General features: G+C 33.9%; 34 protein-coding genes and 3 pseudogenes. 20 read left to right on the top strand and 17 right to left on the bottom strand.

Annotation, left to right across the window (positions count from 1 at the left end):
• Window positions 1-138: 138 nt before the first annotated feature.
• Window positions 139-282: a hypothetical protein gene (locus tag F6K18_RS29465; protein WP_287526157.1), complete on the top strand. Its 144-nt coding sequence runs from the start codon at window positions 139-141 to the stop codon at window positions 280-282.
• A gap of 219 nt (window positions 283-501) precedes the next feature.
• On the opposite strand, the gene F6K18_RS29460 is transcribed toward F6K18_RS29465, so the two are convergent.
• Entirely contained in the window at window positions 502-1,119 is a 618-nt protein-coding gene (locus F6K18_RS29460) for a Uma2 family endonuclease (protein WP_287526155.1), read from the bottom strand.
• A 583-nt stretch (window positions 1,120-1,702) separates the two neighbouring features.
• On the opposite strand from F6K18_RS29460, the gene F6K18_RS29455 reads away from it, so the two are divergent.
• Both F6K18_RS29455 and F6K18_RS29450 read left to right on the top strand, forming a co-directional pair.
• Window positions 1,703-2,656 carry a glycosyltransferase family 2 protein gene (locus tag F6K18_RS29455; protein ID WP_287526153.1) on the top strand — a complete coding sequence of 318 codons (954 nt, stop codon included), beginning with the start codon at window positions 1,703-1,705 and terminating at the stop codon, window positions 2,654-2,656.
• A 691-nt stretch (window positions 2,657-3,347) separates the two neighbouring features.
• Window positions 3,348-5,399: a hypothetical protein gene (locus F6K18_RS29450; RefSeq protein WP_287526151.1), complete on the top strand. Its 2,052-nt coding sequence runs from the start codon at window positions 3,348-3,350 to the stop codon at window positions 5,397-5,399.
• Between the two features lie 54 nt (window positions 5,400-5,453).
• On the opposite strand, the pseudogene F6K18_RS29445 reads toward F6K18_RS29450, so the two are convergent.
• Window positions 5,454-6,017, bottom strand: a pseudogene (locus F6K18_RS29445) (IS1 family transposase); the annotation flags it as partial.
• A 338-nt stretch (window positions 6,018-6,355) separates the two neighbouring features.
• Between F6K18_RS29445 and F6K18_RS29440 the strand changes: the two are divergent.
• Complete coding sequence (locus tag F6K18_RS29440) at window positions 6,356-7,171, top strand: RusA family crossover junction endodeoxyribonuclease (protein WP_287526150.1); 816 nt, start codon at window positions 6,356-6,358, stop codon at window positions 7,169-7,171.
• Window positions 7,172-7,901: 730 nt separating this feature from the next.
• On the opposite strand, the gene F6K18_RS29435 is transcribed toward F6K18_RS29440, so the two are convergent.
• Window positions 7,902-9,734 carry an ABC transporter ATP-binding protein gene (locus F6K18_RS29435; RefSeq protein WP_287526148.1) on the bottom strand — a complete coding sequence of 611 codons (1,833 nt, stop codon included), beginning with the start codon at window positions 9,732-9,734 and terminating at the stop codon, window positions 7,902-7,904.
• A gap of 535 nt (window positions 9,735-10,269) precedes the next feature.
• Between F6K18_RS29435 and F6K18_RS29430 the strand changes: the two genes are divergently transcribed.
• The 3 genes from F6K18_RS29430 to rppA all read left to right on the top strand — a co-directional run bounded on the left by F6K18_RS29430 (window position 10,270) and on the right by rppA (window position 12,215).
• A complete protein-coding gene (locus tag F6K18_RS29430) occupies window positions 10,270-10,569 on the top strand; it encodes a GNAT family N-acetyltransferase (RefSeq protein ID WP_287526147.1) in 300 nt (99 codons plus the stop codon).
• A 272-nt stretch (window positions 10,570-10,841) separates the two neighbouring features.
• Window positions 10,842-11,495, top strand: coding sequence for a glutathione S-transferase family protein (locus F6K18_RS29425; RefSeq protein ID WP_287526145.1), 654 nt, complete (start codon window positions 10,842-10,844; stop codon window positions 11,493-11,495).
• Window positions 11,496-11,519: 24 nt separating this feature from the next.
• Window positions 11,520-12,215 (top strand): two-component system response regulator RppA, encoded by a 696-nt coding sequence (gene rppA, locus F6K18_RS29420; protein WP_287526142.1) that lies wholly within the window; start codon window positions 11,520-11,522, stop codon window positions 12,213-12,215.
• A 264-nt stretch (window positions 12,216-12,479) separates the two neighbouring features.
• On the opposite strand, the gene psb30 is transcribed toward rppA, so the two are convergent.
• On the bottom strand, window positions 12,480-12,611 hold the full coding sequence (gene psb30, locus F6K18_RS29415; protein ID WP_124144053.1) for a photosystem II reaction center protein Ycf12/Psb30: 132 nt from the start codon (window positions 12,609-12,611) through the stop codon (window positions 12,480-12,482).
• Window positions 12,612-12,769: 158 nt separating this feature from the next.
• Between psb30 and F6K18_RS29410 the strand changes: the two genes are divergently transcribed.
• The 4 genes and pseudogenes from F6K18_RS29410 to F6K18_RS29395 all read left to right on the top strand — a co-directional run bounded on the left by F6K18_RS29410 (window position 12,770) and on the right by F6K18_RS29395 (window position 14,883).
• The gene (locus tag F6K18_RS29410; protein ID WP_287526139.1) at window positions 12,770-13,138 is read left to right on the top strand and encodes a YkgJ family cysteine cluster protein; all 369 of its coding nucleotides are present in this window, start codon (window positions 12,770-12,772) and stop codon (window positions 13,136-13,138) included.
• A 206-nt stretch (window positions 13,139-13,344) separates the two neighbouring features.
• The gene (locus F6K18_RS29405; protein WP_287526137.1) at window positions 13,345-13,791 is read left to right on the top strand and encodes a TMEM165/GDT1 family protein; all 447 of its coding nucleotides are present in this window, start codon (window positions 13,345-13,347) and stop codon (window positions 13,789-13,791) included.
• A 161-nt stretch (window positions 13,792-13,952) separates the two neighbouring features.
• On the top strand, window positions 13,953-14,252 hold the full coding sequence (locus F6K18_RS29400; RefSeq protein WP_124144055.1) for a TMEM165/GDT1 family protein: 300 nt from the start codon (window positions 13,953-13,955) through the stop codon (window positions 14,250-14,252).
• A 62-nt stretch (window positions 14,253-14,314) separates the two neighbouring features.
• A pseudogene (locus F6K18_RS29395) lies at window positions 14,315-14,883 on the top strand (Uma2 family endonuclease).
• 42 nt (window positions 14,884-14,925) lie between these two features.
• On the opposite strand, the gene F6K18_RS36975 reads toward F6K18_RS29395, so the two are convergent.
• The 4 genes from F6K18_RS36975 to F6K18_RS29380 all read right to left on the bottom strand — a co-directional run bounded on the left by F6K18_RS36975 (window position 14,926) and on the right by F6K18_RS29380 (window position 19,645).
• A complete protein-coding gene (locus F6K18_RS36975) occupies window positions 14,926-15,156 on the bottom strand; it encodes a hypothetical protein (protein ID WP_353735209.1) in 231 nt (76 codons plus the stop codon).
• A gap of 213 nt (window positions 15,157-15,369) precedes the next feature.
• Window positions 15,370-15,573: a hypothetical protein gene (locus tag F6K18_RS36970; protein ID WP_353735208.1), complete on the bottom strand. Its 204-nt coding sequence runs from the start codon at window positions 15,571-15,573 to the stop codon at window positions 15,370-15,372.
• A gap of 246 nt (window positions 15,574-15,819) precedes the next feature.
• A complete protein-coding gene (locus F6K18_RS29385) occupies window positions 15,820-16,323 on the bottom strand; it encodes a DUF4149 domain-containing protein (protein WP_124144056.1) in 504 nt (167 codons plus the stop codon).
• A 1,540-nt stretch (window positions 16,324-17,863) separates the two neighbouring features.
• The gene (locus F6K18_RS29380) at window positions 17,864-19,645 is read right to left on the bottom strand and encodes a sodium:solute symporter (protein WP_287526134.1); all 1,782 of its coding nucleotides are present in this window, start codon (window positions 19,643-19,645) and stop codon (window positions 17,864-17,866) included.
• A 1,089-nt stretch (window positions 19,646-20,734) separates the two neighbouring features.
• Between F6K18_RS29380 and F6K18_RS29375 the strand changes: the two genes are divergently transcribed.
• Complete coding sequence (locus F6K18_RS29375) at window positions 20,735-20,932, top strand: hypothetical protein (protein WP_287526132.1); 198 nt, start codon at window positions 20,735-20,737, stop codon at window positions 20,930-20,932.
• Between the two features lie 107 nt (window positions 20,933-21,039).
• On the opposite strand, the gene F6K18_RS29370 is transcribed toward F6K18_RS29375, so the two are convergent.
• On the bottom strand, window positions 21,040-21,516 hold the full coding sequence (locus tag F6K18_RS29370) for a TspO/MBR family protein (RefSeq protein ID WP_287526130.1): 477 nt from the start codon (window positions 21,514-21,516) through the stop codon (window positions 21,040-21,042).
• Window positions 21,517-21,916: 400 nt separating this feature from the next.
• A complete protein-coding gene (locus F6K18_RS29365; RefSeq protein WP_287276533.1) occupies window positions 21,917-22,597 on the bottom strand; it encodes a hypothetical protein in 681 nt (226 codons plus the stop codon).
• A 1,013-nt stretch (window positions 22,598-23,610) separates the two neighbouring features.
• Here F6K18_RS29365 and F6K18_RS29360 point away from each other — a divergent pair.
• Both F6K18_RS29360 and F6K18_RS29355 read left to right on the top strand, forming a co-directional pair.
• The gene (locus tag F6K18_RS29360; RefSeq protein ID WP_287526127.1) at window positions 23,611-23,949 is read left to right on the top strand and encodes a zinc ribbon domain-containing protein; all 339 of its coding nucleotides are present in this window, start codon (window positions 23,611-23,613) and stop codon (window positions 23,947-23,949) included.
• Window positions 23,950-24,616: 667 nt separating this feature from the next.
• A complete protein-coding gene (locus F6K18_RS29355; RefSeq protein WP_287526159.1) occupies window positions 24,617-25,786 on the top strand; it encodes an ion transporter in 1,170 nt (389 codons plus the stop codon).
• Window positions 25,787-26,760: 974 nt separating this feature from the next.
• Here the strand turns inward: F6K18_RS29355 and F6K18_RS29350 are convergent.
• Entirely contained in the window at window positions 26,761-27,159 is a 399-nt protein-coding gene (locus F6K18_RS29350) for a hypothetical protein (protein WP_287242519.1), read from the bottom strand.
• Between the two features lie 418 nt (window positions 27,160-27,577).
• On the opposite strand from F6K18_RS29350, the gene hslO reads away from it, so the two are divergent.
• The 4 genes from hslO to F6K18_RS29330 all read left to right on the top strand — a co-directional run bounded on the left by hslO (window position 27,578) and on the right by F6K18_RS29330 (window position 33,847).
• Complete coding sequence (gene hslO, locus F6K18_RS29345) at window positions 27,578-28,513, top strand: Hsp33 family molecular chaperone HslO (RefSeq protein WP_287526125.1); 936 nt, start codon at window positions 27,578-27,580, stop codon at window positions 28,511-28,513.
• Between the two features lie 535 nt (window positions 28,514-29,048).
• On the top strand, window positions 29,049-31,214 hold the full coding sequence (locus F6K18_RS29340) for a hypothetical protein (RefSeq protein WP_287526123.1): 2,166 nt from the start codon (window positions 29,049-29,051) through the stop codon (window positions 31,212-31,214).
• Between the two features lie 718 nt (window positions 31,215-31,932).
• Window positions 31,933-32,655, top strand: a complete 723-nt coding sequence (locus tag F6K18_RS29335) for an aldehyde oxygenase (deformylating) (RefSeq protein ID WP_287526121.1) — start codon at window positions 31,933-31,935, stop codon at window positions 32,653-32,655.
• A 172-nt stretch (window positions 32,656-32,827) separates the two neighbouring features.
• Complete coding sequence (locus tag F6K18_RS29330; protein WP_287526119.1) at window positions 32,828-33,847, top strand: long-chain acyl-[acyl-carrier-protein] reductase; 1,020 nt, start codon at window positions 32,828-32,830, stop codon at window positions 33,845-33,847.
• Between the two features lie 193 nt (window positions 33,848-34,040).
• Here F6K18_RS29330 and F6K18_RS29325 read toward each other — a convergent pair whose 3' ends face one another.
• A complete protein-coding gene (locus F6K18_RS29325) occupies window positions 34,041-34,163 on the bottom strand; it encodes a hypothetical protein (protein ID WP_287526117.1) in 123 nt (40 codons plus the stop codon).
• A 57-nt stretch (window positions 34,164-34,220) separates the two neighbouring features.
• On the opposite strand from F6K18_RS29325, the gene F6K18_RS29320 reads away from it, so the two are divergent.
• On the top strand, window positions 34,221-34,517 hold the full coding sequence (locus F6K18_RS29320) for a hypothetical protein (protein ID WP_124143831.1): 297 nt from the start codon (window positions 34,221-34,223) through the stop codon (window positions 34,515-34,517).
• Between the two features lie 427 nt (window positions 34,518-34,944).
• On the opposite strand, the gene F6K18_RS29315 is transcribed toward F6K18_RS29320, so the two are convergent.
• The 4 genes and pseudogenes from F6K18_RS29315 to F6K18_RS37400 all read right to left on the bottom strand — a co-directional run.
• Window positions 34,945-35,076, bottom strand: coding sequence for a hypothetical protein (locus F6K18_RS29315; RefSeq protein ID WP_287526161.1), 132 nt, complete (start codon window positions 35,074-35,076; stop codon window positions 34,945-34,947).
• 355 nt (window positions 35,077-35,431) lie between these two features.
• Complete coding sequence (locus tag F6K18_RS29310; protein ID WP_287526115.1) at window positions 35,432-35,878, bottom strand: PAS domain-containing protein; 447 nt, start codon at window positions 35,876-35,878, stop codon at window positions 35,432-35,434.
• A 35-nt stretch (window positions 35,879-35,913) separates the two neighbouring features.
• Window positions 35,914-36,117: a hypothetical protein gene (locus F6K18_RS29305; RefSeq protein ID WP_287526113.1), complete on the bottom strand. Its 204-nt coding sequence runs from the start codon at window positions 36,115-36,117 to the stop codon at window positions 35,914-35,916.
• Between the two features lie 261 nt (window positions 36,118-36,378).
• Window positions 36,379-36,660, bottom strand: a pseudogene (locus F6K18_RS37400) (histidine kinase); the annotation flags it as partial.
• Window positions 36,661-37,138: 478 nt separating this feature from the next.
• Here F6K18_RS37400 and F6K18_RS29295 point away from each other — a divergent pair.
• Window positions 37,139-37,912 carry a hypothetical protein gene (locus tag F6K18_RS29295; RefSeq protein WP_287526112.1) on the top strand — a complete coding sequence of 258 codons (774 nt, stop codon included), beginning with the start codon at window positions 37,139-37,141 and terminating at the stop codon, window positions 37,910-37,912.
• Between the two features lie 109 nt (window positions 37,913-38,021).
• Here F6K18_RS29295 and F6K18_RS29290 read toward each other — a convergent pair whose 3' ends face one another.
• Entirely contained in the window at window positions 38,022-39,908 is a 1,887-nt protein-coding gene (locus F6K18_RS29290; protein ID WP_287526110.1) for a caspase family protein, read from the bottom strand.
• Window positions 39,909-40,499 lie beyond the last annotated feature (591 nt).

The following is a 40,499-nucleotide window of genomic DNA, read 5'->3' as shown; positions in this document are numbered from 1 at the left end:
AAATACAGTTGAATAGGGTGGTAAATATGCAGGGTAGATCACACCAGTTACAACCATTTTTTAATTGATACAAGATACCATCTCAGATTTCTCTGTTGCTCCATTTTGTTGGACAAGTCTTCTTCTTCTTAGGTAGTAGTGGTTCGATTAGAACCGATTCAAAGTCTGTTAAACTGCTCGAATACGGCATTTTCTCTGCTAGTTGGCGATCGCCTAAGTGTTGAGAGATACCAAATGGGTTCTATAGAGATAATCTTGGACGAATCTTTCCAAGGATTTTAGTTGAAAACTATTTAGTATTATTCTGTAAGCATTTCCTACGGAATGCTGCGCAAACAGTTATTAGCTATCAGCTCTCAGAAAAAGGACAGGGTTTTAATGAAAATAGACTGTTTTAGCCAGTTTTTGTAGTAAGATTTAATTCTGACTCAATTAGTAAAGCTTTTATCTAAAACTAAAAACAATACCTGATAGCTGATAGCTGACGGCTGAATGCTTACATTATTCTGCTAGAAAAATTTGCTCCACAGTCAATTTTAATTCCGGAAAAATAGAAGACTGAATGAGCTGTTTGTCCTTAAATTGAGTAGATTTATACTCTCCATTTTCTAGGATATTAACAGTAAAAGTTGGTTGTTTGGGATAACCGATAAATTTTCTTCCTCCTAATCCTAAATAATCCACAATCCAATATTCTTTAATGCCCATAATTTCATAAGCATCTAGTTTCAGAGCATAATCATCGCTCCAATTGCTACTGACAACTTCAATTACTAATTTAATTGACTGACCATTAATTAAAGTAGATTCTTTTTCCCAACGTGGTTCATTCTGAATAAAATCTCGGCTAACAACAATTACATCTGGTTCATAACCTGATAAATTGTCGGTTTTGACAATACATTCTTTAGGGATAAAGTAAGGCGACCCTGAATGCCTAATTTCCAAGCTCAACTCAGCCATTAAAAAACCTGCAATTTGAGAATGTTGACCTCTAGGTTTAGGCATTTGAGTAACTACTCCGTTATGTAATTCATAGTGGTATTCCGACTGTTCTGGATACCAATTAATAAATTCATCAAAATCACTAAAACTTGTCCTATAAAGTACCTGGGTCATAATATCAAATCCGGTTGAATACTTATTATTATAGTTGGGAGTGAGGGAGTGAGGGAGTAGGGGAGTAGGGGAGATGAAATTTTGAAGTAATTATAGAATTATAAACAGATATTAAACATCTCCTACAAAAGAGGGAGTAGGGAGTAGGAAGTAGGGGGAAAGAATTGATAAATAAGAGTGCGATAATGTAAGCATTCAGCAGTCACTCATCAGCTATCAGCTATTGCTTTTAATTTAGGATAAAAGCTTTATTAATTGTTTTACTACAAAAGTTGGCTTCCTTGCCCTTAAAGTCAGTTGTTAATTGTAAGCATTCAGCAGTCAGCTATCAGCTTTATTAATTTTAGTGGACAATTTAAGCTTGCTGTTCTTGTGCTTCAATTCTTTGTTTAAAAATGTTGTAGAAGTTAAGCAAATGCTTGCTTCATTTATTAAAAAGCTGTTTGCGCAGCATTCCGTAGGAAGAGCTGACAGCTAATAGCTGAATGCTTACCTGATAACTGATAACTGAAATGACTACTCCCTAAAAGTTGACAATTATAAATAAGATATGTATGATTTGGGCGAGTAGTGAGTAAAAACCATGAAAAATATAGATTATTCTGTAGTTATTCCCATTTTCAACGAAGAAGAAATCATCCCTGAACTATGGCGACAGTTATTAGATGTTTTACAGCGACTTGATGGTAATAGCGAAGTAATTTTTATCAATGATGGTAGTGTAGATTCTTCCTTTGAACTATTAAAAAAAATAAGTCAGCAACACCTAGAAGTAAAAATTATTAACTTTTCTAGAAATTTTGGGCATCAATCTGCTTTGTCTGCGGGAATAGATCATGCTGATGGAAAAGCAGTTATTTTAATGGATGGAGATTTGCAAGATTCTCCAGAAGCAATTATTAGTTTTTCACGACTTTGGCAACAGGGATATGATGTGGTTTATGCTATTAGAAAAAATCGTAAAGAAAAATTGTTGAAACGATTAGCATTTAAAAGTTTTTATTACATTCAAAGAAAGTTGTCAGGAATTATCACTCCAATGGATGCAGGTATCTTTTCATTAATGGATAGAAAAGTCATCTTAACTCTACGACAAATGCCAGAACGCAACAAATATTTAAGTGGTTTAAGAGCCTATGCCGGATTTAAACAAATAGGTGTTTATGTAGAACGTGGTCCTCGATATAGAGGTGAGCCTAAAGTTTCAGTTTCTAAGTTATTTAAGCTTGCTTTTGATGGCATATTTTCTTTTTCAACAATTCCTTTGAAAATGGCAACTATTTTAGGCTTAGTATCTGCAATTTTCTCTTTTATTATAGGATTAATTGGTCTTTACGTTAAATTTGTTTTAGGGCAAGAATTTTTATCTTGGGCTTATGGTTTAACTACAACATTTTTTATGGGGGGAATACAACTCCTGTCTCTAGGAATTATTGGAGAATATATTGGTCGTATTTACGATGAAGTTAGACAAAGACCGTACTATATTATTAGAGAAAAAATTGGCTTTGAGAAAATAAGTTCAGATGAAAGTTAAATTTTTTAACAGTGGGTTGAACAAGAAGATTTAAGTTGTCTACTAAAAACTGTGGTACACAATTTTTCAGTATCTGGATAACAATTTATATTCAATTTTATTTATAAAATATTTTTTTCACTCAGCTGATTAATTTTATAGAGTTAAAGAAGGTTTTTAGTTATAGTTTTTAGGTTAATACTTCAGTCGAATTTTAAACCAAGGTTGCACAACAAGTTTCTCTTCAATCTACCACCTAAAATCTAATACTAATTTCATTAGGACTTACGTATAACTACCACTTATGCCTAGGTGTTAACGGCCAACCCCTAAAAATGCTGTATAATTTCGTCTTTTGCGTAAGTCCTGTTCATAAAATATTGCTACATTCATGGAAGAGTAAGCAGGGATTAGGTAGGGACATTGCATGCAAGGTCCCTAGGTCGCAGAGGAAAAGAAGTATATGAAAAAAGAGAAAAAAAATTAAATATTTACAATATCTGCGAACGATCAAATTTTATACTTAAGGCCAAAAATTATCTTTTTCTTTTGGGTTTAATACCCCGCCGTCTATGCGGTGTTTACGATTGGTTGGGGTTTGAATCCCCATTCTCTTTTTCCTTTTTCTGTCCTTCCTTCTTCCTTCTTCAAAGATTAAGATCTAACTACCTTTTTCAAATTGGTATAAAACCTTTAGAGCGTAATGAGGATAATGACAACAGAAAAAAAATCCCCAATTAGCAAAAAAATCTTCAAGAATAATTTCCAACTTTTACATTGGATAAGTATAGTTTTAGTCATACTTCCAGCAGTTACAATGGGAATATTAATTCTGACCTACAGCGTTAATATGCCTTATTGGGACCAATGGAATCTTATGCCTCAGTTATTCATAAAAATTTCCCAAAATTCCTTGTCCTGGCAAGACTTGATTGCTCAACATAATGAAAGTAGAAAACTATTTCCACGACTAATATTTCTCGGACTGGCATATTTAACTAACTGGGATGTTAGATATGAAATGCTAGTAATATTTATCTTAGCTTGTCTAGTTTCTGTTAATATTTATCGCCTCAATCGATTAACCGTAAATGCTAATTTGTTGACAACTTCACTCATAGCTTTCTTGGCAAATATCCTGATTTTTTCTCCAATTCAATATGATAACTGGTTTTGGGGAATCCAATTAGTAGTTTTGATGCCGATCGCTTGTATTACTACAGGAATTTCAGTTGTCTACTCCCACTTTCATACTAGATATAAATTTTTAATTTGTATGATGCTTTGCATCATTAGTACTTTTTCCTATTCTAATGGGATGATAGCTTGGATAATAATTTTACCTGTACTAATATTAGTTACGGCAAAATCAACATCAGATTTACTGAAACAAAAATGGTTATTCTTAAGCTGGATAGCAGTTTTTATCAGCAATATAATTATTTATTTTTATGATTATCAAAAGCCTGAAGTTAGCCCTAGTATTATACCAGCATTTCGGCATCCAGAGCAAACTTTACAGTTTTTCTTAGCCTTTTTGGGTTCTCCTTTGGGTTCTGGTTTTGAAATATCTCCTCTTACTTCTTCGATATTTATTGGTGGAGTAGAAATAGGAATATTTTGCTATTTATTTATTTACCTACTCAAACATATTAAAAATTACCATATTTTAGAGAGAACTATTGGTTGGATGATGATTGCTCTCTACTCAATAATTAGTGCTTTAATTACTGCCGTTGGTAGAGTTGGTTTTGGAGTAGAAAGTGCTTTACCTTCAAGGTATACAACATTTTCTATTTATTTAATGATCGCTATTATACATTTATTACCAATAGTTTTTAGCCATATTTATAGTCAGATAAATCCGATAAAATCGCAAGTATGGCTCTATAAAGTTACAGTGGCGATCGCCATGACTGGATTGATGATTTTACACTATAAATCATTTACTTATAGCGTGAAAGAAATTAAATCTAGCTATCAATTGCGTATGGAAGGAAAAACTTGTTTATCATTCATTAATATCATTGAAAATAAGTTTTGTATTGAAGAAAATATTTTAGGAAATTATGATCATGTTAAAGATTTAGTCAAGGGACTTAATTACTTAGGTATGTTAAAACCTAATTTAGTTGCCAGCAATAATATCGAAGCGATCGCTGCTGAAAAATCTCCAGATCAAACTTACGGATCGTTAGATGGAATTATACCTTTAAATAGTTGGTACTTTGTTAATGGTTGGGCATTTTTACCAGAGCGTAACGAGCCTGCAGATGCAATTATTTTAACCTATAAAAATCAAGCAGTTGAAGAAGGAAGAAGCGGTGCTACCCCGCGTCGGCGACAGATCCAAGGGAATGCACACCAAGAGAGGAAGAAGGAAGAAGCGGTGCTACCCCGCGTCGGCGACAGACCCAAGGGAATGCGCACCAAGAGAGGAAGAAGGAAAAAGTGGATGGGGACTCAAACCCCAACCAATTATAAACACCCTGTAGATGGCGGGGTATTAAACCCAAAATCAAAAGATGATTGGATTATTTTTGATGTTTTGATGTCTGCTCAAACTCAAAGAGAAAATTTAGTTCAACTATTCAATAATCCTGCATACCTTAACGCAGGTTGGGAACAAACAATTTCTGGTAAATTACTCCCAGAAGGTAAGTTGAAAATTGCAGCTTGGGCATTTGATGCTAAATTAGGTAAAGCTTATAAATTAGATACAAATCACCTGATTACAAAAAATGGTAGTGGAGTAGGAGAGTAGGGGAGTGTGGAAAGTATTATTTAATCTTTCTATATAGGCAGTTAAACCAGTTTATTTTCCCACTGAGCTATGTCTACAATCAGAAAAAATCAAATCATAAGCTCACCAGAAATCTGTATAACAAATTGCACATTGCCTGTAAATATCCGGCAATCAATTCCACAACCCTAATACACCTTTTTCACGTCTTTCTCCTAACTAAAAAGAAACCCACAATTTCTTTGGTGTCTATGTCAATGGCTAGCCACAGCCATTGCTTGTAATATTTGCTCCCAACAAATGACCACATTTAATCACACTCAATAGTGAGTTTTCCAGTTTTTTTAGTAGATTTAATAGATTGATAAACCTCTGTATACTTACTATTAACGTAATGCGTGAAGCCATTTTTCAGATACACCTTTTACAGGAATAATGCCAGCTAAACTAATTTTTTCACTTTGATAATTTATCAATCAATTCTTTGGTTTGATCGTTGATGTATACTTTGGAGTTATTTGGGACAAATTGTATTTGACAGGTTTGACATTGATATTTCTATTTTTTGTTATGAATTGTGCCATTTTTCACAATATTGCCACTACCACAATTGGCACAGATTAAATCATTATTTGGCATAGGATTAGATATTGATGAAATATTTTTGAAATGTATATTATCAGAATTTTTTGTATTACATTTAAGGTTGAGTTATTTATAACTTACTGGTTGATTATATCAAGTGTTAGCGGAGCTTTGCGTTAGCAATCGCCTACAAAATAAATTTTCAAATTTAAAGTAGATTGAAGTTCAATATTTGAGAGATTAATATCATAAATTGATCATTTATATTAACCTACCACTACATATATAGGACTACCCAGGATTTTTTCTTTTTTATCCTTAATACAATTATGCTTTAAACCTTAATTATTCGGTAAAATAGCTCTATAGTCAACTTCTTCACCTAATATAAAATGTTAATTAATTGGCAAGACTTAATAGCAGAAATAAATTTTAAACATAAACAATGCCAAGACGATCCAATGAATGCTATGGCATTTGCTTATTCTTTAGGGCAATTATTACTAGAAACTCAAGCTTTATTTTCTCCCACTGAATGGCAATCTTGGTTCAAAAAGAATTGCCATTTCTCAGAAAGTTGTGCTGAAACTTATCTGCAAATAGCTAAAAGCTGGCCTAGTTTCCGGACGCAATTAGATCCTTACAGAAAAGTGGATCTATCTGCTATGGAGAATATACCCCAGATGTCACTTATTTCCTCTAAGTCAAAGGATAGTTTTGAAGAAGATGTGGAGACAGAAGTTAAGCAAATTATTCCTTTATTGAGCAATGCTGAAAATTTTCCGGCCTCCCTTCCAGACTCTGAAAAATCTGAAAATGCCACAATTATTAACTTTTATCTTCATGGGAAAGTAGTTCCAAAAGCACGCCCACGAGTTACGACTAATGGTACTTATTTACCACCTCGATATCGTGCCTGGAGAAATCAAGCAGAAGTTGAAATTTACCGTCAAGTTTCTGACCTTAATTTAGAAGTAAATTTACCAATTCAAAGAGCAGCTATTTCTATCATTTTTTGTGGTAAACATCGTACTAATTCTGATTTAGATAATTTAGCAGGAGCTTGTCTTGATGCTTTAACGTTAAACGGCGCGGGGGTGCTGCAGGACGACCGCTTGGCTTGTATTCCTAAACTTAATCTTGAATATATTCCTAATACTAAGGAAACGGGAGTTAAGATTACAATTGAAATACTTCCTGTGAGATAAATCGTTAAATAATAAGTTTTAATTTAGTATGTTATATGGCTTTGTTGCACAAAGAAAGGAAATAGGGTAAAAGTAACAGTGCGTGGCACAGTAAACCTACACCAATGTAGATATGAGTAAGTCCAAGTCTAAATGGTTCAAACAGGCAAGCCCAAAAGCTACAAAGTTGAAATCTAGTTAACTCCAATATTACCGCCACAACTTTAATGGATTTAACTCCGAAAACATAGATTAATCCTCTAGTATTAGCAGGTGCTTTAACAGAGGGAATTTATAATTTTCAAGTAGGCAAAAAAAAATTTGATTTTGAAGAATTACCTTTTGCTGGAAGTGAGTTTAGTCATCCTTATTATTGGGCACCATTTATTTTAATTGGTAATAGATTTTGAAGCATATCGTAGGTTTTAGGTAGTAGGTAGGTCTAATTAAACGTTAAAAAAATTGTAGGGGCGGATTTTCACCTAAAACCTTGACGTATGGGTTATATAATAGACATCTGGTGAAAATAAACTTACCCTTTATTTAACATAAGCTAGAGTTGTAAAATTCAGTTCCCTAAATCATTTTTCGTACCTTTTTCCTAAAAATCTATTCCCTGTTGCTTTCCGGAGCTGTTGCCTGTTACCTGTTATGTGTAAAAAGTCTATATCTTTTTCACGCCTATGTCTAATCATTGCCTACCCCATCATATTGAGTGGATACTTTTCTATCTTTCTGAGAACTTCTCTAATTAAGTTCCTAACATTTGTAATTTATACAAACCAGCATAAAGACCTTCTTTCTGTAATAATTCTTCGTGAGTACCAGACTCAATTAACTCTCCTCGCTTCAACACAAAAACCCGGTTAACATTTCTAATAGTCGAAAGTCGGTGAGCAATAATGATAGCTGTTCTTTCTGCTAAAAGTTTTTCTAATGCTGATTGAATTAAAGCTTCTGTTACAACATCTAAACTAGCAGTTGCTTCGTCAAGAACCAAAATTCTCGGTTTACGAATAGCAGCACGAGCAAATGCTAATAACTGCTTTTGACCACCAGAAAGATTTGCTCCTCTTTCTCGTAGTTGAGTATTATATCCTTGGGGTAATTCTGCAATAAATTTATCTATATTTGTATTTTTTGCTGAGGTTTGAATCTCCTCTAATGAATAATCTTCTCCCAAAGTAATATTACTTTTCACATCTCCAGCAAATAAAAAACCATCTTGTAAAATTACGCCAATATGTTTTCGTAATTCTGCTTGAGGTAAGTCTTTAATATTAATTCCATCAACTAAAATTCTGCCTTTATTGACATCATATAAACGACAAAGTAAGCGAATTACAGAACTTTTTCCTGCCCCAGTAGGTCCAACCAAAGCAACCTTTTCTCCTGGTTTAATAGTAAAGTTGAGATTTTTCAGAACATATTCATTTGGTTTATAACCAAACCAGACATTTTCAAATCTAATTTCACCAATTTTAGAATTGTTAACTTGAAGAGTAGGTAATTTTTTAATTTCTCCTTCTGGGTCTAGAATTTCAACTTCTTCATTGAGAAGATTAATAATACGTTCCACTGCAGTTAAACCTGCTTGAATAGCTGTAAATTTTTCGGCAAATTGTCGCAGAGGATCGAATAAACGTTGAGCATATAAAATGAAAGAAGATAAAGTGCCAAAATCTATATTTTCTGCTAAAACAAATTGCCCTCCCAGGAATAATACTACAGCGACCGCAACTAAAGAAATCCATTCTAAAATACCTGAGATAGCTGAGTCATAAAAAATAGTTTTATCTACTGCTTTAACATAATCGAGATTATTAGCTCTAAATAACTCCGAATTAAATTTTTCTCGGCGAAATAATTGTACTACTCCTATACCAATTAAGTTTTCTTGTAGTTGAGCATTTAAACCAGAAAGTTCATCTCTGGCTTTGTAATTAGCTTGCCTATATTTTTGCTGGAAATAGATAATAATTGTTGTTACTGGTAACATCATTAATATCAGCATTAAACCCAGTTGCCATTGCAAACTAAACATAGCAATAGCAATTATTAAAATCGAAAATAAATCGCTCAAAATACCAATAGCACCTGTAGAAAATACATCTCCTAAAGCTTCAACATCACTGGTAAGGCGAGTAATTAATTTTCCCACAGGGGTACTATCAAAAAATCTAACTCCTAAAGAAAGAACGTGTTTAAATAAGTCATCTCTAATATCAGCAGTAATTTTTTGTCCGACTTTTTGTACTAAAAAGCCTTGTAAAGATTGAAATATTAGTCGTATAATAATAGTCAACATTAATATAGTTCCTAAAATATTCAATCCTTGAGATAATGATATTTGTTGGAGAAATGACCAGGTTTTTTCTCCTAAAATTAGAGAAATTGCCTGTCCGATTAATAGTGGTTGAATTGCCCCAGAAATTGATAATGGTAACAATAATATCAGTGAGGCAAATACTAATTTTTTGTGGCCTAGACCATAGCCGATAATTCTTTTAATTAGTTGCCAGTCTGTTTCACTATTATGATTTCGCTTTTTGTTTCTACTGGTTTTTGGTGAGATGCTTTTCATAGATTTTTTTTAGTTAAACTGTAGGCAGTATAATGTTTTTATAAGGTAGCATATCAGCTAAATATTCACAATTAATGACCAAAAAATAAGGTCTCAAGCTTCCCCTTGAAAGGGGATGAAAAAGCGGTCGATCTTCAAAGCTAACCCTAGGGTGGAATGGCAAACTTTCCTCGCCATATCCAATCGACCAAGAGAAAATAAAATTCAATATTTTAAGCCTCTGACTTGACCTTTGTCATGCTGCGCAAACAGGTAGAGGTACTGATAACTGAAATGACTAGCAAATAATTCTAATTAGAGCTTACCGATCTAATATAAAAGCACTCTTTTTATAAAATATTCAGCCTTTAAAAGAGCGAAAAAAGTACCTGGTTTTCAGTTGAAAATCCTCAAAAACTTAGTATAAAAGGCAGAATTTTTTGCAGAAAAATCAAGGGATAAATAGATCCGACTATCTCCTCTATAAATTCTATTCTCCCCTACTCTAGTACTCCCCTACTCCTAAAAAATACTTTTTAAGCAAACCCTAATTATTATGACTGAAATTGAAACAGAAAGATTAAAACTAAGACAATTTATCCTTGATGATTTGGATGAATTATACAGATTGTATAATAATCCAAAGGTAATGAAGTATGTGGGAAAAGGCATCCTCACTAAGACTGAAACAGAAGCAAAAATATTAAGCACGATCGAGAGTTGGAATCAAAATAATTTTGGAATGTGGGTGATAGTTCATAAAATAGATAATAAAATGATTGGTCGTTGCGGACTTTGTTTTCTCGACAATACTCCAGAAATTGAGCTTGGTTATTTATTAAATCCTGCATATTGACATCAAGGATTAGCAACAGAAACAGCAAAAGCAAGTTTGAAGTATGGATTTGAAGAATTGAAGTTAGAGAAAATTGTAGCGATAGCTGACGCCACGCTCCGCGAACGCTCAACCTGAAAATATTGCCTCCCGACGAGTAATGGAAAAAGTAGGAATGAAATACGAAAAAGAGGCTAATTATTATCAGACTAACGTGGTATACTATACTATCTTAAGCAAAGAATATCAGCCTAATAGTTAGTTGTATGTTGTACTTATAAAATTTTGAAAAAATGATGAGTAAATTGACTCTAGTTATCGGTAATAAAAATTATTCTTCTTGGTCGTTACGAGCATGGTTAACGATGAAACAAGCAGGAGTGAAATTTACTGAAATAAAAATTCCTCTGGATACACCTATTACCCACCAAGAAATTTTAAAATATTCTCCCACTGGTCTGATACCAGTTTTGTTAGACGGGGATATTAAGGTATGGGAATCTCTAGCAATTTGTGAGTATGTAGCGGAGAAATTTGCAAATTCTTTGTGGCCGAAAAATCATGAAGCACGAGCAGTAGCGCGGGCAATTAGTACCGAGATGCACGCAGGGTTCCCAAATTTACGCAAATATATGCCAATGGATTGTCGAGGTCGTTATCCAGAGGTAGGCATAATTCCGGAGGTTAGACCTGAAATTGAGAGGATCGGCAGAATGTGGCGAGAGTGTCGCGAAAAATTTGGAGCAGAAGGTGATATGCTATTTGGTAAGTTTACAATTGCTGATGCTATGTATGCTCCGGTAGTCTCTCGCTTTGCCACTTATCACGTGAAACTCGAACCAGTGGCACAAGCTTATGCTGAAGCGATTTGGGCATTAGCTGATATGCAAGAATGGTTAGCAGCATCGGAAGTTGAATCAGAAACTATTTTTGATTCAAAATTTTAACTGACTATTTTGACATTCATCAAAATGCAAATTCTTTTAGTGGATGATGAACCGGAGTTAACTTCTCCTCTAAGTCGTGCTTTGAATCGAGAGGGGTATAGTGTTGATGTTGCGGATAATGGAAAAATTGGTAGTCAGATGGCAAGTCAAGGTAATTATGATTTGCTGATTTTAGATTGGATGTTACCTCACAAAACAGGATTGGAAATTTGTCAGGAGTTACGCTCGCGCCACGACTATACACCTGTTTTATTTCTTACTGCCAAAGATACAGTAGACGATCGCGTTGCTGGATTAGATGCTGGAGCAGATGATTATTTAGTTAAACCTTTTGAGTTGCGAGAGTTATTAGCAAGAGTTCGGGCATTATTACGTCGTCCCCAAAACATTGAAACAAGCACAACTGAGCAACATCTACAAGTAGCAAATTTAGAGCTAGACATAGAAAATCAAGTAGCTTATCGCGGTGGACAGATAATTAATTTATCAGAAAAAGAATGTAAATTGCTGGCATATTTTATGACCTACCCCGGTCAACTTCTAACTCATCAGCAAATCTATGAATATTTGTGGGGAGAAGGAGAAAAACCAAGCAGTAACGTTTTAGCAGCACAAGTACGTTTATTGCGACGAAAAATAGAAGTAAATGGAGAGTTGCCACTCATTTATACTGTTTATCGAAAAGGTTATCGATTTGGAGAAAGTAATTACGATCACTGATCGCCGAATAATTGATAATTTCAGGTTTGAGACCTCTACTTTTAAGAAGAAAAATCATTCTTATCTCCTTTTGATCAATCTTCTGATTAATAAAGAAGAGGTAATTGTTAATGATGAATTGTTAACTGTTAATTTTTGAACTAGCATCATCTTGGGATGATTTTGTGCATCTGCATCTGGACTGTCAGCTTACATCTCCATCGCATCTGTCTCCATCATCCCTCTGAATAACGCCTTTGAATCAAACCAAAGTAAGCAAATAACTTACAAATCGCCTCCCCGAAGTGCCAGTAGCACAATAACTACAGGGCCAGCAATGACAACCATGGCCAACATTGTTAACTGGGCAATAGTTTCAAAGTTAATGTTGCTGAACAAATCAGTTAAAAACCCCATATTTCCCCTAAAAATAAATCAAATATATACTGAGCTGAAAAACCGTTTTTTATTCTACCAAGCGATCGCTACTTTAATTTAAGATACTTTACAAAACTCAATAATTTAGTCTGCTACAATCAGAAGGCCGTTAATAAATAACTATTGGCTAAAAAAAAATGGCTAGTTGGTGTTGTGTAAAAAATTGTGGTGCTTGTTGTTACTTAGACCCAACAGAGCGTCCAGAATTAGAAGAATATTTATCTACAGAAGAGCTAAAGCATTATATGAGTTTAGTAGGAGCAGATGGATGGTGTATTAATTACGATAGTTTAACGCGAGAATGCCGTATTTACCCCGAAAGGCCCCATTTTTGTCGAGTCCAACCAGATACCTTTAGAAAATTGTACGGTATTGAACCAGAAGAACTTAATGAATTTGCCATTGACTGTTGTCAGCAGCACATTGGAGATATGTACGGCGATCGTAGTCTAGAAATGTTGCGCTTTAATCATGCAGTGGGTATTAACTCAGGTTTTCAGAGATAACGAAGTCAGAACTCAGAAGTCAGAAGTTGTTTTTGTCAGGAGAATTTGAGCAACTCTCCAAAAACATTTTGCCTTAAAAGACGGGGTTGGGCGACCCAATTATTTTGATAAGTAGAGTAGAGTGGTTGACAAATAACATAATTATCTGAAACAATAAATAAAATTTAAAAAATCTACATATACTCAGTAATTTAGTAAATTAGCCTGTGAAATCTTTTAGTGAAAATACACCTCAACCTAAAATAAATTTAGAACAAAAAGAATTTTCTGAGGGCTTACCTTTACAAGTTAGCTCAGAAACGGGTGAACTTTTACCCCCCAAAAATTCTCAATCAGAACAACAAGAAACGAAAGTAGAAAAAACAGGAGCATGGAAAGTATTTGCTTCTACTTTTGTCACAATATTTTTAGCAGAAATTGGCGATAAGACTCAGCTTACTACTCTGTTAATGACTGCCGAATCTCAATCTCCTTGGATAGTATTTTTAGGTGCAGGTAGCGCATTAGTAACTACAAGTTTGTTAGGGGTTTTGTTGGGAAAATGGTTAGCCAGTCGCCTCTCTCCTAAAACTATAGAAAGATCGGCAGGAATGATTTTATTACTAATATCTTTAACTTTAATAGTAGAGGCATTTTATAAAAATTTTTCCTAAGCATTTCCTGCAGAATGCAGCAAAAACAGCTATTAGCGGTCAGATATCAGCTTTTATTAGTTTAACTTCTACTACATTTTAAACCAAAGAATTGTATTTGATTAAAAAATTCTTCTTTCTTCTTGATTTATTACTTTTTAATTTATTCCTTCTTAACTACTATGGATTGGCAACTTTTAAGCTTAAGTTTTATCGCAGTTTTTTTATCTGAATTAGGAGATAAAAGTCAATTAGCAGCCATCGCCCTTGGTGGGTCTTCAAAATTTCCCCAGGCAGTATTTTTTGGTACTGCAACTGCTCTATTATTAACTAGCTTTTTAGGAGTTTTAGTAGGGGAAGGAGTAGCAGAAATTTTACCAACGAATATAGTAAAAATTACGGCTGCAACTGGATTTGCATTTATGGGTATTCGTCTTTTATTCTCTGGTGAAGAGGAAGTAGAAGAATCTGAAAATAATTGAGATTGAAAAAATCCCCATTTTCTAGAATATTTGAGAAAGCACTGTATGGAGTAAAAATAATTATGCTAACCTCTGTTGATTCACCCAAACAAATTACTCTCGAAGAATTTTTACAATTGCCATAAACAAAACCAGCAAGCGGATATATTAACAATAAAATTTATCAAAAACCAATGCCGCAAGGAGAGCATAGTAGAATTCAAACCTGTCTATCATCAGCAATTAATCAAGCAGGTGAACCACAAAAGTTAGCAATGGCATTGCCAGAATTAAGATGTACTTTTAACGGAGGTTCCATAGTTCCAGATATTTCAGTTTTTGCATGGCATGGCAACGTATTCCGAGAAAACCTAATGGTAGAATCGAAAATAGATTTGAAATAGCACCAGATTGGGTAATAGAAATTCTCTCGCCAGACCAAGGTGCTAATCAATTAATTAATAAAATTCTTTTCTGTCTAAATAATGGTACTCAGTTGGGTTGATTAATAGATTCTGAAGATGAATCTGTACTAATTTTTCAACCTAACCAGCAACCAGAAGTTAGATATGATTCTGATAATTTACCCATCCTCAATTTATTAACAGATTGGCAATTATCTGTTGCAGATTTATTTGGTTGGTTATATTAGATTTAGGGAGTAGGGAGTAGGGAGTAGCTGAATGCTTAAATACTAACTAACAAAACTGGTTAGTATTCCTAAAATTTGCGGTAAGTTTTTGATAGAATATTCCTCTAAATCTAATACTAGAGTTTGAGCTTCTAATTCTAAAAATTGCCAAGGTGTTCCCGTGGTAATAGCTCCATAAATTTTGCGAATTTCATTCCCTATTATTTTGATTAAAAATCTGGCCAGCAACCATTTCGGCAATACATTGACCAAAGCCAGATTTAATATTATCATTCTTAGCTTCTACAAGAGTAACTATTGGTGCTTGAATTATCGTTTGTAATGTGGAACGACTAATACTAATAATAAAATCGCAAAAACCATTTAACTCTAGCTCTGGATTAACATTAAATTCGATGCCAGAAAATAAGCCTATTTGATTATTAGATATTTTTTTACTTCTGCTAATACTGGAGCAATAATAAATTCTATTTGCGGAGCATTCCGTCAGGAAACGAGCTTTTTCCGAAGCGTTCGCGCTAGCGTTGCGGAGCAAATCGCCACTGCTAATGGTAGATAATATTCTAAAGCTTCTTGAAGAAATTGACTGGGAATAACATCTGGTAATTTATTAAATTTACCCAAGTTTTCGACCAGCTGAAGATTAAAATTAGTGAGAACTTCCTCTAAGGTAAATTTACTGTAAGGCATGAGTTTCTTTAGAGGTCATTTTCAGTTATCAGTTAGTCAGTTAAGGGTGGGCAAATATTAACTTAATTGAGATTAATTTTATCTCAACCAAAATTCACCCACCCTACTTTCTTCACCTACAACATTATTATAGCGTTTCTCTGGCTAGTGAGGTAGTTTTATCTTTCTTCCCTGTTGCCTGTTGCCTGTTGCCTGTTGCCTAAAGCAAACGAACTTTGTACCTCACGCTTTTTGGGAATTGCTATATTAGTTTTTTTGTTGATAACACCAACCAAGTAAAGTACCGCCAACAACTAATTTAATTACTTCTAATAACCAGTAACCGCCGTGCATTTGATTCATAGTAACAGGAACTTCTTTAACTGACTCAAACAGATTTAGATTTATACCCAAAGCACTCATTTGAGGAGTTAAACCGTAAGTATCAATTAAAGCGATCGCCAACAATGCTATAGAAAATATAATTGCTGTTTTAGTATTTTTAATTAAATTATTTGGTGTGGCACTTAATACTAATAAACCTGTTAAACCCAAGCTTGCACAAATTAATTCAAGTCGGTTAAACAACGAAAACATTATTGAACCTGCTGCTGTAAAATCTGATGTATTCATCATGCCAGAAGCATACATACTAGGCATAATTACCACGTCTAAAATTATGCAGGCACTTAACCAGAAACCTAAAGTTAAACAAACTATTGTTTGCCAACGTTTTTGATTAGATTCCAGATTTGAAGAAATAGTTGCCATATATTTTTACCTATTTAGAGTTATATATGAATGAGTTATCTTCAGCTTAACTAAAATTCGCCTCAATTAGTATTAAGTATTTTTACAATCTGATTTTGATAAGAAATGTAAAAATAACTAAAAATTCCCAAACAAAAAATCTAAGTTATAGCACTACGCAAATAGGGCGCGGACATTTATAAATGCTAAAATTCACTCAGGGATTATTTTTGACTTTTTACTTTTGACTTTTAACTTGCGCGTAGCGCTGTAGTAATTAAGTTGGTGGGCATAAATAGACGTTTCCGTTTGTCATGCTGCGCAAAAAAACGAAGAGTCTGAAAATGAAGCCAGAAGGCAGTTTTCAACCTAATTTTCAAAGTTTTGAATTTCTCTGGTTATTTTACGGATAATTAAACCGACCTACTTAGTAATTGGCACACTTTTCAAATAACTTGATACTTATTTAATATTGGGTTGCATAGAATTAAGGTTTCAAGAATAAATAATTGACTTTAGATCGAGGTTGATAACTTATAGAAGTTGATAATTTTGTGGAGTTTCACATAAAATTGGTATTACTATTTTAGAAATAAATTTCAAAACTTGAGGCGAATTTAGGTAGATAAAGTTTCCCTAATTTGAGTATTAAAAATCTCAAATTATTTCAACTAGGGAATAGATATTAAGGAATTATTTTTCCCTCAACTTTATCCCTAATAAAAATTCGATCAACGTTTTTTACAAATAGTAGAAGTAATAAAGAAGGAAGAAGCAATAAGCAAGAAGGAAGGAGGAATAAATATTGAAAAAAAAGAGAAAACGATAGAAATTACCATATAAAATGAACTGAATAAGCTATTTTTAAGCATATCTGATCAAGATGCAATTTTTAATGTTCAGTTATGGCAAATTTAAATTGTGAATATATAGTCATTTAAAATAAGAATAAAACACTTTTTCGGCTGAAATTCTTTACAAGGCAAGAAACCTTTTTCTCAATCTAAGCTGAAATAACTATATAGCAATTCCCAAAAAGCGTGAGGTATAGCGCTGTGCGCAGGCAACAGGTAACAGGCAACAGGCAACAGGGGGAATAAATTGCCGATAATATAAGAATTTTAGCTATTTGGCCCCTCCTGCAATTTGTAAATATACCAGCGCTCATTGCTATACAAAATTTTAGGTTTGAGGGAACAAGGAACAGGGAACAGGGAATAAAAAGGTAAGCATTCAGCTATTAGCAGTCAGCTATCAGCAATTATTCATTATTAATTGCTTCTCAGGTTTGGTCCGGAGATTTTGAAAGTAACTTTTTATTCAAACTCAATTTCAAAGGTTGCTTTTACCTTTCCCAACATTAATAGCTGAATAGCTGATAGCTAATAGCTGACAGCTGAATGCTTACATAAAAAGACAAAAAGATAACTGTACCTCACGACCTTGGGAAACCCTATATAAGCTTAAAACATCTGTATATTCCCTATTTATTTCCAGAACGGATGTTCCTTTCATCCATTATCTTAAATTATTTTCAAAATCAAAGCATATTAGCTTAAGTCTATATTTTCTCCAAATACTTAAACCAAGTAAAATACAATCCAATCGACAATAAAATAAATATTAATAATAAAATACCAAAATTATCCCACTGCTTCATCATCAACATCATTCCCATCAAAAATAAAACCAACTGCCAAGGAATAGCAATCAAAGTTGCCATAATATCTCGTTTATTTTCTGCCTGAATTTTTGCCTGAATATTAGTTGGTAATTTTTTCCTCACTACTTCCCAAAAGCCAAAAGGTCTGGTAACCCGATAAAAATTATCAATCGTTTCTAAGTTAGTTGCTGGTGTAAAAAATGTCCCCAAAATACATCCTAAAAAAGAACAAATACTCGGCACCAAAAATAAAATATATTCCTGAATTTGAGAATTATTCACCACAGGTAAAATTACCCCTTTTGTCAAAATAGCTGCAACCAAACCCGCTCCAGTACCAATGGCAAACCCATAACCATTAAATCTCCACCAATACCATCTCAATACTAAAGGAATAAACAACCCAGTTCCTAAGCCTAAAGTTAACCATCCCCAGATATCATTAATATTCGTAATATTAAAACTAAACATTAACCCTAAACCAACAATGACAATAGATGCTAAACGACCTTGATTAACTAATTGTTGATTAGAAGCTTCAGGTTTAAGATAAGCTTGATAAATATCCTTGACCCAATATGCAGCACTAGAATTAATAATAGAATCAAAAGTTGACATTGCTGCTGCAATAAAACAGGCAATTAATAAACCCTTAATCCCTACCGGAATATACTCAGCAATTACAGTAGGTAAAACTAATTCAGGGTCAGAAATTACCTGATTTTTCAGACCATAATCTATTCCTAATACTGCAAAAGCTGTAACTAGAGGCCAGCGAAATGATAATAAGAAAATCCAGAATAAAGAAAGTAACCCAGCCTCACGATCGCTCTTCGCGGCAAAGTAACGTTGAGCCACATAACCACCTCCACCAGCAGCACCTTCGAGAAATACTTTAAAAGTATAAAACAACATCACTCCACCAAACAAATTAAAAATACTATAATCCCCTGGCAAATCAATAGTTATTGGTGGAGTAAGACTACTCCATTCTGCCAAATTCCATGGTTGTAATTGTTCTGTACCAGGAATGGAAATTGAAAAAGTATCTGGTAGATTTACAGTTTGAAAAGCCATAAAACAGATATATAAAACTGCCACAAAAATCAAGATTCCTTGAAAAATATCTGTCAAAACTACTCCATAAAAACCACTAATAGCAGTATAAATCAAAGCCAATAAAATGAGTAAAATTCCAGCAACTCTATCATCAATTTCCAAAAAAATTCCTAAAAATTTGCCACCCCCAACGGCAAAATAGCTAATAGAAGCAATAGCAAAAATAATATTAGCAACTGCACTAATAATTCTGGCAATATTTCCTTCTCGACCCATACCAAAACGTAACTGCATCCATTCAGCAACAGTCATTACTTGAGCGCGACGATTCCACTTTCCAATAAATGTCATTAAACAGGCTAGATATAATACTATTCCACCCCTAATTTCAATAAAAAATCCCTTAGTTCCCAAGGCATAAACTAAAGCAGTTAATATCATAGTACCTGCAAGGTCAGTATTAGAAGCCATACCAGAAGCACCCAAAACCCACCAAGGCAAATTCCGATTTCCGAGAAAGTAAGACTCTATTCCTGTCGAAGCTTTTTTTTGTAGAAAAACCCCAAAAACCATAATAAATACTAAGTAAATTATTACAACTATATAATCAATTATTTCCATAAAAGTAAATCTATAAATCAATTATCATTGATAATTTTATACTAAAGATAGCGCGATAGCAATTATGAGATTGTCCGATCATTATTATGAGAAAGTTTACACAAGAAAATATCCGTTGATTATGTTTTTCAATTAGAGTTAGTAGGCCGTATCTTCAACATAGATTATAGTTCGGGAATAGTTTTCATTGATGCAGGTTATGGCAATAACACAACTTTTATGAAAAACTCGAAGAAAGGAAATTAAAATATCTAGGATAAATCACAAAAAACAAAAAAGCAGTAGTTAAATAAGAAGTAAAAATCAGCATAGATAAACCTCTTCAATAATTGATAATTGATAATTAATAATTGATAATTGATAATTGATAATTGATAATTAATAATTGATAATTACTTTTCCCTAAAAGGAAGAAGATTGACGCGGTAGGGAAAATTTTTTCTTGTTTCTCCTTTAAAGGAGAGGCTTTAAACTTTAATTATTCAATAAGAAACTTACCATTAAATAAATTTGAATCAGTGGTATTAAATCTAGAAAAAAAAGTTTGAGTTAGTACATTTATCAAAATAATATGGGTCGCGCAACCCCACCTTTTAAGGTGCAATATTTTTGGAGAGTTGCTCACACATCCCCGTTACAAAAATAACTTCTGACTTCTGACTTCTGACTTCTGACTTCGTTAAAGCCATAGTCTTTATAGCAAATTCATTTCTAAGTTACATAAAATAATATTTCGATCGGGGTTGACCCTAGATCGAGATAGACAAGTTAATAAATTTCATAATTCTGTGCCACCTCACATAAAATTGGTATAACACCATTTCTCAAAAATCCTACTACGGTCATAACCTTGATTTTGCGAACTTATAAAGCAACTTCTATTCCTCCATTCTTTGGCGATCGCTACAAATAAAATGAACAAATTTCATCCTACCTAGCTAAGGCAAAAAAATCACCATCACCATCATCATAACTATTAAATACTCCACAGTAACTGCAACAAATTCAACTACCTTTGCTGAAAAAAAAGAAAATTCACCCCAAATATTTTTGTTCTTTATTTAGTCAGAACAAATCATCAAACATTTTATGATTCTCGTGTCAAAAGAGATATTACCGTTATCTATCCAACTACTTACTTATGATTTTTGCTCAAAAAATTCCTCAGATAATTTAGCCTTGATTTTATTCCTTCATTCCTTGGCGATCGCTACCAACAAAATGAACAAATTTCATCCTATCCAGGCAAGGTCAAAAAATCACCATCACCATCATCATAACTATTAAATACTCCCCACTAACTTCAATAAATTCAGCAATAAATAAATAGTAGTTAAAAATTTAAGTCCAGCAAAGTTTCCCGTAATTGATATAACACTAAAAATTAGTTACTCTTACTGATTTTCAGAATTAATACGATTCATTTCCCAAGTAGTATAAGTACCAATTGGACTCCAAAATATATAAGGTAATAATAATATTCCAGCCCAACTATTAATTTGCCAGACAGTCAAAATTACTATCATACTTAATACAAAACCCGTTCCTCCAATAATTGTTCCTACCTTCAAATTTTGCATCCAAAACATCACAGGTGTATAGGCTATTGTCACAATTTCTAACAATAAATATAATGCCATTAATAACCAAGTTTTTTTAGTTCCTGGATCCTGTTCCCAGATAATATATGCAGACCAAGCACCACAAATAAAAATTATCGTCCAAATGATAGGAATTGCTCTTTCAAAAGTTAACCAATTAGGTCGTTGTAGATGTCTAAACCATTGGATACCTCTAGACGGCGTAAAAATACTACTACTGAATGCTATTAAGAAAGTAACCGCACCAATTATCATCCAAGATTTAATCATTTTTTTTATAGTTTATAATTCATAGCAATACAAAAAAAATTATAAGTATCTAGCTAGTTAGAGTTTTTCTATTTTAGCCTTCATATTTTACTAAAGTTTGGGAGTCCTAACCAAGGAAGCATTAAGCCAGAGTCTAAGCTTTTATCTAATCAATTACTATTTTCAGGAATCCTAAATCATTCATAGTAATTTGATTGTTCTCAGTTCCCTCAAAGTCTAAAATATTTCACAAATTGAAGAAGATTGCTATCTTCAATAAGATTGCTATCTTGATCAGAATAACACTCTATTCCTACTATTTATGAGGAGTATTAGGTTTAACAAAAGATTCAATCTAACCTCAAAAAAACCTGATGTAAAACCCATCCCAATAACAGTAAACTAGTGCTAAACAAATTAACTAACCAAGTCGATGATTTTGTTCTAGTTCAATACTAGATTCATCCTCATTATCTTTAGGAACAAGAAAATTACCATTTTGAGGCTGTAAAACAGCTTTAATTGTTTTCAGAAAACGATTTGATGAAACTTTACCATTAAGTCTTTGACGCTCTTTTACCTTCTTAATAAGATGTCGCATTACAGATACATCTAATTCATCTATAAAATGGTCAGCTATTTTTTCTCCCATTAAATCAATTGCTTCAGAATACTGCTTTTTTAACATCTCTATGGCTGCATACTCTTCATTATTAATTTCCTCTGAAGTCTTATTTATTGCATCATAATCATTACAAACAAAATTTTCTGTTCCTTGATGTTTTTTTGCCGAATTACTTACATTTGTATAAATATTATTTTCCATCATATTTTCACCATTTTCCTGAGTAAATTTTTGTGTTGGAATTTGACGACGATCTATAAAACTTTGATAATCGATAATACTCATGCCAAGATTATAAATATGATGATGTACATGATCTATTAGATCCACTTCATCTGGATTGTAGTAACCACGATTATTGTCAATACCATGTAATTGTGCCCAACGTTTTAGAGTTATTTCATCGTCTAAATTGTATCTCTCTAACATTTGACTGGTAGTTAGCTCGCTTTGTGGTGTTACTTTAAAATCACTCATTAATTAATTCTCCTTAACATTATTTGATTCCTGTATATTATAGATTTTATATTAGCATCAAATATCGATTTCAACTATCATAGCTGGATTGCCACAAAAAAAATAAATTAGTTTGATAGCACTTTATAAATACTCTTGAAAATAATAATTAAGCTTAATTAATTTACCAGATTAATCTTAGACAAAAAGTATAGAACCTCACATCTATGACTAAGGAAGAAGTAAGAGGGAAGTAAGAATAAGTAATAAACAAATTTTGAATAAGGCAGAAGGCAGGAGGGAAAATTAGACCAGGATCTATTCTAAACGTCACTTCGTATCTTATAACCCCAACCAATTTTAATAGCTGATTTATTAAGTAAATATTAAGAGGCTGAATTCCTTGCAATACAAAGGTTTTTGGAGTTATAGCCCAATAATACCTAAATTCCTGAGAGTTAGATTACATAAGGGTTTTAGCTAAGTTTACAAATCAGCTCTAAGCACCCCCCTTTCAACAATTAATAATTAATAATTAATTATTAATTATTAACAATTACCTCTCCTTGAAAAGAATAGCATTGACGCGGAGCGTGAAAATTTTTTCTTCTCTTGGTCGATTGGATATGGCGAGGAAACCTCGCCATCCCTCGACCGCTTTTTCTCCTTTAAAGAAGAGGCTTTAAACCTTAATTATTCCGCAAGGCAAGGTATTAAACCCATCATAGAAAAGATCAAAGAAGAAAAAGCAATCGAAATAGGTTGCTTATAGGATTAGATAAGTTCTTTTTATGCCTAATTTTCAGCCTTTTTTTTGTAGGATTCTTTTTTTAAATTGATATAACATATAGATAGTGTTTATAGATGAGTTGTAGATATTAGGCTATAATTTATTCCTACTAAAAACTCTCTTGATTCACGGTCACTATTCTTCATCATCTCTCAAAAAATTAATTTTCTGTTTATAACATCTGGAAACACTTTAACATCATCTATAATTAAAAACTAAGCCTTTTACTGCAAGAACTATTACTATGCCTGTATACGATTATTTTTGTCCAACTAATCAGCAAAAACTAGAAGTTTGGCACAGTATAAATGAAAATATTACAACTTGGGGCCAGTTATGTAAATTAGCTAAATGCGACCTTGGTGACACCCCAGAAGACACTCCTGTTAAACGTATGATTAGTGCCCCTAGAATAATAGTAGAAACAGGCATCAGCGATTTAAAAAGTCAAGGATTTAGTAAATTAGTAAAAAGAGACCAAGGAATCTATGAAAATATCACAGCAACAGGCGATGAAAGTCGCATAGTAAATATCAACGACCATAGTACCTATCCAAATTTTAAGCAAAAACTAGGAGACTAAATATCACAAAAAGCTTTCTAATTTTTACTCCAATAATTTTCTCCAAAAATAAAAATTAGAAAATCAAAATCATGGTTTATTACATCAACAAGCTACTGCTGTTATAAAAATTTTGATGGTTGCTTAATATTCATATATAGCAATTCCCAAGAACCGTGAAATACAAAATTCGCTTGTTTCAGGCAGTAATGAGTATTAATGCGGGAAACAGGGAATAACGATGCGACCCCGCGTCGGAGACAGACCACAGGGAATGCGCATCAAGACAGAAAAGAAGAAAAACAACAGTATCTCAGTAACTTGATAAGCACTATATATAGTCGAATAATGTATTAATAAGTAGAATATATTAACAAGTGTTTTTTTCTATATTAAACATCTCCAAAAATCAAAAATAAAATCAATTCTCACACAGCAATTATCAATTATTTCCCCCTACTGCCTACTGCCTACTCCCTGCTCCCTCTTTTCTGGAGATGTCTATTGATTTATGACTAATTCAAATTCTAGTCTTTTATTCCTATTAAAAAAACACAATTTCCAGCCTTATCTACAACCTTTTTTGCAACTACCAATAGTAAATATTACTATTGGTATAATCATAATTTTGTCCGTTATATTAACCATAGTAGAATTATCTATACCTGAAAAATAACCCTATCTATTAATATGTAATACATTTAGTAAAATATTCACTATATTATTTGTTATAGAATTAAGCTTCTGGTTTATAGTTGCCCCTAATAAAAAAGTTTATTTTCAAGAATACTGGTTAGACATACTAGCTATATTACCATTACTAAGAGTCTTCAGATCGATTAGAGCTTTACGACTATTACGCTTACTAAGAATACTCAGGTTACCTGGTTTTTTCAACCGTTATGCCAGCACCTTTCTTTATATCTTACAAAGAGGAATTAAAGAATACCTAATCGTTGTTGGACTACTGCTACGAACTATTATGTTTGGTAGTGTTGCTATCCTAGTATTTGAAAGTAGTAGTAACCCAGACTTCACTTCCTTAGAAGAAGGATTTTGGTTTAGTGTTTATTCTCTATTTGCTGGCGAACCAATTCCGGCTTCACCATCCTCATTAGGAGGAAAAATAGTTGCAGTGTTTGTCATGTTTATGAATGTTACTATCTTTGCTATGTTGACTGGAAAAGTATCAGCATTTATGGTAGATAAAATCCGTAGAGAGGATGATATTGTGGACTGGGAAAGCTTTAGTAATCATACAATTATTTGTGGTTGGAATCGCAAAGCTGAGATTATAGTTAGAGAATTTAAAGCTGCTGGTCAAAGCAAAGGAATACCAATTATTGTAATAGCTGAATTTAATGATGAACCTAATTTTATTGCCCCAGATCTAAAATTTCGGATACAATTTCTCAAAGACGATTTTACCAAATTTACTGCTTTAGAAAAAGCAGGTATACGTCAAGCTGAAACTTGTATTATTTTGTGTGATAAAACCCATGGTCGTAGCGATCAAAATGCAGATGCTCGGAAAATTTTAGCAGCTTTAACAGCAGAAAAATTAAATCCAAATGTTTATACCTGTGCTGAATTACTTAACCGTGAATATGGCTCTCACTTAGATATGGGTCATGTCAATGATTATATAGTTAGCCAGGAACAAAGTGGTTTTCTATTAGCTCAAGCTGCTTTGAATAGAGGGTTAATGGGTGTATTTTCAGAATTACTAACTTATGAAAGGGGAAGTCAGTTTTATCGGATAACTATTACTGCTAAATGGATAGGGAAAACTTTTTTAGACTTGTTTATACATAACGCTATTTTAATAGCAGTTTCTCAGCCTCAAGGTAAGTTTTAAATTAATCCCGAACGCTATATTTTTCAGGAAAAATATAATTTAATTGTTATAGCTTCGAGAGAAATAAAATTATAAATTTGATTATTTTAAGCCATTGCTTTTAATTGTTTTTAGCATTAATAGCGGTTGGCGAAAAATAGCTAATATCATATAGCAATCCTAAATAGGTTGCGGGTAATCAAAAAGTAAATAAAAAAACTGAAACTCTTACCAGTTAAGTGTTCCCAGTTAAGTGTTCCCTAAAAAGCAGTAAGATTTTTTACACGAATAAAATAGGATTGCTATATCTCTTTAAATAGGGTTTGCTGAAAAAGTCTTATGGGTGAGGGTAGGAGGACCGAGTCAGGAGGACCGAGTCAGGAGAAATGGGAATTATAGAGGAGGTAGGAAGAAGAATAGTCCCTTGATTTTTCTGCGCAACTATGCGCCTAAAATGCTAATTTTTTGAACCTAAGCGACCTAAAAGCTGGGACTTTTTTCAACTAAAAAATGCTAATACCTTTATATGTAAATGCTTTTAGATTTAATCAGCAAACCCTAAATAACCACTTCGGAAAAATTTAGGGGGTAGGGAGCAGGGAACAATAGGAAATTTGTTTGCTCCCCATGACAAATGGAAAAAATATTCTCTTGAGAGAGAATAACATTTTTATTATGGCTAATTAATGAGACTTGATATAATAACTTAGTACAGCAATCCTGAATAGGTCAAAACCAAATAAAAAATACAGCAGATTTCATATAAGTTAAGGTGCACCAATGCTGAGCAAGATTCCTGCATTAAAAAAGTATTATTATTAATGTCTTTAACTGTATATATAGCACTACGCATTAAGGTTTTTGACATCAATAGAAGCTGAAACCCTTTTGATTTCCCTATTGCCTATTGCCTATTGCCTGTTGCCTTACGCGTAGCGCTATACTTGCAATTTACTGTAAATGGAAATAATTGCCATATTTTAAGAATTAATAACTTAAAACTTAACAGCTTTTTCTGGTGTAGCTAAAAACTCTCGCAAGCGAACTAAACTAAAAGTCTGACCTAAATTTAGAGGCAACATAGATATTCCTTCTAAACGAGATTGTATCCAACCATCTCCCCAATACCACTCGTGAAATCCATCAATACCTTGACTAAGTAACAACCTCAAACAATTTGACCCTACTACATCAACATAATGTTTAATTTCTATTAGGCCAACCATACTTTTAAACTCTAAACCCTGAGACAATTTTTCTGGTAGTCCAGGAGAAAAGCGTTGAGGCCACAACCATGTTTGTAACTGAGATGAACATAGTAAACTCTCTCTGATCGTAGCTTCAGTAGCTTCAATCTCAATCCGCAAATGGCTTTTTTGGAAAGTACCTAACATAACAATATAGTAATATAATTTTTGAATTTATACTTGGTATCTTTTGAGCGAACAAACCTAGAAAATTACAAATATCTAGCCTAACATTATTTACCAATAATTAGAGATAAAAAAAGCAAATTTTTGCTACAAATTTACTTATTTTTTATGATGTATTAGTATGTATTCTAGCAAAAAATTATTTCTCAAGATAATATTCATCGTGAATTTCATGACTGAATAATACTATCTATAATATATCATTATATCTAACAACTTAGACTAACACAATAAGCATAAAACTAATACAAAAACTAGGGAATAAATTATGTATAACCATTACTTACATCTATAATAAATATCTGACAAACTTAACAGGAATATTCCAACAGAGTTATGATAAAGACAATTCTAATTATTAAGAAATGTAAGGACTTCAATGGCAGATCGACTAATTAGAGCGACAGCAGCAGAAGGTGGCATTCGTGCTGTTGGTGTAATTACCACCCGCTTAACTGAAGAAGCAAGACAACGACATAAACTTTCTTGGGTGGCCTCTGCTGCTCTTGGCCGCACAATGGCTGCTGGACTATTATTAGCTTCTAGTATGAAAACTCCCGAATCAAGAGTCAACATTCGTGTCCAAGGCAATGGTCCTTTAGGAGGAGTTCTTGTTGATGCAGGACTAGATGGAACAGTACGAGGATATGTAGATAACCCTACAATTGAGCTTTCACCAAATCAAATCGGCAAATTGGACGTAGGAAAAGCAGTAGGCAACCAAGGTTTCTTGTATATAGTAAGAGATATAGGTTATGGCTACCCATACTCCAGTACAGTAGAGTTAGTATCTGGAGAAATTGGAGATGATATTGCTCATTACTTAATTGTATCAGAACAAACACCATCCGCTTTAGTGCTAGGAGTATTTGTAGATACAGAGGGTATACAAGCAGCAGGAGGACTTTTGTTACAAGTTATGCCCAAAGCAGCCATAGATGAAGAATTAGTTCAAACCTTAGAATCTCGTATAGCCTCCCTCTCAGGGTTTACTCCATTGCTTCGAGCTGGCAAAACATTACCAGAAATTTTGCAACAACTTTTGGGAGACATGGACTTAAATATATTTCCCGAAAGTAAAATAGTTCGTTTTCACTGTGGTTGCTCTTTTGAAAAAGTTTTAGGAGCATTAAAAATGTTTGGTGTTGATGAACTAAAAGATATGATTGAAAAAGACAATGGTGCCCAGGCAGTCTGTGAATTTTGTGGAGAAGTATATCAAGCTAGTAAACAAGACCTGATACAACTAATTGAGGACTTACAACAACCCTTCACAGAAATTCCTGTTGGACAACTACACAAATCATCTTCATAAGTTTATTCTAAGAATTCAGAACACATAAATAATTAGATCGTTTTCTTCTGAATTCATACCTGTATAGAACCAATTTGATACCTTGGTCACAAGAATAAGGGAGGCGTAGGTTCGGTAATGAAAATCAAATGTGAGGGCTAATTTTTCTGTAAAAACTGATGCTTCAGATAATTACGAAAGATAATTACGAATAATAATTATAAATTTATAGATGTTAAATAGGATACATGTTAAATAGGTTTCATATTATTAAAGATGGGTTTTCCATATTAGCGATTAAACTAAGTTTTTGTTTTTATTTTTTCAACTGAAAAACTTGTAAAACCTCCTGGTATTAATTGTTTTCTCAAACAATTAATTTTCTGTTCATATTGAGGTTGCATCTTTTCCCAAAATAGTGTATAAATATAAACCGCAGATAATTGAAGCCTAAATTTAATATTTTAGATAAAGGCCTACCCACAGGCTAAACCAACCGGAAAGTCATTAAACATGAAATATATCTGTTGCTTGCTGTTCGGGATAAGTAGTGTATATGAATGAAAAATACAAAACAATAGACCGTATACGGACACTACGCCAGATGAAGCAAAAAAAACAAACCCAATGGCAACTACCTGAACGTAGGAAAAACCGCGAAGAAAGACTGCAGCAACTTAGATCCAATGGCAGTCAGATACAAACATACAAACATCCGGCCAAACCTTCCACTCTGCAAAAACATTCAGTTTCTCGAATAGAAAAAACTAAGCAAAAAAGCCCAAAATCTGCAAATAATACTTGGCCGATAAAATGGCTATTTTGGATAGCACTATTGGTAATAGTTCCAGCTGGGGCAGGTATAACAGCCATATCAGCCTTATTCAAATTACCTTCTCAGGCAGATTGTGAAGCAAGTTATTGGCCAACCGCATCAGCAAGCAAACGTCTTTATTGTGCTCAGATATTAGCTACTTCTCCCACAGTAGATAGTTTACTTCAAGCAATTAATTTGGTAGATGTTTTATCAAATGACCATCCAATGCGTCCAAATATTGATGTTTACATTGAACAATGGTCTGAAAAAATATTGTCCCTGGGAGATTTAGCTTTTCAAGATGGAAAATTAGAAGAAGCTATTAAAATTGCCCAAAAAGTACCTCAGAAAGTTTCAGCTTATCCAGTTGTCAAAGAACAGATTCAAAATTGGCAACAAACTTGGACTAAAGCTGAAACAACTTATAAGAAAGCTCAAGAACATCTGCGTCAGGAACAATGGAACCAAGCTTCCATGGAAGCTTCTCGTCTACTATCAGTACCAAATGTACATTGGGAAACGAAAAAATATCAGGAACTAATTAACGATATAAAAAGAACTCGCAAAGAAGGTGACAAATTAAACCAAGCACGAGACATAGGCGAACAAGGTGGACTAGATAATCTCACGAATGCTGTCAAAAAAGCTCAAGCAATTGGAAAAAATAGCTATCTCTATCAGACCGCTCAAAAGTTGATACTAAATTTGGGCGAACAAATAGCAGATATGGCCTTAGTAGAACTAAATGAAGGAAATTGGCAAGAAGCACTCAAGATAGTTAATAAAGTTCCAGAAAATGATGTCCTAGAGGAAAAAGTAAAAGATATAGAATTATTAGCTCGTGCCCATTCTCCAGCTAATCTGGGTACAATAGTGGGACTAGAAGATGCTATTGCTCAAGCTCAAAAACTCAAAACTGAACGACCTCTTTACAGCAAAGCTCAACAGTTAATTAGTATTTGGCAACAAGAAATTGCAGATGTCAAGATTATAGAAGAAGGGAAAAAACTAGCCCAACCAGGAGGAATTAGCGATTTGAAAGTGGCGATCGCTAAATTGCAGACTGTTCCTCCTTATAACCCCCGTGGACAAGAAGCAACTACTTTGATAGGAAATTGGAGTAGACAACTACAGCAACAAGAAGACCGGCCTTATTTGGAAAAAGCAGAAAAATTAGCAAGTTTTGGCGATATTAGTTCTATACAAGCTGCCATTGATGAAGCAAGTCAAATTGGTAGGGGCAGAACTCTATATGAGGAAGCTCAACAGAAAATCCAAAGGTGGACACAAAGAGTTCAACGTTCTCAAGATCAACCAATTCTTGATAATGCAGAACGCCTAGCATCCTCAGGTAATTTAGAACAGGCAATTATTACAGCACAACAGATTCAACAAGGAAGGGTTCTATATCCCCAAGCTAACTCCAAAATACAACAGTGGCAATCTCAAAAAGAGGCAAAAGAAAGTTTAGAGAATGCTCGTCAAGCAGCAGCAGTAGGTACGGTAGATGGTTATGCTCAAGCTATCAGTCTAGCACAGAAAGTACCCACTTACAGTTCTAGGCAATTGGAAGCTTCCCAGTTGATTAATCAATGGGGTCAACAAATTTTATCGATCGCTATGGACGAAGTTAATCAAAATGTACCACTAGCTATTGAGATTGCTAGAAAAATCCCGGTAAATAGTGTTGCTTATAACTCAGCTCAGAGTCAAATTAGAATTTGGCAAACCTGGCTGAATCCAACTCCAGAATATCAGACTCCAACTCCAGAAGCTGTAGAGTATCAAACTATACCTATACCTCCAGACCAATCTCAAAAATTGAGAGAAGAAAATCAAAAGACCATAACAGATGAGAGAGGCAAACCCCTAATATCTGCACCAAAGTTTATGAATAATAATTAGGGTTTGCTGATGGAAGTCTTTTGGTAAGTTGAGGAGTAAGTAGTCAGTAGTCATTATTCATAAATCAGGAGTCAGGAGTAACGGGGGATTATAGAGGAGATAGTAGGAAGAATCGTCCCTTGATTTTTCTGCCCAACTCTTGAGCAAAATCCTAAATTTTTGAACCATTACCACCTAAAACCTAGCACTTTTTGAGACTTAAAAAGGCACTTACCTTTATCTGTAAAGACTTTTAGAATTAATCAGCAAGCTCTAATTAACTCAACTGTCCTAACCTAGAGAAGATTAAAGAATTATTGGCCATTTGTGTAACCAGGCTAGTAGTGAGTGCTCGGCATAGTGGCAACAAGCGTTGTCTGGTTTTGTGCTCCTAACTACTCTGTCTATTAAGCCTGTATTTTGATGATAATATCGGTCTCTATCTCTTACAACATTCTCTAACTAGAGTTTGCTGGACTTCTTAGTGTTTCTGTTAAAATGGTCAGTGGATTGATGTATAATTTAATTGTGAGTAAGTATTTATACTAAAAACTAAGCTTTTTTTGACATAAATGGAGGTTCTCACCAAGATTAAGGCCAGATTCACCGAATAAATTACAGTTAGACTAGGCAATTATTCTAGAAAGTAGGTACAGTAAACTATAAGCTAAGTTAAGATAAACCAAATATTTTTCTTTGCCCTGATAAAGCAATTTTTTGATGAGGAGATAACTAACTGATGACAAAGCTTGAAGCAATTTCTACCATAGATTCTCAAAGTGAAACTGACAAAACAATATTTGAAAGTGACACTTACAAAGATGCCTATAGCCGAATTAATGCAATTGTGATTGAAGGAGAGCAAGAGGCATACGAAAATTATATAAGTCTGGTCGAAATGCTACCAGACCACAAAGATCAGCTCATAAAACTCTCCAAAATGGAAAATCGTCACAAAAAAGGCTTTCAATCTTGTGGCCGAAATCTGAAGGTGACACCAGATATGGAATTCGCCAAAAGTTTTTTTGAGCCACTACATAAAAACTTCCAAGAAGCAACAAAAACAGGTAATTTAGTTACTTGCTTGCTAATTCAATCTCTAATTATTGAATGCTTTGCGATCGCAGCCTACAATATCTATATACCAGTGGCCGACCCCTTTGCTCGGAAAATTACTGAAGGTGTAGTCAAAGATGAATATAGCCACCTCAACTTTGGCGAAGTATGGCTAGAAGAGCATTTTCAAGACTCCAAAGCAGAACTACAGGAAGCAAATCGCAAAAACTTACCCCTCGTATGGAAAATGCTGAACCAGGTGGAAAAAGATGCTAAGACCCTGGGAATGCAAAAAGAAGCTTTGATTGAAGATTTTATGATTGCTTATGGCGAAGCTTTGAACAATATTGGCTTTACAACTGGAGAAATTATGCGGATGTCAGCTTATGGTCTGGCTGCTGCATAGTTGATTTCAATCAAAATGGAAATTAGGATGAGGAATGAGTAATGGTGTAGCATTTAACAAAAAACTTTTTCATAGTGAAAATATAGGCGTTGCCAACTGCCATATACCAATTTCTCTCTGATTTCCACACACCATCAACAATAACTAACTTACTAATAATACTTACAATTTAATGTTTGGTCTAATTGGTCATCTAACTAGCTTAGAACACGCCCAATCAGTAGCAAGGGATCTAGGGTATCCAGAGTATGCAGATCAAGGTCTTGATTTCTGGTGTAGCGCTCCACCTCAAATAGTCGATACAATTAAAGTAACAAGTATCACAGGTCAAAAAATTGAAGGCAAGTATGTAGAATCTTGTTTTCTACCGGAAATGCTAGCAGCTCGCCGAATCAAAGCAGCAACTCGCAAAATAATGAATGCTATGGCTCATGCTCAGAAGCATGGTATTGATATAACTGCTTTAGGGGGTTTCTCATCAATTATTTTTGAGAATTTTAACTTGCAAAAATTTCAGCAAATCCGCAATATTACATTAGAATTTAAACGTTTTACTACTGGTAATACTCATACAGCCTATATTCTCTGTCAGCAAGTAGAACAAGCTGCCCAAAAGTTAGGAATCGAATTGTCAAAAGCAACAGTTGCAGTATGCGGGGCAACTGGTGATATTGGTAGTGGAGTCTGTCGCTGGTTGAATACTCAAACAGAAGTGGCAGAATTATTATTGATAGCTCGCGAGCAAGAGCGGCTAAAAAATCTACAAGCGGAATTAGGACGAGGTAAAATTTTAGAATTAAATGCAGCTTTACCTCTGGCAGATGTTATCGTTTGGGTAGCTAGTATGCCCAAGGGTGTAGAAATTGATCCAAATTTTTTGAAGAAACCTTGTTTATTAATTGACGGTGGTTATCCAAAAAACATGGCGACTAAAGTTCAGCAAGAAGGAATCTATGTTCTTAATGGTGGAATAGTAGAACACTCTCTTGATATTGACTGGAAAATTATGAACATTGTCAATATGGATGTGCCTGGTCGTCAGTTGTTTGCCTGTTTTGCAGAGTCAATGCTATTGGAGTTTGAAAAGTTATATACTAATTTTTCTTGGGGGCGTAATTTAATTACTGTAGAAAAAATGGAACTAATTGGTCGGTTATCTGTCAAACATGGATTTAGCCCTCTAATGCTTTGAAGAATGCAGAAGAAATATTTAATTTATTAATTTAGGAACATTTGATTTTCTTCTAGTTCAAAAGCAAAAGAACATGGATAATTGATGTTTTGTGAACAATTAAATGAAGGGCGTTGCTAAATGAATGTATGATTTTTCTAGATTTTGAATTAAGTGTATAGCTTTCAGCAATCTATTCATATCATACCTATAATCAAAAACGCCCTTTTTTAGTTTGACTTCCTCTCTCCAATACTATCATTAATCCCGAATTAATACAACGCCAAATTTTCACTGGAGCGATCGCTACTATATTTCCGGAATTTACTGATGGCATGAAGGATCTAACTAGAAGAACCTAGATAAGTTTATTCAATGTTTGGAGTGGGAAGATATGTCTAATAATTCTACATCAAAATTTCGTCCAAGAAAACATATTATTTCTCTTGGTTGGTTTAGCTTTATAATGATTAGTAGTTTTACTGGTTTAATTAGAGATGGAAATTTTGGGAGCTTACCAATAAATTTTTTAATTGGTAGTATTCCAGTGGCTATTGGTCATAATCTTGATATTCAGAATCAGAAAAAAGAGCAGAAATTGCTTTTAGCAGAACAGGAAAAACGTAAATTAAAACTAATGGTAGATTTAGCTGTGAGTCAAACCTTGCTGGAAAGAGCGGAAAATTTATAATATAGCAGAAGAAAGAAGAAAGAAGAAAGAAGAAAGAAGGAAGAAGGAAGAAGGAAGAATAAAGAAGAAAGAAGAAAGAAGGAAGAAGGAAGAAGAAAGAAGGAAGAGGGAAGAGGGAGGAAAGCTATTTATTGAGCAAGAAAAAAACTTAAATTTCCTGTAGATATTCACCCTTGGGTTTACACAAATGATTGCGCTCGGACATGATATGACTTGAGAAAGGATAGGAGTTCCTCAAAGATAGTTAGTGAAGGTTTTCCATTTCCCTTACAGCGCTTTTCAGATAGATAAACCACATCGTCATAACCAAAATCCTGTAGGGGCTTTTTGGCCATTTACTAATGTAGAGCTGCCGCTTTACTTTATATGTTGCGGAGCAAAACGCCCCGACTGTGGTCTATTGAAATGAAATGAAAAGCGCTGTAATTTAAAATCTGGATTTATGCCAAGGAATTAGACTAGCCATCACTATCCAACGATTGTCTGGAGATAGTTGGCCATTGAACGGCAGTTCAAATTTTTCTGGTGCAGTGTCACCTTGGCCTACTGGTCTGTACATGGTGTGTGCAGTTATAGATACCACCGAATCAGAGTGTATTTTAGCTCAAAATCAAGTACAATTTCCAATCAAAAATGCCTTAAATCTTGACTATGTAAATTTTTGAGATTTATTCAGCAAACCCTAATTAACAAACCACAAGGAATTGCAGTTTCTAAATTAAGAGCGATCGCTTCTACATGAATTATAGGTTTTTTACTCGGTGATGAATTTCTTTGAGCAAAATTTCTTTTTCTTGAAGAGAATTTTGGATTTGCTCTTCTGCTGTTTTGCGATCGCTAATATCAATACAACTACCAATATAACCAGCAAACTTACCATTGAGATTAAATCTAGTGCAGGATGGCGGAAATAACTAACCAGTTAAAAAAGGTTCAAAAGCTTGTACAATAACCCTTCTTCCCTTCTGCCTTCTGCCTCCTGGCTTCTGCCTTTTTGCACTAGGAACCCCTTGATTTAAAATCCAACGGTATTTGCCATCTTCTCTTCTCAAGCGATATTCTATAGTAAACGATTGATGGGTATAAAAACTTACTCGATAATTTTCTAAATAATTTTGCACATCTTCAGGATGAATTCCCTCTAACCAACCTTTCCCAACTTCTTGTTCTAAGTTACGCCCAGTAAAATCTAGCCATCTTTGATTAAAATAGTTAAAAATACTATTAGTTCCAGACATCCAAATTAACACAGGGGCAGTATCAGCCATCATCCTAAAACGTTTTTCAGTTTCGCGCAATGCTAATTCTGCCTCTTGAGATTCTAAAGCACTAACAAAAATTTTCCCGATAATTTTTAACAAATTAATTGTAGATTTTGTCCAACTGCATAATTTACTTACTGTTCTGCATCTATTAACTCACAAAGCTGTTTTAATGCTATTTGAATACTATTATTAATTTCATTAGCATTAAGATTAATAAAGCTAGTAGAGATATTAGCAACAAGTTTTTCCAATTCTAGTTTTTGCTTGAGAGTTACTTCTGCTGCTTTGTGATCGCTAATATCTGTTTCTGAGCATATTAATTGACTTGTATTCAAATCATATTCCCAACTGCCTATACCAGCAGTTTTTTCTACTTCTATTAATTTGGCTTGATTATGAAGAATACTTTCTAAAGTTTATTTTTCATCTGTAATATCTCGTACCACTACATAGATTAAATTTTCTGTTAAGAAAGGAACACTATTCCAAGCTAACCAACGATACAAACCATCTTTAGTCCGATAACGGTTCTGGAATTTTATAGCTTTAGCATTATCAGTAATTTTTTTGACTTCTGCAAGAGTAGTATCTTTATCTTCTCCACTATCAGTAAACTTAACAGCATTAGAAAGTAAGTTGGCAAGTATTTGACGTAGCCTTGTCACATCACCTACTATTGCTTCTGGGGTATTTTGATAGATAATATAAGCTAATTCTAAACCTTTAGCACCAGCTTGAGAGGCTACTAAATCTAAGGTTGATTCTACACAATTTCTGAGATTAAAAGGTTGGTCTTCTAATTCTAGCTTCCCAGATTCAATTTTAGAAAAATCAAGAATGTCATTAATAATTGTTAGTAATGAATCACTACTATGACGAAGAATTTGTCTAATTTATTAATCAAAAACCAGTCAAATTTTGAAAGAGAAAAAAGCGAAATTTATGAAGCAGGACTATTAAGTATTCCCTGGCAGCACTTTGACCAAACAGGAGCCCGAGTGGGAAGAGCAAACTATACCACGAATGTAGTGTTTCATTAATTGATAATGGATAATGGATAATTACCTCTGGTTAAAACCGTCCTTGATTGAATATCAGGAAATATTATTTCTTCTCTTGGTCGATTGGAGGCCAGCTCCGAGACCTCGCCATCTCTCGACCGCTTTTTTTCCCCTTGAAAGGGGAGGAAGAGTAAGCTGAATTATTTAATTAATAATTATTAATTATTAATTATTCGGTAACCCTCTTTATACGGTCTACTTTACCACTGCTAATAAAGATCGATTAAGTGTACTTCAAGGTTTACTGAACGGAAAAGAACTAGAGTTTATTCTCAACCCCTTCACCTTCTCATTGTTGGAGACCTTACGTATACCAGATAAATGGAAGAAGTCTCTGAAATTGTTGCCCCAAGAAACTGTATTGAATTCCACAGAGTTTAATGGTCTACTAGATAGACATTTACCATTATTAGGACTTCTCCAACGTAAACGTATTTTAGAAGCAGCAGCAATCGCTTTTTATCATCAGCAAAGGGACTGGCCAGTCATCAAGACTCTCATAAGTGATGATGCACCGACCTTCAAGTTACTAACTGATGAGTTGGCTTTGTATTGGATACATGAGGGACGACATTATAAAAAGTTAACTCCCAAGGTTTATTATCATCAAAAACTCCTGGAACAATTCTTGGATGATTTTTGGGATTACTACCGAGAGTTGCTTGCTGATAGAGATGCTCCCACACTTTCAACTGCACAAAGACTACGCTCTGAATTTTTACGACTTTTAACTACTGAGAGTGGTTATCAGCAATTGGATGAACGAAAACGATTAACTGTTACCAAAATCTCGGAGTTTCTGTTGGTGTTAGAGCATCCGGAATTGCCATTACATAATAACCCGGCGGAGTCTCTTGCTAGGACTATAGTGAGGATACGCAATATCAGTTATGGAACTCAGACGACTGAAGGGACTGCTTCTTGGGATACTTTTATGTCCCTTGTTGCTAATACTCGTAAGTTAGGATTGAGCTTTTTTGAATATGTACGCGATATAGCTGCCGCTAGGCTGCGCCAACACATTTTGAGGACAGGGAATATTCCCTCTCTGGCAACTATTATTGGCTGATCGCTCCTGTTGTTAATTCCTTTGGCTGGTCTTGGCCTCCATAAATCATTACCGACCCCATCATATTGAGTGGATACCTATTGATTGATAATTTATTATTACGATTGGTTCAATTTTTTTTCTTTGTTTGTTGTTGGTTTTTCCAGTCTTCTAGTGCTTCTTGAGCAGATCCATAAGCTGGTGTTCCATAAGGAACTAACTCACCAGCCAAAATAGCTTCACTTAAGTTGTTATTTTTGGCTCGTACTTTAGCTATGCTCAAAATAGTATTGCTCCACTGAGTAATTAGTTTTTGAGCTTCTTGATATTTAGGCCCACCAGGTAGAACTTTACGGGCATCACTAATTGCTTCAATATAAGATGAAGCTAGTCCTGGTTTAATCTTTTCTTTTGCAGTTTTGAGTAATGCTTCATTAAACCCTTTATTAGCTTTTTTTTGTTGAGTTACTTGGGGTTGCCATTCAGCGATCGCTAACTGTGCTTCTTGATAAATTGATCGGACATTCACAGGTACTAATTTAGCTGTATTAATTGCACTATCATAATCTCCTTTGAATGCTCGTCCACTAGCTATATCAAGAATAGTTAAACTCCAACGTTCTATTTGACTTTGTGCTTCAGGATAAAGTGGATCGCTTTGAGAAATTTGGGAAGCTTTAATAATTGCTTTACTAAAACTAGATGCTGTAACTGAATCAAGTTCAGTTATAGCTTCAGATAATATTAATTGATTTGCTGGGACTTGACTTTCTTCTTGCTTTCTGCTATAATCCTGAGCTATATCACTTTGTTCCTTAGATTGACCTTCAGAAGAAGAGACCACAGGTAATGTTGATAAAGTTACTTCTGATGAAGCATCTTCCTCCATCTCAGTTTTTGTAGTAGGGACAGTCGCTACACCTACCTGTTTTCCTGTAAATATAGACTTATTTGTTAAAAATACGCCTAATAGAAGTACTAGAAAAGTTAGACTACTTCCTACAATCAATTTTTGTAAAAAATATTTATCAGAATTAATGTTTTGAGAAATATTTTCAGACATTTCTGCTTTTATATATATATTATTTTTGCTATTTATTTGAGATTCAATTTGTTGATTATGACTCTTATTACCATTCACCATGTTGACTTTAGTAATGTTTGTTAAAGGAGTTTTTACTGATTTTAAAACTTGTTTTTTTGTTGTAGAAGCAATTAATGAATCAACAATTACACTTTCTTTTTCTTCCGTCGAGTTAGAATCATCATAATTTTTTTGAGGTAAAATCATCTGATTCAGTTTTTCAGCAGAATTTACCATTATTAGATGGTTTTGCTTTGGTTGTAGATATTGAGCAGATAATTCCGGTAAGCGATTACTTAAAAAATTATCTAACTCTTTGAGTGTTGTACATTTCCCATAACGTAACCCTTCTATTATAGTCCCTGTAAAAAATCCTAGACGTAGTGCAGAAGTTTCATAGGAAAGCTGCTGTGGACTACATGACATTAACAGAGGTATTTCTAACTCTCTCGCTACTTCTACTGTTTGAACACCAACTTGGTTATCCATTCCCATTAAATGATTGTGGTTAATATCCAACATAACCAAAACTTCTCCCGTAGGAGATATTTTCAAAGTTTCTAGTAGTTTTGTTATTGATATTCCTGTATTTTCAGGGTCTCTAGGATTACCATCAATTGGCATTATATAGTCTTGATTTTGATGAACAACACCATAACCACTAAAGAAATACCAGAGAAAATTTTCCTTTTGTAATTGATTTTGGCAAAAGTCTTCTATCAGGTCTAGTATATTTTCTTTACTAGGATAGGTTGGTTTTTCCCAAATTGGTAATAAATTACTGTCTGTTAATAATAGGCATTGTTCTGCTGAAAAATTTGTTTCGTTTAACAAAAAGCTATGCAGTGCTTCTGCATCTTGTTTAGCATAACTCAGAGGTTGAATAAACTCGTATTGATTTATACCAATAGCAATACAAGCATAATTTTTCATTTAACAACAATCCTGATACTTACATAAATTGCCTCTACCCTAGGATAACATTTATAGGCCATTACTATGATTATCTATTGTAAACCTTGTGGAGATGGCAGTAGCGGGGGGACAACTCAACTTGTTTGATTTGTTATCTAGCCCGAGAATCTATTTTTGCCTAGCGTTGCGTCACCACTTGCAAGAATCTCCCGTTATAATCGCCCTTATTTAAGGGTGAGAGTGTCAAGCCATTAATAAAAATATTCTACGATATGACGTTTCTTAGATTTAGTGAGGTACGCTTAACTTCTTCATTTGGCCTTAAATTTGAGATAACTCAGTTGCTACATACAAAACAAATATGTGGCATTAGTCCTTTCTCCTGTAAGTAAAAAGCAATAGTCCATAAAGTAATTTCAAAATGGACATTATTTCGCAGATATTTTTGAATCAAATATTTTTTGACATTTTTTTTAAAACGTCAAAAACCTCTCCAGACATGAGATGTAAGGATTATATTTCTACTAAAAATCAAAAAGTTTGCTCAAAGGGGTTGACATGCAAAGGTAGAGTTGCTAGATTAGTAAATGCGCAGGGAGAGAGGCAAAC

Source organism: Okeania sp. SIO2C2 (assembly GCF_010692625.1).
GTDB classification, from domain to species: Bacteria; Cyanobacteriota; Cyanobacteriia; order Cyanobacteriales; family Microcoleaceae; genus Okeania; species Okeania hirsuta.
The sequence above is the reverse complement of the archived record's forward strand: the minus strand, read 5'-3'. Positions and strand labels throughout refer to the sequence as shown.

Bases quoted from the DNA above. Each gene is read 5' to 3' on its own strand.
- F6K18_RS29460 (WP_287526155.1), bottom strand. From the start codon at position 1,119: ATGACCCAGGTACTTTATAGGACAAGTTTTAGTGATTTTGATGAATTT.
- rppA (WP_287526142.1), top strand. From the start codon at position 11,520: ATGCAAATTCTTTTAGTGGATGATGAACCGGAGTTAACTTCTCCTCTA.
- F6K18_RS29290 (WP_287526110.1), bottom strand. From the start codon at position 39,908: ATGAAAAATTATGCTTGTATTGCTATTGGTATAAATCAATACGAGTTT.
- F6K18_RS29430 (WP_287526147.1), top strand. From the start codon at position 10,270: ATGACTGAAATTGAAACAGAAAGATTAAAACTAAGACAATTTATCCTT.
- F6K18_RS29370 (WP_287526130.1), bottom strand. From the start codon at position 21,516: ATGATTAAATCTTGGATGATAATTGGTGCGGTTACTTTCTTAATAGCA.
- F6K18_RS29385 (WP_124144056.1), bottom strand. From the start codon at position 16,323: ATGGCAACTATTTCTTCAAATCTGGAATCTAATCAAAAACGTTGGCAA.
- F6K18_RS29335 (WP_287526121.1), top strand. From the start codon at position 31,933: ATGACAAAGCTTGAAGCAATTTCTACCATAGATTCTCAAAGTGAAACT.
- F6K18_RS29375 (WP_287526132.1), top strand. From the start codon at position 20,735: ATGATTCTCGTGTCAAAAGAGATATTACCGTTATCTATCCAACTACTT.
- F6K18_RS29365 (WP_287276533.1), bottom strand. From the start codon at position 22,597: ATGAGTGATTTTAAAGTAACACCACAAAGCGAGCTAACTACCAGTCAA.
- hslO (WP_287526125.1), top strand. From the start codon at position 27,578: ATGGCAGATCGACTAATTAGAGCGACAGCAGCAGAAGGTGGCATTCGT.
- F6K18_RS29315 (WP_287526161.1), bottom strand. From the start codon at position 35,076: ATGTACAGACCAGTAGGCCAAGGTGACACTGCACCAGAAAAATTTGAA.
- F6K18_RS29410 (WP_287526139.1), top strand. From the start codon at position 12,770: ATGGCTAGTTGGTGTTGTGTAAAAAATTGTGGTGCTTGTTGTTACTTA.
- F6K18_RS29425 (WP_287526145.1), top strand. From the start codon at position 10,842: ATGATGAGTAAATTGACTCTAGTTATCGGTAATAAAAATTATTCTTCT.
- F6K18_RS29380 (WP_287526134.1), bottom strand. From the start codon at position 19,645: ATGGAAATAATTGATTATATAGTTGTAATAATTTACTTAGTATTTATT.
- F6K18_RS29435 (WP_287526148.1), bottom strand. From the start codon at position 9,734: ATGAAAAGCATCTCACCAAAAACCAGTAGAAACAAAAAGCGAAATCAT.
- F6K18_RS29400 (WP_124144055.1), top strand. From the start codon at position 13,953: ATGGATTGGCAACTTTTAAGCTTAAGTTTTATCGCAGTTTTTTTATCT.
- F6K18_RS29440 (WP_287526150.1), top strand. From the start codon at position 6,356: ATGTTAATTAATTGGCAAGACTTAATAGCAGAAATAAATTTTAAACAT.
- F6K18_RS36975 (WP_353735209.1), bottom strand. From the start codon at position 15,156: ATGATAATATTAAATCTGGCTTTGGTCAATGTATTGCCGAAATGGTTG.
- F6K18_RS29360 (WP_287526127.1), top strand. From the start codon at position 23,611: ATGCCTGTATACGATTATTTTTGTCCAACTAATCAGCAAAAACTAGAA.
- F6K18_RS29340 (WP_287526123.1), top strand. From the start codon at position 29,049: ATGAATGAAAAATACAAAACAATAGACCGTATACGGACACTACGCCAG.
- F6K18_RS29320 (WP_124143831.1), top strand. From the start codon at position 34,221: ATGTCTAATAATTCTACATCAAAATTTCGTCCAAGAAAACATATTATT.
- F6K18_RS29450 (WP_287526151.1), top strand. From the start codon at position 3,348: ATGACAACAGAAAAAAAATCCCCAATTAGCAAAAAAATCTTCAAGAAT.
- psb30 (WP_124144053.1), bottom strand. From the start codon at position 12,611: ATGGGGTTTTTAACTGATTTGTTCAGCAACATTAACTTTGAAACTATT.
- F6K18_RS29455 (WP_287526153.1), top strand. From the start codon at position 1,703: ATGAAAAATATAGATTATTCTGTAGTTATTCCCATTTTCAACGAAGAA.
- F6K18_RS36970 (WP_353735208.1), bottom strand. From the start codon at position 15,573: ATGCCTTACAGTAAATTTACCTTAGAGGAAGTTCTCACTAATTTTAAT.
- F6K18_RS29330 (WP_287526119.1), top strand. From the start codon at position 32,828: ATGTTTGGTCTAATTGGTCATCTAACTAGCTTAGAACACGCCCAATCA.
- F6K18_RS29325 (WP_287526117.1), bottom strand. From the start codon at position 34,163: ATGCCATCAGTAAATTCCGGAAATATAGTAGCGATCGCTCCAGTGAAA.
- F6K18_RS29350 (WP_287242519.1), bottom strand. From the start codon at position 27,159: ATGTTAGGTACTTTCCAAAAAAGCCATTTGCGGATTGAGATTGAAGCT.